The organism is Amycolatopsis panacis, from assembly GCF_003600245.1.
Classification (GTDB): domain Bacteria; phylum Actinomycetota; class Actinomycetes; order Mycobacteriales; family Pseudonocardiaceae; genus Amycolatopsis; species Amycolatopsis sulphurea.
The window spans coordinates 1-55,366 of record NZ_QZFV01000081.1; the positions used below are offsets into that span (position 1 = coordinate 1).

General features: G+C 69.6%; 60 protein-coding genes and 1 pseudogene (1 of these 61 cut by a window edge). 38 read left to right on the plus strand and 23 right to left on the minus strand.

The annotated features are described in order from the left end of the window. Window positions 1-523 precede the first annotated feature (523 nt). Entirely contained in the window at window positions 524-1,354 is an 831-nt protein-coding gene (locus D5S19_RS14815; protein ID WP_120023925.1) for an SAM-dependent methyltransferase, read from the minus strand. A gap of 102 nt (window positions 1,355-1,456) precedes the next feature. After that, entirely contained in the window at window positions 1,457-1,834 is a 378-nt protein-coding gene (locus D5S19_RS14820; protein ID WP_199730506.1) for a DUF5997 family protein, read from the minus strand. Window positions 1,835-1,876: 42 nt separating this feature from the next. Between D5S19_RS14820 and D5S19_RS14825 the strand changes: the two genes are divergently transcribed. Both D5S19_RS14825 and D5S19_RS14830 read left to right on the plus strand, forming a co-directional pair. Continuing rightward, window positions 1,877-2,602, plus strand: a complete 726-nt coding sequence (locus D5S19_RS14825) for a LysR family substrate-binding domain-containing protein (protein WP_120023926.1) — start codon at window positions 1,877-1,879, stop codon at window positions 2,600-2,602. Between the two features lie 503 nt (window positions 2,603-3,105). After that, window positions 3,106-3,795, plus strand: coding sequence for a TetR/AcrR family transcriptional regulator (locus tag D5S19_RS14830; protein ID WP_120023927.1), 690 nt, complete (start codon window positions 3,106-3,108; stop codon window positions 3,793-3,795). Between the two features lie 36 nt (window positions 3,796-3,831). On the opposite strand, the gene D5S19_RS14835 is transcribed toward D5S19_RS14830, so the two are convergent. Beyond that, window positions 3,832-4,662, minus strand: coding sequence for an SAM-dependent methyltransferase (locus tag D5S19_RS14835; protein ID WP_120023928.1), 831 nt, complete (start codon window positions 4,660-4,662; stop codon window positions 3,832-3,834). Window positions 4,663-4,803: 141 nt separating this feature from the next. On the opposite strand from D5S19_RS14835, the gene D5S19_RS14840 reads away from it, so the two are divergent. The 4 genes from D5S19_RS14840 to D5S19_RS14855 all read left to right on the plus strand — a co-directional run bounded on the left by D5S19_RS14840 (window position 4,804) and on the right by D5S19_RS14855 (window position 8,400). After that, entirely contained in the window at window positions 4,804-5,235 is a 432-nt protein-coding gene (locus tag D5S19_RS14840; RefSeq protein WP_120023929.1) for a Fur family transcriptional regulator, read from the plus strand. A 27-nt stretch (window positions 5,236-5,262) separates the two neighbouring features. Beyond that, complete coding sequence (gene katG / locus D5S19_RS14845) at window positions 5,263-7,494, plus strand: catalase/peroxidase HPI (RefSeq protein WP_120023930.1); 2,232 nt, start codon at window positions 5,263-5,265, stop codon at window positions 7,492-7,494. Window positions 7,495-7,824: 330 nt separating this feature from the next. Continuing rightward, a complete protein-coding gene (locus D5S19_RS31995) occupies window positions 7,825-7,977 on the plus strand; it encodes a hypothetical protein (protein ID WP_158605538.1) in 153 nt (50 codons plus the stop codon). Between the two features lie 78 nt (window positions 7,978-8,055). Continuing rightward, on the plus strand, window positions 8,056-8,400 hold the full coding sequence (locus tag D5S19_RS14855) for a hypothetical protein (RefSeq protein WP_233573919.1): 345 nt from the start codon (window positions 8,056-8,058) through the stop codon (window positions 8,398-8,400). Between the two features lie 7 nt (window positions 8,401-8,407). On the opposite strand, the gene D5S19_RS14860 is transcribed toward D5S19_RS14855, so the two are convergent. Further along, window positions 8,408-8,599 carry a hypothetical protein gene (locus D5S19_RS14860; RefSeq protein WP_120023931.1) on the minus strand — a complete coding sequence of 64 codons (192 nt, stop codon included), beginning with the start codon at window positions 8,597-8,599 and terminating at the stop codon, window positions 8,408-8,410. A 522-nt stretch (window positions 8,600-9,121) separates the two neighbouring features. Between D5S19_RS14860 and D5S19_RS14870 the strand changes: the two genes are divergently transcribed. Next, window positions 9,122-9,631, plus strand: a complete 510-nt coding sequence (locus tag D5S19_RS14870) for a phosphotransferase family protein (protein ID WP_120023933.1) — start codon at window positions 9,122-9,124, stop codon at window positions 9,629-9,631. 99 nt (window positions 9,632-9,730) lie between these two features. On the opposite strand, the gene D5S19_RS14875 is transcribed toward D5S19_RS14870, so the two are convergent. From D5S19_RS14875 to D5S19_RS14895, 6 genes are all read right to left on the minus strand, one after another. After that, entirely contained in the window at window positions 9,731-10,195 is a 465-nt protein-coding gene (locus tag D5S19_RS14875) for a flavin reductase family protein (RefSeq protein ID WP_120023934.1), read from the minus strand. A 2-nt stretch (window positions 10,196-10,197) separates the two neighbouring features. Next, window positions 10,198-11,412, minus strand: a complete 1,215-nt coding sequence (locus tag D5S19_RS14880) for an acyl-CoA dehydrogenase family protein (RefSeq protein WP_120023935.1) — start codon at window positions 11,410-11,412, stop codon at window positions 10,198-10,200. Between the two features lie 87 nt (window positions 11,413-11,499). Next, complete coding sequence (locus tag D5S19_RS14885; protein WP_120023936.1) at window positions 11,500-12,090, minus strand: TetR/AcrR family transcriptional regulator; 591 nt, start codon at window positions 12,088-12,090, stop codon at window positions 11,500-11,502. Between the two features lie 383 nt (window positions 12,091-12,473). Next, window positions 12,474-12,623, minus strand: a complete 150-nt coding sequence (locus D5S19_RS31685) for a transposase (protein ID WP_147397399.1) — start codon at window positions 12,621-12,623, stop codon at window positions 12,474-12,476. A 636-nt stretch (window positions 12,624-13,259) separates the two neighbouring features. After that, window positions 13,260-13,418: a helix-turn-helix transcriptional regulator gene (locus D5S19_RS14890; RefSeq protein ID WP_120023937.1), complete on the minus strand. Its 159-nt coding sequence runs from the start codon at window positions 13,416-13,418 to the stop codon at window positions 13,260-13,262. Between the two features lie 29 nt (window positions 13,419-13,447). Then, window positions 13,448-14,347, minus strand: coding sequence for an RNA polymerase sigma-70 factor (locus tag D5S19_RS14895; RefSeq protein WP_120023938.1), 900 nt, complete (start codon window positions 14,345-14,347; stop codon window positions 13,448-13,450). Window positions 14,348-14,502: 155 nt separating this feature from the next. Here D5S19_RS14895 and D5S19_RS14900 point away from each other — a divergent pair, with 155 nt between their 5' ends. The 3 genes from D5S19_RS14900 (at window position 14,503) to D5S19_RS14910 (ending at window position 17,149) form a co-directional block, all read left to right on the plus strand. Next, window positions 14,503-14,997: a carboxymuconolactone decarboxylase family protein gene (locus D5S19_RS14900; RefSeq protein WP_120023939.1), complete on the plus strand. Its 495-nt coding sequence runs from the start codon at window positions 14,503-14,505 to the stop codon at window positions 14,995-14,997. A 349-nt stretch (window positions 14,998-15,346) separates the two neighbouring features. Beyond that, window positions 15,347-16,198, plus strand: a complete 852-nt coding sequence (locus D5S19_RS14905) for a S1 family peptidase (RefSeq protein WP_199730507.1) — start codon at window positions 15,347-15,349, stop codon at window positions 16,196-16,198. A gap of 57 nt (window positions 16,199-16,255) precedes the next feature. Then, complete coding sequence (locus D5S19_RS14910; protein WP_120023940.1) at window positions 16,256-17,149, plus strand: 2-hydroxyacid dehydrogenase; 894 nt, start codon at window positions 16,256-16,258, stop codon at window positions 17,147-17,149. A 7-nt stretch (window positions 17,150-17,156) separates the two neighbouring features. On the opposite strand, the gene D5S19_RS14915 is transcribed toward D5S19_RS14910, so the two are convergent. After that, window positions 17,157-17,849: a response regulator transcription factor gene (locus D5S19_RS14915; RefSeq protein ID WP_120023941.1), complete on the minus strand. Its 693-nt coding sequence runs from the start codon at window positions 17,847-17,849 to the stop codon at window positions 17,157-17,159. A gap of 362 nt (window positions 17,850-18,211) precedes the next feature. Between D5S19_RS14915 and D5S19_RS14920 the strand changes: the two genes are divergently transcribed. Next, the gene (locus tag D5S19_RS14920) at window positions 18,212-19,387 is read left to right on the plus strand and encodes a thioester domain-containing protein (protein ID WP_120023987.1); all 1,176 of its coding nucleotides are present in this window, start codon (window positions 18,212-18,214) and stop codon (window positions 19,385-19,387) included. A 171-nt stretch (window positions 19,388-19,558) separates the two neighbouring features. On the opposite strand, the gene D5S19_RS14925 is transcribed toward D5S19_RS14920, so the two are convergent. Then, a complete protein-coding gene (locus D5S19_RS14925; protein ID WP_120023942.1) occupies window positions 19,559-21,031 on the minus strand; it encodes an LCP family protein in 1,473 nt (490 codons plus the stop codon). Between the two features lie 205 nt (window positions 21,032-21,236). Between D5S19_RS14925 and D5S19_RS14930 the strand changes: the two genes are divergently transcribed. Next, window positions 21,237-22,244 carry an MGDG synthase family glycosyltransferase gene (locus D5S19_RS14930; protein WP_120023988.1) on the plus strand — a complete coding sequence of 336 codons (1,008 nt, stop codon included), beginning with the start codon at window positions 21,237-21,239 and terminating at the stop codon, window positions 22,242-22,244. Continuing rightward, window positions 22,241-22,672, plus strand: a pseudogene (locus D5S19_RS33150) (polysaccharide deacetylase family protein); the annotation flags it as partial. The gene D5S19_RS14930 and the pseudogene D5S19_RS33150, both read left to right, overlap by 4 nt. Window positions 22,673-22,828: 156 nt before the next feature. Here D5S19_RS33150 and D5S19_RS14940 read toward each other — a convergent pair. Together D5S19_RS14940 and D5S19_RS14945 are read right to left on the minus strand one after the other, a co-directional pair. Then, window positions 22,829-23,836 (minus strand): M56 family metallopeptidase, encoded by a 1,008-nt coding sequence (locus D5S19_RS14940; protein ID WP_199730508.1) that lies wholly within the window; start codon window positions 23,834-23,836, stop codon window positions 22,829-22,831. A gap of 3 nt (window positions 23,837-23,839) precedes the next feature. After that, window positions 23,840-24,217, minus strand: a complete 378-nt coding sequence (locus D5S19_RS14945) for a BlaI/MecI/CopY family transcriptional regulator (RefSeq protein WP_120023944.1) — start codon at window positions 24,215-24,217, stop codon at window positions 23,840-23,842. A gap of 91 nt (window positions 24,218-24,308) precedes the next feature. On the opposite strand from D5S19_RS14945, the gene D5S19_RS14950 reads away from it, so the two are divergent. From D5S19_RS14950 to D5S19_RS14985, 8 genes are all read left to right on the plus strand, one after another. After that, window positions 24,309-24,920: a DedA family protein gene (locus tag D5S19_RS14950; protein ID WP_120023945.1), complete on the plus strand. Its 612-nt coding sequence runs from the start codon at window positions 24,309-24,311 to the stop codon at window positions 24,918-24,920. After that, window positions 24,917-25,480: a phosphatase PAP2 family protein gene (locus tag D5S19_RS14955; protein ID WP_120023946.1), complete on the plus strand. Its 564-nt coding sequence runs from the start codon at window positions 24,917-24,919 to the stop codon at window positions 25,478-25,480. The genes D5S19_RS14950 and D5S19_RS14955 overlap by 4 nt, the downstream gene beginning before the upstream one ends. A 29-nt stretch (window positions 25,481-25,509) precedes the next feature. Continuing rightward, the gene (locus tag D5S19_RS14960; protein ID WP_120023947.1) at window positions 25,510-26,202 is read left to right on the plus strand and encodes an SDR family oxidoreductase; all 693 of its coding nucleotides are present in this window, start codon (window positions 25,510-25,512) and stop codon (window positions 26,200-26,202) included. Window positions 26,203-26,299: 97 nt separating this feature from the next. Then, window positions 26,300-26,914 (plus strand): TetR/AcrR family transcriptional regulator, encoded by a 615-nt coding sequence (locus tag D5S19_RS14965; protein WP_199730509.1) that lies wholly within the window; start codon window positions 26,300-26,302, stop codon window positions 26,912-26,914. A gap of 91 nt (window positions 26,915-27,005) precedes the next feature. After that, on the plus strand, window positions 27,006-28,028 hold the full coding sequence (locus D5S19_RS14970) for a Dyp-type peroxidase (protein WP_233573920.1): 1,023 nt from the start codon (window positions 27,006-27,008) through the stop codon (window positions 28,026-28,028). After that, a complete protein-coding gene (locus D5S19_RS14975; RefSeq protein WP_120023950.1) occupies window positions 28,025-28,822 on the plus strand; it encodes a family 1 encapsulin nanocompartment shell protein in 798 nt (265 codons plus the stop codon). Before D5S19_RS14970 ends, D5S19_RS14975 begins: the two co-directional genes overlap by 4 nt. Before the next feature lie 85 nt (window positions 28,823-28,907). Next, window positions 28,908-29,753, plus strand: a complete 846-nt coding sequence (locus tag D5S19_RS14980; RefSeq protein ID WP_120023951.1) for an ion transporter — start codon at window positions 28,908-28,910, stop codon at window positions 29,751-29,753. A 218-nt stretch (window positions 29,754-29,971) separates the two neighbouring features. Further along, window positions 29,972-30,202, plus strand: coding sequence for a hypothetical protein (locus D5S19_RS14985; RefSeq protein WP_120023952.1), 231 nt, complete (start codon window positions 29,972-29,974; stop codon window positions 30,200-30,202). Window positions 30,203-30,274: 72 nt separating this feature from the next. Here the strand turns inward: D5S19_RS14985 and D5S19_RS14990 are convergent, their stop codons facing one another. Continuing rightward, complete coding sequence (locus tag D5S19_RS14990; protein ID WP_120023953.1) at window positions 30,275-30,472, minus strand: hypothetical protein; 198 nt, start codon at window positions 30,470-30,472, stop codon at window positions 30,275-30,277. A 733-nt stretch (window positions 30,473-31,205) separates the two neighbouring features. On the opposite strand from D5S19_RS14990, the gene D5S19_RS14995 reads away from it, so the two are divergent. Then, entirely contained in the window at window positions 31,206-32,396 is a 1,191-nt protein-coding gene (locus D5S19_RS14995) for a cytochrome P450 (protein ID WP_233573924.1), read from the plus strand. 22 nt (window positions 32,397-32,418) lie between these two features. On the opposite strand, the gene D5S19_RS15000 is transcribed toward D5S19_RS14995, so the two are convergent. Both D5S19_RS15000 and D5S19_RS15005 read right to left on the minus strand, forming a co-directional pair. Further along, window positions 32,419-33,348, minus strand: coding sequence for an alpha/beta hydrolase family esterase (locus tag D5S19_RS15000; protein WP_120023954.1), 930 nt, complete (start codon window positions 33,346-33,348; stop codon window positions 32,419-32,421). A gap of 82 nt (window positions 33,349-33,430) precedes the next feature. Further along, complete coding sequence (locus tag D5S19_RS15005) at window positions 33,431-34,609, minus strand: glycoside hydrolase family 3 N-terminal domain-containing protein (RefSeq protein WP_120023955.1); 1,179 nt, start codon at window positions 34,607-34,609, stop codon at window positions 33,431-33,433. A gap of 167 nt (window positions 34,610-34,776) precedes the next feature. Here D5S19_RS15005 and D5S19_RS15010 point away from each other — a divergent pair, with 167 nt between their 5' ends. Genes D5S19_RS15010 through D5S19_RS15025 form a run of 4 tightly spaced genes read left to right on the plus strand, consistent with a single transcriptional unit; the run spans window position 34,777 to window position 38,391 of the window. Continuing rightward, window positions 34,777-35,370 carry a helix-turn-helix transcriptional regulator gene (locus D5S19_RS15010; protein WP_120023956.1) on the plus strand — a complete coding sequence of 198 codons (594 nt, stop codon included), beginning with the start codon at window positions 34,777-34,779 and terminating at the stop codon, window positions 35,368-35,370. A 14-nt stretch (window positions 35,371-35,384) separates the two neighbouring features. After that, the gene (locus tag D5S19_RS15015; protein WP_120023957.1) at window positions 35,385-36,650 is read left to right on the plus strand and encodes an ABC transporter substrate-binding protein; all 1,266 of its coding nucleotides are present in this window, start codon (window positions 35,385-35,387) and stop codon (window positions 36,648-36,650) included. A gap of 5 nt (window positions 36,651-36,655) precedes the next feature. Further along, a complete protein-coding gene (locus tag D5S19_RS15020) occupies window positions 36,656-37,567 on the plus strand; it encodes a carbohydrate ABC transporter permease (protein ID WP_233573925.1) in 912 nt (303 codons plus the stop codon). Continuing rightward, complete coding sequence (locus D5S19_RS15025) at window positions 37,564-38,391, plus strand: carbohydrate ABC transporter permease (protein WP_120023958.1); 828 nt, start codon at window positions 37,564-37,566, stop codon at window positions 38,389-38,391. The genes D5S19_RS15020 and D5S19_RS15025 overlap by 4 nt, the downstream gene beginning before the upstream one ends. Before the next feature lie 338 nt (window positions 38,392-38,729). Here D5S19_RS15025 and D5S19_RS15030 read toward each other — a convergent pair whose 3' ends face one another. Beyond that, entirely contained in the window at window positions 38,730-39,452 is a 723-nt protein-coding gene (locus tag D5S19_RS15030) for an IclR family transcriptional regulator (RefSeq protein WP_233573927.1), read from the minus strand. Window positions 39,453-39,558: 106 nt separating this feature from the next. Between D5S19_RS15030 and D5S19_RS15035 the strand changes: the two genes are divergently transcribed. From D5S19_RS15035 to fahA, 9 genes are all read left to right on the plus strand, one after another. After that, window positions 39,559-39,993 carry a nuclear transport factor 2 family protein gene (locus D5S19_RS15035; protein WP_120023960.1) on the plus strand — a complete coding sequence of 145 codons (435 nt, stop codon included), beginning with the start codon at window positions 39,559-39,561 and terminating at the stop codon, window positions 39,991-39,993. Window positions 39,994-40,017: 24 nt separating this feature from the next. Further along, the gene (locus D5S19_RS15040; RefSeq protein WP_120023961.1) at window positions 40,018-40,842 is read left to right on the plus strand and encodes an SDR family NAD(P)-dependent oxidoreductase; all 825 of its coding nucleotides are present in this window, start codon (window positions 40,018-40,020) and stop codon (window positions 40,840-40,842) included. After that, on the plus strand, window positions 40,835-41,629 hold the full coding sequence (locus tag D5S19_RS15045) for an SDR family NAD(P)-dependent oxidoreductase (RefSeq protein ID WP_120023962.1): 795 nt from the start codon (window positions 40,835-40,837) through the stop codon (window positions 41,627-41,629). The genes D5S19_RS15040 and D5S19_RS15045 overlap by 8 nt, the downstream gene beginning before the upstream one ends. Beyond that, window positions 41,626-43,062 (plus strand): FAD-dependent oxidoreductase, encoded by a 1,437-nt coding sequence (locus tag D5S19_RS15050; RefSeq protein ID WP_120023963.1) that lies wholly within the window; start codon window positions 41,626-41,628, stop codon window positions 43,060-43,062. Before D5S19_RS15045 ends, D5S19_RS15050 begins: the two co-directional genes overlap by 4 nt. Window positions 43,063-43,071: 9 nt before the next feature. After that, window positions 43,072-44,391: an MFS transporter gene (locus D5S19_RS15055; protein WP_120023964.1), complete on the plus strand. Its 1,320-nt coding sequence runs from the start codon at window positions 43,072-43,074 to the stop codon at window positions 44,389-44,391. A gap of 43 nt (window positions 44,392-44,434) precedes the next feature. Continuing rightward, the gene (locus D5S19_RS15060; protein WP_120023965.1) at window positions 44,435-44,968 is read left to right on the plus strand and encodes a MarR family winged helix-turn-helix transcriptional regulator; all 534 of its coding nucleotides are present in this window, start codon (window positions 44,435-44,437) and stop codon (window positions 44,966-44,968) included. 113 nt (window positions 44,969-45,081) lie between these two features. Continuing rightward, complete coding sequence (locus D5S19_RS15065) at window positions 45,082-46,281, plus strand: homogentisate 1,2-dioxygenase (RefSeq protein ID WP_120023966.1); 1,200 nt, start codon at window positions 45,082-45,084, stop codon at window positions 46,279-46,281. After that, window positions 46,278-47,114, plus strand: coding sequence for a hypothetical protein (locus D5S19_RS15070; protein WP_120023967.1), 837 nt, complete (start codon window positions 46,278-46,280; stop codon window positions 47,112-47,114). Before D5S19_RS15065 ends, D5S19_RS15070 begins: the two co-directional genes overlap by 4 nt. Beyond that, window positions 47,111-48,277, plus strand: coding sequence for a fumarylacetoacetase (fahA, locus tag D5S19_RS15075; protein ID WP_120023968.1), 1,167 nt, complete (start codon window positions 47,111-47,113; stop codon window positions 48,275-48,277). The genes D5S19_RS15070 and fahA overlap by 4 nt, the downstream gene beginning before the upstream one ends. Window positions 48,278-48,340: 63 nt before the next feature. Here the strand turns inward: fahA and D5S19_RS15080 are convergent, their stop codons facing one another. Both D5S19_RS15080 and D5S19_RS15085 read right to left on the minus strand, forming a co-directional pair. Next, complete coding sequence (locus tag D5S19_RS15080) at window positions 48,341-48,967, minus strand: CoA transferase subunit B (protein ID WP_120023969.1); 627 nt, start codon at window positions 48,965-48,967, stop codon at window positions 48,341-48,343. Beyond that, the gene (locus D5S19_RS15085) at window positions 48,964-49,674 is read right to left on the minus strand and encodes a CoA transferase subunit A (protein ID WP_120023970.1); all 711 of its coding nucleotides are present in this window, start codon (window positions 49,672-49,674) and stop codon (window positions 48,964-48,966) included. Before D5S19_RS15085 ends, D5S19_RS15080 begins: the two co-directional genes overlap by 4 nt. Before the next feature lie 170 nt (window positions 49,675-49,844). Here D5S19_RS15085 and D5S19_RS15090 point away from each other — a divergent pair, with 170 nt between their 5' ends. After that, a complete protein-coding gene (locus D5S19_RS15090) occupies window positions 49,845-50,636 on the plus strand; it encodes an IclR family transcriptional regulator (protein ID WP_120023971.1) in 792 nt (263 codons plus the stop codon). Window positions 50,637-50,913: 277 nt separating this feature from the next. Here D5S19_RS15090 and D5S19_RS15100 read toward each other — a convergent pair whose 3' ends face one another. From D5S19_RS15100 to D5S19_RS15110, 3 genes are all read right to left on the minus strand, one after another. Continuing rightward, the gene (locus D5S19_RS15100) at window positions 50,914-51,285 is read right to left on the minus strand and encodes a winged helix-turn-helix transcriptional regulator (protein WP_120023973.1); all 372 of its coding nucleotides are present in this window, start codon (window positions 51,283-51,285) and stop codon (window positions 50,914-50,916) included. A gap of 120 nt (window positions 51,286-51,405) precedes the next feature. Further along, window positions 51,406-52,608, minus strand: coding sequence for an LCP family protein (locus D5S19_RS15105; RefSeq protein WP_120023974.1), 1,203 nt, complete (start codon window positions 52,606-52,608; stop codon window positions 51,406-51,408). A 169-nt stretch (window positions 52,609-52,777) separates the two neighbouring features. Beyond that, window positions 52,778-53,464 (minus strand): SDR family NAD(P)-dependent oxidoreductase, encoded by a 687-nt coding sequence (locus tag D5S19_RS15110; RefSeq protein WP_120023991.1) that lies wholly within the window; start codon window positions 53,462-53,464, stop codon window positions 52,778-52,780. Between the two features lie 385 nt (window positions 53,465-53,849). Between D5S19_RS15110 and D5S19_RS15115 the strand changes: the two genes are divergently transcribed. Beyond that, window positions 53,850-54,467, plus strand: a complete 618-nt coding sequence (locus tag D5S19_RS15115; protein ID WP_120023975.1) for a TetR/AcrR family transcriptional regulator — start codon at window positions 53,850-53,852, stop codon at window positions 54,465-54,467. A gap of 42 nt (window positions 54,468-54,509) precedes the next feature. Then, window positions 54,510-55,366: the 5' portion of an MDR family MFS transporter gene (locus D5S19_RS15120; RefSeq protein WP_233573929.1), read on the plus strand. The gene runs 694 nt beyond the window's last position; only the first 857 of its 1,551 coding nucleotides appear in the window; the start codon lies at window positions 54,510-54,512; its stop codon lies beyond the right edge, outside the window.

Genomic DNA, 55,366 nt, shown 5'->3' on the forward strand with positions numbered 1-55,366 from the left:
CCTCGTGGCGTGCGCCGGACCGGTTTCGGGTCTGTGAAGGGACCCTTCACAGACTCAGAGTCCGTGAAGGGTCCCTTCACAGACCTCTACACCGACTTTGCCGGAACCCTGGGGGTTCGGTGGCGCTCGTCGGCCGGGGCGGCGAGCGCCACCTTGTGGAATCGGCTGGGTTGCGGTGGGTGTCGCTGGGCCAGGGCTGGGGCTGTGCGGTTCTGCTCGGTGTATATGGCTGGGTGAAAGTTGGCGTACATGTACGGCAACTTTCCGGAGAGAGTGGGCACTCGCACGGGACGAGAGTCGGGAACCTGCGCGGGACGCGGCTGGCTGTGCGCGCTCGATGGTGGACTGGAGCGATCCGCAGGGGCCGGGTCTGTGAGCCGTGTTCGGCCCGTTGCATTTGCCTGTTGTGAAGTCGACGTACGCGTACGCTAATTTTCGGGAGGGAATCAGCTCTTACAGATGTCACGTCCGGTGGCGATGCGTCCAGACCGGGCACTTGCCGAAGCCGACTTTCCGGAGAGAATCAGGGTTTGCGTGCGACGAGCCCGGCGATGATCCGCTGGGCGTTGGACGGCGCGGTCAGCTGCGGTCCGTCGGACCACCAGTTGCGCACTTCCACGAAGCCGGGCTCGATCAGGTCCAGCCCCTCCACCATCTCCAGGATCTCCTCGCGGGTGCGCGCGGTGACGCCGTTCATGGCACCGTTGGCGACGGCTTCCTGCAGCGCGCGCAGGGCCTCGGGGTCGCCTTCCGGGCCCGCGTCGTAGAAATGCGAGATGGCCACATAGGAGCCCGAGGGCAGCGCGTCGACGTAGTCGCGCATGATCTCCGCCGGTCGGTGCCGGTCGCCCTGGTAGTGGTGCAGGGCGAGGAAGAACAGCAGTGCGATCGGTTTGGTCCAGTCCAGATGGGTCTGGACCACCTCGTTCTCCAGGATGCTCGCCCGGTCGAAGATGTCGCCGGCGACGAACCGGGTCCGGTCGTTGTCCTGCAGCAGGGCGCGGCCGTGCGCGGCGACGACCGGGTCGTTGTCCACATAGACGACCTTCGCGTCCGGCTGCAGGCGCTGGACGACCTGGTGCACGTTCTCCGAGGTGGGCAGGCCGGAACCGCAGTCGAGATACTGCGTGATGCCCGCGTGCGTGGCCAGGAACCGGCACACGCGGATCAGGTACGCGCGGTTCTCGGTCGCCGCGTCCCACAGGCCAGGCATCGCCTCGTTGAGCTGGCTGAAGGTCTTCCGGTCGATCTCGTAGTTGGTGGACCCGCCGAGTGCGTAATCGTAGATCCGCGCGACGCTCGCACGGTTCGGATCGACTCCCACCGGAGTGTTCGGATCGACGGTGAACGACATGCGCGGCGCCTCCTTGCCCGGGCTCCCGTGGCGGCTGACACACCGGAGCGTATCCAGCCCGCGCGCAGCACGATACCGCGGTCCTGGCAACGGTGCCGGGCTTTACTCTCCGGCGGGCTGCGCCTTCAGCCGCGCGGCTTCCCGGCGGACCTCGGCCTGGGTCTCGCGTTCGCGGCGCAGCCAGTCGGGCTCGTCCGTTTTGAGCGTCTCGATCTGCTCGGTGGTGAGCGGTTCGGTGATCCCGCCCCGGGCCAGGCCGCCGATCGAGACGCCCAGCCTGGCCGCGACCACCGGGCGCGGGTGCGGCCCGTTGCGGCGCAGTTCGCGCAGCCACTCCGGCGGATCGGCCTGCAGCGCGTTCAGTTCGTCGCGGGAGACCACGCCCGCGCGGAACTCGGCGGGGGTGGCTTCCAGGTAGACGCCCAGCTTCTTGGCCGCGGTGGCCGGTTTCATCGTCTGGGTGCTCTTCTGCGAAGTCATGCCTGCCAGGGTAATCCGACCCGGTCCGGGTAGCCTGGCCCGGTGACAGGAGCGCCGGTCTTCCGGCTCGGCTATGTACCGGGGGCGACCCCCGCCAAGTGGGTGCGGATCTGGCGCGAGCGCGAACCGGACGTGCCGCTGGAGCTGATCGCGCTGCTCGTCGGCGAGGCCGCGGACGCGGTGCGGGAGGACCGGGCCGACGCGGTCCTGCTGCGGCTGCCCGGCGACCGCGAGGGCCTGCACGCGATCCCGCTCTACACCGAGACCACAGTGGTCGTGGTGCCCAAGGATCACCTGATCACGGCGGCGGACGAGGTCTCCGGCGCGGACCTGGCCGGTGAGGTGCTGCTGCACCCGCTCGACGATCCGCTCGGCTGGCCCGCCCCGCCCGGCATACCTGCCCGGGAACGCCCGGCCACCACCGGCGACGCGATCGAACTGGTCGCCGCCGGGGCCGGCCTGCTCGTGGTGCCGCAGTCGCTGGCCCGGCTGCACCATCGCCGTGACCTGACCTACCGCACACTCACCGGCGCCCCGCAGTCGCAGGTCGCACTGTCCTGGCCGGAGGGTACGACGAGCGAGCTGGTGGAGCAGTTCATCGGCATCGTCCGCGGCCGCACGGTGAACAGCACTCGCGGGCAGCAGGAGGCGAAGGCGAAAGGCGCGGAACCGGTGCGGGCGCGTAAGCCGCCGCGTGGTCGTACCGCTTCGGGTCAAGGCGGTGTGCCGAAGCCTGCGGGCCGGGGAAAGCCTCGCCGTCGTCGGTGAACGGCCGGGGGTTGTCCCCGGGGCGTGGGTCGCGGGAGCCGGGTTGACGCAGTGTCCGCCCGCCGGTGGAGTCTGGGAGCTGTCCGGGCGGGGAGCCGGGTAGATCGAGTTGTCGCTGTGTCCACTGGCTGAGTCCGGGGCTGGATCGACAGGGGGTCTCGGCGGGATGTGTTGTCGGATCGAGGCACGCGGCGAAACCCTCTCGCCGGCGACCGGGACGGTGTGTGTGCCGTCTGGGTTGTGCTTGCTGTGGAATGATTCCTTGCTGCTCACGGGCTGCGGAGTGGCCACTGTGGACAATCGATGGCTTCCTCGCCGCGCGCGGGCGAGGGCGGCGGCTGGTGCCCTGCACGGAGCGTGAGGTGCTCGCGTGGATGACCGGAGGACCGCGATCCCCGGACGGCCGGTGGTCACCGAGGGGCCGCGGTGCGGAGCCCGGTGTACGCGGAGTAGCCGGCGCTATCACCCGTTCGCACCGCGTTCCGGCGATACACTCTCCCCCGATGACGGAGTCAGGCTTTCCGCCCCCGCCCGACGGGCGGGCGGCTCGCTGGGCAGGACAGCGGGAACGCCGGCGCCAGGAATTCGTCGACGCCGGTCTGCGGGCGATCGCCCGGTACGGGCCGGAGGCGTCCACCGAGCAGATTGCCGACGCGGCCGGGGTCGCGCGCACCCGCGTATACAAGCATTTCACCGACGCCGCCGACCTGCAGCAGGCGATCGCGCGGCGGGCCGCGGAGATGATCGCCGCCGAGTTCGAGCCGCTGGCGACGGCCGCGGGCACCACGCGCGAGCTGGTGCGCAGCGCGATCGGCACGCATATCGAGTGGGTCGTCCGGCACCGGGCGCTGTACCAGTATCTCGTGCGGCATTCGAGCACCGGGTGGGGCGACGCGGTCGCCGACGTGAAGACCGTGATCGCCGGTCAGCTGGCCGTCCGGCTCGACTACTACCTCGGTGTGTTCGGCGCGGATCGGCGGATCGGCGAGACCCTCGTGCACGGGCTGGTCGGATTCATCGAGGCGAGCACCGCACGCTGGCTCGACGAACCACGGGAACTCGGCCGTGGCGAACTGGGTGAGCTGCTCGCGCGCTCGGTGTGGGCCGTGCTGGACGACCTTCTGCGGGCCGGCGGGATCGCGTTGAATCCCGATTCGCCGCTGTCCGATCCGGACTTTCGCAGGCTGCGCTGAACCCGGGTCCGGCCACCCGTCGGGGGCGGGGCCGGCTCAGACCTTGCGCCCGACCCCGCCGGCAATGCACTCCTGGACCTGGTTGAGCGCCTGGTAGCGCGGGCCGTCCGGCCACCAGTCCTCGCACAGCGACAGACCGGGCTCGACCAGCTCGGTGCCGCCGAACATGGTGCCGATCTGCTCGTAGGTGCGAAACACCCCGCTGCCCATCGGGCTGTGCGTGAACTTCTCCTCCATCCGCCGCGCGATCTCGCTGTGTGCGGGCGTCTGCGGGTCGAGGAAATGGGCGACCACCACGAACGAACCGGGCGGCAGCGCGTCCACAAAGGACTGCATCAGCTCGGCGTAGTCGTCGCCGAGATAGTGGTGCAGGGTGCCGTTCTGCAGCAGCGCGATCGGCTTGGTCCAGTCCAGGAACTCCCGCGTGGTCTCGTGTCCGAGCACTTCGGCCGGTTTGAAGATGTCGGCCTCGATGAACTTGGTGTACTGGTTCTCCTCCAGCAGCGCGCGCCCGTGTGCCAGCACCACCGGGTCGTTGTCCACATAGAGCACCCGGGCCTCGGGGATGATCCGCTGCACGACCTGGTGGGTGTTCTCGGCGGTGGGCAGGCCGGAGCCGCAATCCAGGTACTGGGTGACCTGGCCCTGGGTGGCCAGGAACCGGCAGGCCCGGATCAGGAAGTTGCGGTTCGCCCAGGCCAGGTCGTTCACCTCGGGAGCGACCTGGGCCACCTGCTGCAGCACCCGGCGGTCGATCTCGTAGTTGTTCGTCCCGTTCAACGCCGCGTCGTAGACGCGCGCGATGCTCGCCCGGTTGGTGTCCACTCCAACGGGTGTGGAACTGGGCGATGGGGCGGCCTCGGACATCTGGCGTCACCTCGATGTGTCGGGCGTGTCGTGCGGATACTCACCGTATCGCCACCCCATCGGGTTGACACCGCCAGGCGGGGGACGCTTCGGCCAAATGCCAATCTTGATTGATTCCAGAAAATACGGCAGACTGGGGGCGTGCCGACGACTACGGACTTCGAGCGGATGCTGCGCGAGGTGGCGCTGCGGGTGACCCGGCCCCGGGTGGCCGTGCTCTCCGCGGTGCACGCCCATTCGCATGCGGACACGGAGTCCATCATCGGTGTCGTGCGCGCGGACCTCGGCGAGGTCTCGCACCAGGCCGTCTACGACGTGCTGCGCGCGCTGACCGGCGCGGGGCTGCTGCGGCGCATCCAGCCGCCCGGTTCCCTCGCCCGGTACGAAGCACGGGTCGGGGACAATCACCACCACGTCGTGTGCCGTTCGTGTGGCGCCATCGCCGATGTCGACTGTGCCGTCGGCCCGGCTCCCTGCCTGACCCCCTCGGAAGCGAACGGGTTCGTCATCGACGAGGCCGAAGTCGTCTACTGGGGTCTTTGCCCGGCCTGTGCGGCCATTCCTGCTTCTTGAGCGCCATCGATTCCCGGAAGGATTGCAGTGACTGAGACCCCTGACGCCGTTATCGGCGACATCAACGAGGAGAGCGCGGGCGGGTGCCCGGTCGCGGGCGGGCGCTTCGCCCACCCGACAGAGGGGGGCGGCAACCGCGAATGGTGGCCGCGGCAGCTGAACCTGAAGATCCTGCGCAAGCACGGCGCGGCCGCCGACCCGATGGACGGCGATTTCGACTACACCAAGGAATTCCTGTCCCTCGACCTGGACGAGCTGGCCCGCGACGTGGACGCGACGCTGACCACCTCGCAGGACTGGTGGCCCGCCGACTTCGGGCACTACGGCGGCCTGATGGTGCGGATGGCCTGGCACAGCGCCGGTACCTACCGGATCGACGACGGCCGCGGTGGGGCGGGCGCGGGCATGCAGCGGTTCGCGCCGCTGAACAGCTGGCCGGACAACGTGAACCTGGACAAGGCGCGCCGTCTGCTGTGGCCGGTCAAGAAGAAGTACGGCCGCAAGATCTCGTGGGCCGACCTGATGATCTTCGCCGGCAACCGCGCGCTGGAGACGATGGGCTTCACCACCTTCGGCTTCGCCGGTGGCCGCGCGGACGTGTGGGAGCCGGATGAGGACGTCTACTGGGGCCCGGAGCGCACCTGGCTCGGCGACGAGCGCTACACCGGTGACCGCGACCTGGAGAAGCCGCTGGCCGCGGTCCAGATGGGCCTGATCTACGTGAACCCGGAAGGCCCGAACGGCAATCCGGACCCGCTGGCCGCCGCGCGCGACATCCGCGAGACCTTCGGCCGGATGGCGATGAACGACGAGGAGACCGTCGCGCTCATCGCCGGTGGGCACAGCTTCGGCAAGACCCACGGTGCCGCGCCGGATACCGAGGTCGGCCCGGAGCCGGAGGGTGCCCCGCTGGAGGAGCAGGGCCTCGGCTGGAAGAACGGCTTGGGCAGCGGCAAGGGCCGGGACACCATCAGCAGCGGCCTGGAGGTGACCTGGACGCCCACGCCGGTGCAGTGGAGCAACTGGTTCTTCCACAACCTGTTCGAGTACGAGTGGGAGCTGGTCAAGAGCCCGGCGGGGGCGCACCAGTGGACGCCCAAGGACGGCAAGGGCCGCAACACCGTGCCGGACCCGGAGGACGGCAAGCTCAACCGGACTCCCGGCATGCTGACCACCGACCTCGCGCTGCGTTTCGACCCCGTCTACGGGGAGATCTCGAAGCGGTTCTACGAGAACCCGGACCAGTTCGCGGACGCCTTCGCGCGGGCCTGGTTCAAGCTGACCCACCGCGACATGGGCCCGATCCAGCGCTACCTCGGCCCGCTGGTGCCGCAGGAAGAGCTGATCTGGCAGGACCGCGTGCCCGCCGTGGACCACGAGCTGGTCGGCGACGCGGACGTGGCCGACCTCAAGGCGAAGATCCTCGGCTCCGGCCTGACCGTGGCGCAGCTGGTGTCCACGGCCTGGGCGTCCGCGTCGAGCTTCCGCGGCAGTGACAAGCGCGGTGGCGCGAACGGTGCGCGCATCCGGCTTGAGCCGCAGCGTGGCTGGGAGGTCAACGAGCCGGACCAGCTGGCGCAGGTGCTGCGTACGCTCGAAGGCGTCCAGGAATCCTTCAACAGCGCGCAAAGCGGTGGCAAGAAGGTTTCGCTGGCCGACCTGATCGTGCTCGGCGGGGTGGCTGCGGTGGAGAAGGCCGCCAAGGACGCCGGCGTCGAGGTGCAGGTGCCCTTCTCCGCGGGCCGCACCGACGCTTCGCAGGAGCAGACCGACACCGACTCGTTCGCGCCGCTGGAGCCGGTCGCCGACGGGTTCCGCAACTACCGCGGCAAGGGCGGCGAGCTGCCCGCGGAGTTCCTGCTGGTGGATCGGGCCAACCTGCTGAACCTGACCGCGCCGGAGCTGACCGTGCTGGTCGGCGGCCTGCGCGTGCTGGGTGCGAACTACCAGCAGAGTGCGCACGGCGTGTTCACCGAGAATCCCGGCAAGCTGACCAACGACTTCTTCGCGAACCTGCTTGACCAGGGTACGGAGTGGCAGCCGGCGGCCGGGGACGGCGAGATCTTCGAGGGCCGCGACCGGGCCACCGGTGAGGTCAGGTGGACCGGCACCCGGGTCGACCTGATCTTCGGGTCGAACTCCGAGCTGCGCGCCGTCGCCGAGGTCTACGCCAGCGACGACGCCAAGGAGAAGTTCGTGCGGGACTTCGTGTCCGCCTGGCACAAGGTGATGAACGCCGACCGGTTCGACCTGGTCTGATTCGTCCACTGAGGACGGCTCCGGCCGGATCGGTGAAGGTCGTGAAGGGAACCTTCACGGACGCTGAGTCCGTGAAGGTTCCCTTCACAGCACCGTCGGCGTCGCGGGAACGCGCATTCGCCCATGCGACCCGCTCCAGCAGCAGCGCCCGGACGACGGGCGTGGCGTCGCGGGTCCCGGTGACTGCGGACCGGGCCAGCAGCGCCGTGTCGGCCGGGTCGCCCACGTTCGCCATCTGGTAGCTGAGGCTGGACAGCAGTTGTCCTGCGAGGGGCCGGTTACCGGCGTCCTGTGCGGCGGACACACCGGACAGGTAGGAGTACTGGAACCATGAGGTACCGGCTCGCCGGGGTGCTGCTGTTGCTGGCCGTGGCCGGGTGCTCGGCGGAACCGTCCGGCTCACCGCCGGTCACGCTGCCCGAACCGTCGTCGTTCCACTCGATGTTCTCCAGCCGCGGGGTACTCCGGCTGACTCGGGGCTAGACGTCTACATAGGACACTGCAAAGGCGAGTTTCGGGTTTTCCACCCCCGGGCTGCCTCCTTCATGGCACGATGCTGGGGTGGATGAGTTGGCGCAGGGCGACGACGGCAGCCCGATGACGTTCGGTGACTACCTCCGGCTGCACGTGGCGTGGGCGCGGCGGGCCGCCGAGGTGCACGCCGAGGCCGCCGACCTGTATAGCCGGCTGGCCGAGCGCGGTATGCCCGGCCTGGCCGACCATCGGGACGAGACCCTTCGCGCGATCGCGCACATGGAGCAGGTGGCCAGCGTGAATGCGGCGCAGAGCATCGCGCACGACGAGATGATGGCCGCGGGCGGCCCGGAGAATTCCCGGGCCTATGTCGAATACGAGGCCATGACCCGTCGCCACCAGGAACTACTCCCCAGAGACACCCTGGGGTGAGCCAAGCTCACTTCAGCACCTGAGTCAGCACCACGATCAGCAGGAAGGCGATCCCGACCGCCTGCGCACCCGCGGTCCACGCCGGTGGCTTCTCACCGGCCTTCCGGGCCGCGCCGGCCTTGATCGAGGCGGGCAGCAACAGCAGAAGTGCGATCGGGGCCAGGAAGATGGTCAGCCAGTCGAGCAGTAGCGGGTTCATCGGGGATCCCTCTCTTCCTTCTTCGACATGATGCGCCGAACACCGACGCCATTCGGGCGGCGGGGTTCGCGGTGGACGAGCCCCTGTGGTTCACTGCCGCGGCGAAGTGCGCCAAGTGCTCCCGATCCGCCCCCGTCTCCCGCGCGGAGCTAGACCGAAGAGGCAGCATGGTCAGCCAGGATTGGGCGAGCCTCCCCGCCGCTGTCCGGCGAGCGATCGAAAGCCGGACAGGTGCCGTGGCCGCGACGGTTTCTCCGGACAACGGCCGGAACTCCGATTTCCTGGCAACGCTCCAGACCGCGCACGGCCGCTTCGTCATGGGCGTCCTGACTGGCACACGGCGAGCGCGGGCGCAGCAGACGGAAGCACGGGTCGGGGCCCGGCCGAACTCTGCTGCTCCGCGTCTCCTCTGGGAAGTGACCGCCGACGGGTGGCACGTGCTCGGGTTCGAGGCCCTCAGCGGGCATCACCCCAGCCTTGCGCCGGGCTCGCCGGACCTGCAGATGGTCGCCGAAACCGTAGCTGCGATGGCGCGGGAGCTTAAGCCCGTCCCCCGTCGAACTTGAGAAGTCCACGGACCAATGGGCATGGCCCGCCCCGTGGCGTCGGCTGTCCAAATCGGACCGCGAACTTGACAGTTGGGACAAGGCCCACCTGCCGGAACTGCTGGACTGGGAGCGGCGCGGGATCGAGGCCGTCAACGGGAACAGCCTTGTACACGGCGACATGCACCCGCTCAACATCCTCGTCTCCGACCGCGCGCGGATCGTCGACTGGGCGTGGTCGAGCGTCGGCGCACCATGGCTTGACCCGGCGGCGTTGGTGCTGCGGCTCATCGCCGACGGCCACACCCCGCAACAGGCCGAAGAATGGGCGAAGGCGATCGCGGCGTACAGAGACGCCCCCGCCGATGCAGTGACCGCATTCGCGAAGGGCACCGCCCGCACCATCGTCTCGATTACGTCTTCCGCGCTCGCCTCGGGTGCGGTCGGGTCGGCACGAGGCCCGACCGCGCCCGAGGCGCCAGTGTGAATGCCGTAGCAACGACATTCATTTCATTTCATTCCGTCCGTGGCAGAACCGGCTTCCCGCCGCCCAAGAGCAAGCCTCGCGATCCGGTAGTGCACCGGTTCAGGCGAGCCGTCGGAAGCCACTTCCGTGGAACACCAGCGGCCGGGAGGAGGACCGGAATTCGACCGCCGTCACCTTCAGGAGCGCGATCACGTGATCGCCCGCCGGCATTTCCTGGTGCAGGGTGCAATCGAACCAGGCAGTCGCCCCCTGGATGAAGACCGCCTCTGACTGCGACGTCGTCCAGTCCACCCCCGCGAACCGGTCCCCGGGCCCCGACAGCCGCCTGCCCACTTCCCCGTGGTGTTCCGCCAGCACGCTCACCCCGAGCGCGGTAGCGTCGCGGAGAATCGGCCACGTGGTGGACGTGCGCTGGATCGAGGCGGCGATCAACGGCGGTTCCAGGGAAATCGAGGCGAACGAACTGACCGCCATCCCCGTCGGCTTGCCGGATACCAGCCCGGCAAGGGCGGTGACGCCAGTGGGAAAGGACGCGAAAGCAGTACGCAGAGCGGTGGAATCCATCTTCAGACCCTGAAGTAGTCAAGGACGTTCGGGAACTCGCCCGAGAGTTCGTACGCTCCGATGAGCGCGTTCTTCGCGTCGATCGAGTCATGCGTGGAGAAGGTCCTGGCGTTGCGCCAGAACCGGTCGAACCGGTACCGTTTGGCGGTGCTGCGGGCGCCGGTAAGGTCGTGGATCCGCCCAGTCACGTCCAGGCTCACCCGGTTGCTCGCGACCTTCGATCGGAATCCGTGAATCGTGATCGTCTGCGGATCGGCGCCCGGTTCCTCCAGCCATCCGGCCACGCTCAGCAGGTACGCCCGGGCAGCGGCCAGTTCGCTGGACATCTCGCCGAGCTGCCGGTGCATGAGCGGGTCCTCCAGCGCGGTGGGAAACATCGGCATGCTCCCCCGGTTCAGGCTCCGGAGATATCCGATCGCGGCCGCGAAAGCTCCCTCTCCGATGCCCTGCATCAGTGCCGCGTGGAACAGCATGCCCGCGCCGAACGCGTTCGGGTCCTCCAGCGTCGAGGCGAAGTGCCATCCGTCGGGGACGAACACGTCCTCGTAGGTAATGGTCTGGCTGTGGGTGCCGCGCTGGCCCATGTTGTCCCAGTCGTGCGCCTGCCGCACGCCCGGCGCGTCCAGCCGGACCAGCGCTTCGTGCCGCGTCGCCGTCTTGGGGTCCTCGTCGGGCCCCAGCATGGCGAACCCGACGATGAGGAGATCACGGCCCCCGCCGCCGCTGTTGGTGTTGAACGTCTTGGTGCCGCTGACCACGACTCCGCCTGGCACCCGCCGGCCGGTCACCGGACCCTTCGCGCCGGCCTCGGAGTTGGAGAAGACCAGGCGCCTGCCGTCGTTGATCAGCTCGTCGGCCAGCTGCTCCTTGGTCTCGCGGGGCAGGTCCGCGGTGAACAGGCGGCGGGGATGCAGCCCGTTGTTGGTCCAGCACATGCCGGTCGAACCGTCGGCGACGGAGATCTCCATTAGCGCCTCGGTCGTGTCGCGCCAGCCGCCCCACGTGCCTCCGCTCCACAAGCCGCCGTACTCGGCGGGCACGCTGAGCCGGTTCACGCCTGCCTCGCCGAGCAACCGCATGTTCTTCGCCACGTCGGTCCCTTCGGCGTCGATGCGCACGCCGTTCTCACTCATTTCGGCGCGCAGCGCCCGCACGCGCGCAAGAACCTCGGCACGCGCCTTGACCAGGTCATCTTGTTCGAGAGAAGTGATCGTCATGAGAAGAACGCTAACCGCGTACCGGCGGGAATCCGGCTGATCCGGGAGAAGCGAGAAACGTCCGCGCGAAGGCTTCTCGGATGACGTTCAGCCGAAGTTGGCACCCAGCACTGAGACCGGCTCGGGAGCTGGCAGCGTCGCGGTGCGGGCGGAGAATGACTGCAAGAGGTAGGCGACCAGACGGCGCGCTGCGGCGGGGGACGTCGCCGTGAGGCTGTCGCTGGCCTGAACGAGCAAGGCGAGGTCGCTGGGCGAGAAATCGGCCCGCAGGTCCCCACTCTCCTGCGCCCGGCGCACCAGCTCGGTGATGTTGGTCATCGCCCCGGCCAATGCCTTGCCGCTCTCCACCTCGTCCCGGGACTCAGCGCGGAAGGCCCAGGTGAAGGCCCGGTTGCCGACCTGAGCGCGGACGACGTGGTCCATCATGCCACGCAGGGCCCGCCACGGATCAGGGTCGGCGAGCGCCTCCTCGCTGAGCCGGTCACAGTCCGCCAGCTCGTGCTCGAACGCCGCAACCACGAGGGCCTGCCTATGCGGGAAATGCCGGTAGAGCGTGGCCACGCCGAGCCCGGCGCGCCTCGCGATGGCCCGCATGGTGACGTCGAGCCCCTTTTCCGCGTATAGCTCCCGCGCGGCGTCCAGAATGCGGGCACGGTTCTGGCTCGCGTCGGTGCGCACGTGACTCGCCTCCAGTTCCGGACTGAGTGTTCCGGCTACTAGTGAACCACGGTGTGGTCCGCACCAGCCACGTCCGATCGTTCCGGGCGACGGGCGGCTGTTACGAATTGCAGCTCGCCGGATCGTCGACGGGGTGGTGGGTGGGTGCTCGCGGCGCCGGGCCTGACCTGTCGCACGTCGTCGCTACCGATGCCGACCCGCACCGGGAGCGGGGGCTGGAGCCCAGGATTCCGCCGACGTCGATGCGACGCAGGTCACCGGCGACACGTTGAGGTAGTCCTCGCCGACCAACGGCAGCGTGACGTAATCGGCCAGGTGACCGTGGCGGTGAACCTCTCGTTCGGCGGCAACTGAGGTTTCCCCGGGAGCCGGACACCGGGGTTTTATGCTGCGGGTGCGATACCGGTGACCCGCGGGCAGCCGTAGGCGCCTGCGTGCTTGGCATGGACCTCGGCGATCTCAGTGGCCAGTTCCTCCTCGCCCGCGGCCCTGGCAGGCGCGATCCATTCGCAGAACCCCGGGGCGGTGCACACGCAGGACTTGGCACAGCAGTGCGACGCCGAAGGCAGCGGGGTGTTCGGAGATGAACCGGTAGCTGTAGGTCGACGACCCATCTCCTTGGCGAGATGGGCGGCCGGGTCGGGTGGGCGTGTCATGCCAGCCGTGTAAGCCGGAGGTGCACAAAGATCGGCTGGCCTGCGGGCGGCCGGAAGGGACGCCGAGTGACGTAGAACACATCGTCTCGTGATGGTGCCGAGGCAGCGGCGTGGCGGCTGGCTGAGGCGTTCGCGCCGGGCACGATCGACGCGTTGCTGAAGGAAAAGCAAGGCCTGGCCGGATCCGCACCGGCGCCGCGTACGCGCCGACGACCGGCACCGAGGGCAGCACCTGCTAGCGCGGGTCGCCTCTGGCGGGCAACGCGCAGGCCAGCAGCCGGTAGCCAACCCGGTGGCACTCCGGTGAGCAGGAATTCCAGCCGCTCATCAAGTAGTGAGCCGCCGGCCGGGATCGCGCGCCGCATGCCGTGGGAAGAGTCCGACGTAGACCGCCGGTGTCCGGTCAAGCGTGGCGGACGCGGCCGGGCTCAGCCTGACCCGCCCGGTGGCCATCCCGCCTTCCGGAACGGTCCCGGGACCCCGACCGGCCGCGGCGGGTGGTCATCGAACAGTTCAGCCCAGCAGCTGCTTGGAAGCTGGAACCGTTGCGCGGCACGCGCGGGCCAGGTGGAACGGGCTGTAGCCGACGTGATCGGCCACGTCACCGAGCCGCATCGGCGCGGCCGGACCCGCGGCGGGGAACCTCGCCGCCTCGCGTACCACTTCCCTCATCGCACACCTCGCCGGACGCCGACCTGGGGTTAAGTGGTGCGCTGCAAGGGAGTTTCCCGAGTCAGGTGCGACAGTTTGGCCGGGTTTCGCACCGCGTACAGACCGGAGATGAGACCGTCGTCGATGCGCAGCGCGAGTACTGTGTCGATCTCGCCGTCGAAGCGAAGCACCAAGGCAGGGTGGCCGTTGACTTCTGTCGGCTGCAGTGTGACTGCGGTCAGTCGGCGGAGACCGGCGGACAGCATCCGGGAAACGCGCTCAGCGCCCACGATCGGGCGGAGCACGGCTTGTTTGACTCCGCCGCCGTCGCCGAGGAAGACGACGTCCGGTGCCAGCAGATCGAACAGGCTTTGCAGGTCGCCGGTTTCGGTGGCTCGCTGGAATGCGGCGAGTGCGTCGCGAGTCTGGGCGGCGGAGACCGCGCCTCGCGGACGGCGCTCGGAGACGTGTACTCGCGCACGGTGCGCGATTTGCCGCACCGCGGCCGGGGTTTTGCCGACGGCTTCGGCGATCTCGTCGTATCCGAGGTCGAAAACCTCGCGCAGCACGAACACTGCGCGTTCGGTCGGCGCGAGTGTTTCCAACACCAGCAGCATTGCCATCGACACGCTGTCGGCCAGCTCGACGTCGTCGGCGACATCCGGCGTTGTCAGTAGTGGCTCGGGCAGCCATGTGCCGACGTACGACTCCTTTCGCCGCCCCAGCGTGCGTAGCCGGCCGAGAGCCTGCCGGGTAGCGATCTGTACGAGGTACGCGCGCTGGTCCCGAACTGCCGCGAGGTCGACGCCGACCCAACGCAGCCACGTCTCCTGCAGTACGTCCTCGGCGTCCACCGCGGACCCGAGCATCTCGTACGCGACGGTGAAGAGCAGATTGCGGTGCGCCAGGAACGCTTCGGTGGCGGGGTGGTCTTCGGGCGGCGTGACCATACGCGACTCCTGTCCCTATTGGCGCTGTCGTCTCCTAGATGCCGCTGCGCGTGAATTTGTGACAGCGGTGTGCGTCACACTCCGACACTGTCACACGGTCCGTCCGACCGACATCTCATGGGCAGCCACTGCACACGAGAGATGAGGGCGACATCATGGACGTTCGGTTCAACCTGATGGGCAACGAGCTGGCCTTGAAGTTCGGGAAGCGCTTCGCCAACGCCGCGTTCGCGCTCAAGGAGTCCTCCCTTCCGCTGTCCACGCAGGAACTGGTCGCGTTGCGCACCAGCCAGATCAACGGCTGCGGATTCTGCGTCGACATGCACACCAAGGACGCCGCTGCGGCGGGCGAGAGCCAGCTCCGGCTGAACATGGTCGCGGCGTGGCGCGAAGCGAGTGTGTTCACCGAAGCCGAACGCGCCGCGCTCGCGTTCGCCGAGGAGGCCGCCCGGCTCGCCGATGCCCACCACGGGGTCTCCGACGAAACCTGGGCACGGATGCGCGAGCACTACACCGACGACGAGCTCGCCGTGCTGATCTGCTCGGTCGCGATGACCAACGCGGCCAACCGGATGAACGTGATCGCGCGGACCCCGGCCGGTTCCTACCAACCGGGCCAGCTCGCCGAACTCACCCGCACCGGGGCGTGAGAAGGTCTGTGAAGGGACCCTTCACGGACTCTGGGGCCAGGGCGTCGGCAAAGTCGGTGTGGAGGGCCCTGCGCAGCTGCGGAGGGCTGTGAAGGGCCCCTTCACGGACTCTGAGTCCGTCAGGGGCACCCTCACGGACCCGAAACCGGTCGGGCAGCCACGGCTCTCTCTGCTGATCACGGGTCCGCGACCAACTTTGCCGGGACCCTGGACTCTGGGGCCGTGAAGGTGCCCTTCACGGCAGGTCAGAGCAGCGAGCGGGAGCGTTCAGGCAAGCCTTCTACCCAGACGGCGGGACAAGGTCGACCGCTTAACCCGTTCGAGTGACGGTCTTCGCTACCTTGGTCCGGTGGTGGGAGTGAAGACGTCCGCCGCCCAGCGGGCGGGTTTCCGGTTCGGTGCCGTGGTCGTGTCCGTGCTCGCTGGAGCCGGGCTGGCCGGGACCACCGTCGCCGTGCGGCAGCTGTCGCCGGAGAGGGCCGGGTCAGTGCACAGCGGGGCCGCCACCGGGGGTACCGCGCCGTCGAGCGCGGACCCGGGTTTCGACACCTCGTTCAGCGCCAAGCTCTCGTCCACCGACATCCCGGAGGAGGGTGGCGGGGTACGCACCGGGGGTTGCAGTGGCGCGCTGATCGCCGGCGGATGGATCATCACCGCCGGGCATTGCTTTCACGACACCCGCGACAATCGGGTCGACGGCCGCCCGGAGTACCACATGAAGGTGGCACTGGGTAAGCGCGCTGACTCCGATCCGCATGGGCACGTCACGCAGGTCGTGGACGTCCGGCAGTCGCCCTACAGCGATCTTGCGCTTGCTCGCCTGGAGAACCCGGTTACCGACATCACCCCGCTGTCCCTGCCCGGCGAGGCGCCGACGGTCGGGCAGCGGGCCACCTTCGTCGGCTGGGGCGCGCTGTCCTCGAAGGTGATCGTGCAGTCCGACCATCTCAAGCGGGGGGACTTCGCGGTGCATTCGGTGGGACAGTACGAGATCGATCTCGCACCCGTGCACGAGCGCACCGTGGAGAACAGCCCGTGCCCGGACGACTCCGGCTCGCCCTACTTCGTGCCCGGCGAGCGCGGGCACAAGGTGCTGATCGCGATCGAAGATCGTGGCCCGGACTGCCCGAACCCGGGACTGGAGACCGCCGCGCGGGTGGATTCGATCCGGTCCTGGATCCAGCAGCAGCTCGATTCCTGACACGTCGCACAATGTCGGTGGCCGCGCCCGCGGTCACCGACCGATGCGGAGGCGTGGATGACTGCCCGAGTGCTGCTGCCCTGGCCGGACCTGGCCGTACCGCCCGAGCTGACCACCGCGGTCTGGGACGGCCGCGGAACCCCGCCGGACGCGCTGGAGCAGGTCGAGTTCTACGTGCTCCCCTACGATTCGGGGACCCGGCCGTTCGACCTGTTCGGGAGGCTGCCGTCGCTGCGCGCGGTGCAGTCGCTGTCCGCCGGCTACGACCAGCTGCTCCCGCTGCTGCCGGACGGGGTGCGGCTGGCCAACGGCCGCGGCCTGCACGACCTCAGCGTCGCCGAGCACGCGCTCACGCTCGTACTGTCCGCGCAACGGCTCTTCCCGCGTTGGTTCGCCCAGCAGCAGAGGGGAATCTGGGACCGGGTGCACACGCGTTCGCTGGCCGACACCCGCGTGCTGCTCGTCGGCTACGGCTCGATCGGCCGCGCGATCGAGCGCTATCTGCTCGCCGGAAAGGCCGAAGTGGTGCCGGTCGCCAGCACCGCGCGCCCCGGTGTGCACGGCGTCGCGGAGCTGCCCGAGCTGCTGCCCACTGTGGACATCGTGCTGCTGGTCCTGCCGGACAACCCGCGGACGATCGGGCTGATCGGCGCCGCCGAGCTGGCCGCGCTGCCGGACGGGGCGCTGGTGGTGAACGTGGGCCGGGGCACGGCGGTGGACACCGCGGCACTGACCGCCGAAGTGGCCGCCGGCCGGTTGCGTGCCGCGCTCGACGTGACCGACCCGGAGCCGCTGCCCGCCGATCATCCACTGTGGACTCTGGACGGGGCGATCATCACCCCGCACATCGCCGGTGGCTCGGATTCCTTCTATCCACGGGCAAAACGGCTTACCGAACGGCAGCTCCGCCGGTTCGCCGCGGGCGAGGAGCTGGAGAACCTGGTCCGCTGAACCCGGCTCAGCGCAGCACTCCGGCCCGCATGGCGAGCGCGACCATCTGGGCGCGGTCGCCGGAACCGAGCCGGCGGCCGATGCGGGACAGGTGCGATTTGACGGTGAGCGCGGAGAGTGAGAGCCGCTCGCCGATCTCCTTGTTGGACTGACCGTCCGCGGCGAGCTGGAGCACTTCGATCTCGCGGGCGGACAGCTCGTGCGGGGCACCGTCGGCGCCGATCACGATGGTGCCCTTCGAGCGGGCCGCACCCAGCGGCACCGTGGCGGTGAGCAGGTATGCCTGCGCGCCGGCCTGGAACGCGGCGTGCACCTCCGGCGCGTCGCCGTTGGCGGCGAGCACGACCACGCGCGGCCAGCCGCGGCCGCGCAGTTCGGCGATGAGCGCGGTGCCGCTGCTCTCCCGCATCCCGAGATCGACGATGGCCAGGTCGCGCGGTTCGGCCGCATACGCCCGTGCCATGGCCATCGTGGTGGCCTGCCGGATCTCGGTCGCGCCCATCCGGGTCAGGTGCAGGGTGACGGCTTCGCGGATATTCGGCCGATTTCCGATGACCAGTACCGAGAGCCGGTCCTCCCGCGGCCGTGGCACCCCGCCCGGCCCGGTCGCGGCGCGGGGTGCGCCGGCGCGCAGGTCCGGGAGCAGATCGGAGAGCCGCTGCAGTCGCGGACGACCGGCGTCCTCGAAGGTCGGCGACATGGTGCGCGCTCCCTTCACCCGTTCGGGTGCTCCGCTGGTGACCACTTGTCACGGGTCACACTATCGGGCTAATCGACTTGAGGGGACAGATTCGCGAAACCGGTTTTCGCCGCCCTGGTGAGTGTCGCCTCGCCGGGGGGATCGCCGCCGGGCGGTTACCCGTTCGGTCACTCGAAGGTTGGATAAAAGTGCAGTCAGAGGACCACGCTCGGTGGCCATGTGAGCTGTGTGTATGCTCCGAAATTGCATGATCGGGTGTATCTGACCACCCGATTTGGTGGCCGTTGTGATCGGGGAGCTGGACTCTCACACGGCCCGTCTATTCGTGTGTTTTCGAGGTTCGGGACTGGATGGGAGAGAACATGCACAACAGGTCGGGCTTGGTGCGCGGCGGGCTCGCGGTGGTGTCCGCGGCCGCAGCGCTCCTGGTTACCTCGCCTGCGGCCGGCGCGGAAACCGCGCAGGCCCAGAGTGGCGCGGCTACCGGCACTGTGGTCCGGGGCGGGCAGATCGGGTACAACGTCAACATCGGCGCCCCGGGCGGGACCGGAACGACGTTGTTCAACCTGAAGCTGGCCGACGGCGGCCTGCTGAAGATGTACTGCGTACAGGTCGAGGTCTCCACGAGGAGCGGCGACGAGGTCGTGGAGCACTCCTGGGGTGACTACCCGGACCCGAAGTCGCCGTTCCGCAAGAACAACGACAAGGTCAACTGGGTGCTGCAGCACGGTTACCCGACGACCACAGAGGACAACCTGGCCAAGGCCGTCGAGGGCGGCGGCGTCCAGCTGCACGGCGGGCTGTCGGCCATCGAGGCGCTCACCGCGACGCAGGCCGCGGTCTGGCACTTCAGTGATGCCAAGGATCTCGACGCCGAGAACCCGCTGGCGGACGGCCCGGCCGACGACGCGGCGGACGTGCTGGCCGTCTACCGATACCTGACCGGCAAGGGCAACACCGGGATCGGCGAGCAGCCGAAGCCGGCGCTGACCCTCACCCCGGCCAAGGCCAACGGTGCGGCGGGCGACAAGATCGGGCCGTTCACCCTTTCCACCACCGGGCAGATCACCGACCTGACCACCAAGCTGCCCGAGGGCGTCACGCTCGTCGACGCGGACGGCAAAGCGGTCAAGACCGGTGACCTCAAGGACGGCAGCAAGCTCTACCTGCAGGTCGGCAAGGACGCCAAGCCCGGTTCCGCGGAACTGGCCGTGAAGGCCGCCGGCCGCATCCAGACCGGCCGGCTGTTCGTGGCCAAGGACTACGACCGGCACCCGACCCAGTCGCTGATCGTCGCGCAGACGCAGAAGAGCACGGTCGAGGCCAAGGCGAGCGGCAGCTGGACCGAGGCCCCCGTCCCGGAGACCACCACCCCGGTCGTGCCCACCAGCGAGGTCCCCGCGGGTGGCGGTGGCGGCCAGACGCCGCTGGCCAACACCGGCGTCAACGCCGCGTGGCCGATCGGCATCGGCGCCGCGCTGGTGATCGTCGGTGGCGGCATGCTGCTGCTGGTGCGCCGCCGCCGGAGCAACGCCTGATCCACTGACGTCCCACGAACGGGGGCCGGTCCACTGTGGACCGGCCCCCGTTTTTTCGAGAGGCGAGGCTGTGAAGGGTCCCTTCACAGCCTCAGAGTCCGTGAAGGGACCCTTCACAGCGCTAGCCTGGGCGGGGGAGGCGAGGTGGGAGGTGAGGCGGCGGGGAGTGGCTCAGTTTACGCAGGTCACGCCGCCGGCGGTGATCGGGGCCGGTGCGGGAGACGGGGTCTGCGCGGGAGCGACGTAGGCGGCCGGGTGCACGCCGCTGTCGCCGCCTTCGTAGTCCTTGCCGAGGTAGGCGCGGAAGTGGTTCTCCGCCAGTGAATTGTCACTGGCGACGGGCATCCCGCCGAGTGCCTGCGCGATCTTCGTGGCCGCGGTGCGCTGATTGTGTCCATAGTAGACGATCGACGCCTTGCGCGAGCTTCCGTTGGCCACGGTGCCGCGGCCGTATCCCGCCGCGCTCAGCTTGTTCTCGGCGTGTGCGGCGAGGCCGTCGACACCCGAGGAATTGCTTACGTCGACCACATAGGACGACAGCGAGGAGTCGCTCGGCGGTGTGGCCGAAGTGGACGGTGCGCCGGACGTGGCGCTCGGCGCGCCGCCGGTCTGCTGGCGGATGAAGGCCTGGATCTGTGCGGGATCCACCTGCACCGCGTCACCGTCGGACGGGGTCTTCAGCGAGATGCTCACCACCGGCACGGTGACGAAGCGGATATTGCCCGCGCTCATCCCGTGCAGCTGCTGGGCGAAACCGAGGATGTCCCAGTTCGCGTCGACCACCACGGCCTTCTTCACCGCGTCGATGAGGTCGTTCAGCTTGCCCGGGTTGGCGAGGGTGCCCGCGGACAGGATGGTCTTCGCCATGCTGGCCATAAACACCTGCTGCCGCTTGATCCGGTCGAGATCGCCGTTTGGCAGCCCGTGCCGCTGCCGGACGAACTGCAGTGCCTGCGCGCCGGCCACGGTCTGGTTGCCCGCGGGGAAGTCCGCGCCCGAGTACGAGTCCCTCACGGCCTTCACCAGGCATACCGGAATGCCGCCGACGGCCTGGCTCACGTAGTAGAACCCGGCCAGGTTGACCGCCGCGTAATGCGTGATCCTCAGCCCGGTCAGCTGCTGCACGGTGTCGATCGCGGTCTTCGCGCCCGCCTGCGCCGAGTCGGTTTCCAGCTGCGCGCCGGATTCGCCCTTGGCGCCGAGGGTCTTCTTCGCGTCGGTCTGGCCGTAGGTGTAGGCGGAGTTGATCTTGTGCTTGCCGAACCCGCCGGTGACCTGCACGTAGGAGTCGCGCGGGATGGAGATGGCGGTGGCCTGCCCGCCGCCGGCCGGGATGTGCACCACGATCATCGTGTCCGTGGTGTCGCCACCGTCGGCGGAGCCGCCCGCGTGCAGCTGGTTGAGCACGTCCGCGGGCAGCGGGTTGCCCTGCGCGTCGGTCCGTGTGTCGAGCCCGACCATCAGGATGTTCTGCTCGTCCAGAGGGGAGGTGTCCCCGCCGAGCACGTCCGCGCGGGTCAGCCCGTCGGTCAGCTGGTGCAGTGTCGACCAGGCGTAGCCGGTGCCGCCCAGCACCAGCAGGGAGATCGCGACGAGCGCCACTTGCGCCGCGCGCAACGGGCCGGAGGTCGGGTTGCGCCGCATGGGTGCTCCTTATTCCTGCCACGCCGGGCGGCGTGCTTCGTCCGGAGGTCGAAGGGTTCACGGTAGCGCTCGGCTCACCCGGCTGAGTTACCCCCTGCTCCGGCCATGCCGCTGCTCGCCGCCGGTGGCATGCCGGGTGCCGCACCGAATTCTACATGGGTGTAGTTTTACTACAGCCATGTAGTAGTCGAGAGGGATGCTGCCGATGGACCGCGTGGTGATCGTGTCCGCCCGGATCGGGGCCGGCCACGACGGTGCTGCCCGTGAACTCGATCGCCGGTTCGCCGCGCGCGGGGCGGAGGTCGTGCGGGTGGACTTCCTCGATCTGCTGCCCGGCAGGCTCGGCTCGGTGCTGTGCGAGACCTACCACCGGCAGCTCAAGACCGTGCCGCGCAGCTGGGATTGGCTGCTGGGCGCGCTGGGCACGCCGACGCTGGCCGGTGCGTCCCGCCGGTTCGCCGGGCTGGCCGCCCCGGCGCTGCGTGAAGTACTGGGCGACGGCACGGATCTCGTCGTGTCGACTTATCCGCTCGGGACCCACGCGGCCGCCCGGCTGGCGCGCACGGAACGCGGTTGCCCGCCCTTGGTCACCTACCTGACCGATCCGTCGGTGCACCGGCTGTGCGTGAGCCCGATGGCGAAGCTGACCGTGGCCCCCAACGAGATCGCCGCCCGGCAGGCCCGGAGCCTGGGTGCCGGACGAGTGCTGGTTTCGAGCCCGCTCGTCTCGCCCGCGTTCCGGCCGGGTGCGGGTCCGGCAGAACGGCTGCTGCTGCGCCGCCGGCTCGGCCTGCCCCGGGATCGCGCGCTGGCGCTGGTCGTCGCGGGCTCCTGGGGCGTCGGCCAGATCGGCCAGACCGCGGCCGACCTGGTGGGCACCGGGCTGGTCGAGCCGGTCGTGGTGTGCGGCCGCAACGAGGTGCTGGCCCGGCGGCTGCACCAGGCGGGGCACCGGTACGTGTTCGGCTGGGTCGACGAGATGGCCGACCTGATGCGGGCCTGCGACGTCGTGGTGCAGAACGCGGGCGGCCTGACCACCTCCGAGGCGCTCGCCACCGGGCTGCCGGTGCTGACCTACCGTTGCCTGCCCGGACACGGACGGGCCAACGCCGCGGTGCTGCACGACGACGGCACGGTGCCCTGGGTACGTTCATCCCGCGAGCTGGCCGGTGCGCTCGACTGGGTGCTGCGCCCCGTTGAGGCGGCCGGATGATCGGCGCGCACGCGGCTCCGGCAGTGCTGTTCGTGCCCGCGATCCGGGCGGTGCTGGCACCCGCGCTGTCCGGCCGTGGCGATCCCGGGCACGTGGCGCTCACCTTCGACGACGGCCCGAATCCGGAGTCCACGCCGAAGTTTCTCCAGGTGCTCGCGGACCTCGACGTCCGTGCGACGTTTTTCGTGCTCGGCAGCGAACTGGACCGGTCACCATGGCTGGGACGGGAAATCGCCGCAGCCGGCCACGAGATCGCGGTGCACGGCTGGACGCACCGGTGCTTTCTCCGCCTCCGCTCCGCGGTGCTGCACGACGAGCTGGCCCGGACGGTGGACCTGATTCACCAGGTGACCGGCACCCGGCCACGCTGGCTGCGCGCGCCGTACGGGGTGTTCAGCGCCGGTTCGCTGGTCTCCGCGCGGAAACTGGGACTTCAGCCGATTCTGTGGACCACGTGGGGTTTCGACTGGACACGCCGGGCCACGGCACGCTCGGTCGTGCGCACGGTCGGCCGGAAGCTCGACGGCGGTGGCACGATCCTGCTGCACGATTCCGACGTCGCGGCCGCACCCGGGGCGTGGCGGTCAGCTCTCGGCGCACTCCCGGTCCTGGTGTCCGAGTGCCGTGCTCGTGGTCTGGGCCTGGGTCCCCTGGCCGGGCACGGCCTTGGCGACACAGGCGGCCTGCGCGGTCTCGATCCCGAAGTGCAGATCGGTCGCCGCGTCGAGGGTGCTGGTCGCCGACCAGGCGCAGGCGCCGAGCACCACGGCGACCGCGATGGTGCCCAGTGAGCGTCGCTGAGAGCCCGGTTCCGGCGTGGTGAGCAGGGCACGCACACGCTGCGGGACCGGACCACCGGTCGCGGCAAGGGCGAGCGGCGGCCGGCGAACTCCGGCCAGGGCCGCCTTCGCCACAGCGGTCGCGACGAGCTTGCGATCGCCGACGTGTTCGGCGGCGGCTTCGTCCGCCCAGCGTTCCAGCGCGAACCGGGCCGCCGAACCGAGCGGGCGCAACAGGGGATTGAGCGCTGTCGCGATGGTGACGGCGCCGTCGAAAAGGTGGTGACGCAAGCGCAGGTGCGCGCGTTCGTGGGCCAGCAGCGCGCACCTCTCGCCCGGCGCCAGTGCCGCGAGCATGCCGCTGGACACGGCGATCCGGCCGCCACCGCCGGGTACCGCGAAGGCCACCGGCTCCTCGCCGGGCAACAGCACCACGCCTGCCTCGCGCGTATGCGTGTTCAGCTCGGCGTGCACTTCCCGATGCCAGCGCCCGTAGCGGACCGCAGTGCGCAGAAAGGCGGCTACGACGCCGCTCAAGACCACCGTGGAACCGATCGCCAGCGGCAGGCCGACCGCGTCCGCGCCGTGGAAGGCGACCGCGGAGAAGTCGCCCAGCCGGCCGATCACGGGCAGCTGCGCGAGCCCGGCCGCGGCGAGCACGGCCAGCGTCAGCGTGCTGCCCGCCGCGAGCACCAGCGCGCAGCTGGTGAGCAGCCAGCTGCCGAGCCGCGGGGACAGCCGGGGCGCGACCCAGCGTGCCACCGGCCAGGAGGCCAGCGGTAGCAGTAGCGGTACCAGCAGGTCCAGCCCCACGTCTCAGCCGCCGTTCTCGGCCAGCAGATCGCGCAGTACCCGCTCGTCGGAAGCGGAAAGGTGGGACACGAAGCGTGCGAGCACACTCGGCCGATCCGCTTCGTTGTCGAGCACCTTGGTCATCCGGCGCGCGGCCAGGCCCGGCTCGTCGTCCGCCGCGCGATAGGTGAACGAGCGGCCCTGCTTCTCCCGGGTCGCGACGCCTTTTTCGTACAGCCGCGAAAGAATGGTGACCACCGTGGTGTAGGCCAGCCCGCCGCCGAGCCGCTCCTGCACACCGGCCGCCGACACCGGTTCGGCGGACTCCCACAGCACGGCCAGCACTTCGGCTTCCAGCTCGCCGGGTGCCCGCCGGGTGCCGCCGTCCTGTTCCTTCCGCATGCCTCCGAATCTACACGGTTGTCGTAGCCGGGTGAATATCTACTACACTTGTGTAGAAGTTCTGCTGACACGTAGTTGACGGAGGTGGGGGATGGGCGGCCTGCTCGATCCGCAGTCGCTGCTGGCGACCTTCGGCCCGATCGGGGTGTTCGTGGTGCTGTTCGCCGAGACCGGGCTGCTCATCGGGTTCTTCCTGCCGGGGGACTCGCTGCTGTTCACCGCGGGGGTGCTGGCCGCGTCCGGCAAGGTGCACCTCTCGCTGCTCGCGGTGATCGCCTGTGCGGCGACGGGCGCGCTGCTCGGCGCGCAGACCGGGTTCGTGCTCGGCAAACGCGGCGGCAGCGCGCTGCTGGCCCGCGTGCGGAACCGGCATCTGCACCAGGGCGTCACGCGTGGATCGGCGATGCTGACCCGGTACGGACTGGGCAAGGCGGTGGTGCTGGCCCGGTTCATCCCGGTGGTGCGCACGGTGCTGAATCCGCTGGCCGGGGTGGCTGGGATGCCGGCCGCGCGGTTCGCGTTGTGGCAGGTGCTCGGCGGTCTCTTGTGGACAGCCGGGGTGCCGTTGGCCGGTTACGCGCTGGGTTCGTCAGTGCCGAACATCGATACGTACTTGCTGCCGATCATCGCCGTCGTGGTGCTGGTTTCGCTCAGCCCTCTGGTGCTGGAGATCGTCCGCGCGCGCCGGAGCCGGGTCCCATGATCGACGCCGGGATCTACCGAGGCGTAACGGATTTCGCCTGGGCACAGCATTGGCTTTCCGGGGTGGCGATCGCGGTCGCCGAGTACGGGGTTTTCCTCGTGGTACCGGTGATTCTCGCGTTGTTGTGGCGAGCCCGGCATCACGGCGCGGACAGGCTGGCCGTCGCGATGTGGGTGCCGTTGTCGATGGCATTGGCGTTCGCGGCCGACACGGCGCTCAAGTCGCTGTTCGCCGAGGTGCGGCCATGCCGGGTCGTCGCCGGGGTACACACTCTTCTGCCGTGCGATCCGCCGACGGATTACGCGTTTCCCAGCAACCACACAGTGCTCGTGGCCGCTTTCGCGGCGGCGATGTTCCTGGTCAACCGGCGCTGGGGAAGGTGGGCGGCCGTCTTCGCCGTGGTGATCGGGATTTCGCGGGTGTACGTCGGCGCGCACTATCCGCACGACGTGCTGGCCGGTCTCGTGGTCGGCGGCGTGATCGGCCTGCTCGGGACGTTCGCCCGTGCCCCGCTGGCGAAGTTGCTGGAACGGACGGTGCCCGCCCTCGTCCGTGGCTAGGCTGCCCGGGGCGAAGAAAGGCGGGCGACATGACCGGCGCACTGGTCACCGGGGCCTCGCGCGGGATCGGGCGGCCGGTCGCGGTGAATTACCGCACCGACGAGAATTCCGCGCGAGCCGTGGTGGACAAGATTCGCGCGGACGGTGGGCAGGCGGTCGCACTGCGTGCCGACGTCACCGACCCCCACGCGCTCCGCGGGCTTTTTGATGCCGCGGAAGCGGAGTTCGGCGGGCTGGACGTGGTGGTGGGCAACGTCGGCATCGCGCGGTTCTCGCCGGTCGCCGAGACCGGCGACGACGCGTTCGACCTCGTATTCTCGACCAATCTCCGGGCGACCTTCGCGACCCTGCGTGAGGCTGCCCGCCGTGTCCGCGACGGCGGCCGGATCGTGGTGATCTCCAGCGGTGTGGTCGTGACCAGCCGCGCCGGCACGGGCATCTACGGTGCGAGCAAGGCCGCCGGCGACCACCTCGTGCGCGTGCTGGCGAAGGAACTCGGGCCACGCGGGGTGACGGTGAACAGCGTGCTTCCCGGCGCGGTCCGCACCGAGGCGCTCGCCGCGGACGGTCCGCCCGGCGTGCAGGAGTACACCGTGCGCCAGACCCCGCTCGGCAGGCTCGCCGAGCCGGGCGACATCGCCGACATCGTGGGTTTCCTGGTCTCTGATGCCGCACGCTGGGTCACGGGGCAGGCCTTGCGCGCGAGCGGTGGCCAGTTCTGACCTTCGGCGCAGCGGGCGTTCCGGCATTCGGTGTGACATCCACCAAGATTTTCTTGGACGACCGTCAAGTCTCGCTTCGCAGGCTAGACTTCCGGACGTGACCGTGGCGAAGGAGCGTATTTCCCGCCGCGCCGTGGACAAGTTCGCTCTGCGGCGGGAGCAGCTGGCCGAGTCCGCCCTGCAGGCGCTGGCGGAGCTGGGCTACGCCCGCACGAGCCTGCGGGAGATCGCGCAGAAGTCCGATTTCTCGCACGGGGTGCTGCACTACTACTTCGAGGACAAGGTCGAGCTGCTCACCTACGCGGTGCGCAAGTTCGAAGAGACCTGCGTGACCCGCTACGACGACGTGGTGGCCGAGGCCGCCTCGGCCGAGGAACTCAAGCGCGGCTTCGGCGCCGCCATGGCCGGCACGCTGCGTTCGGACGCGGCGATGCACCGGCTGTGGTACGACCTGCGCAACCAGAGCCTGTTCGAGGAATCCTTCCGGGCCGACGTGCTGGACATCGACGCGCAGCGCCAGGACATGGTGTGGCGGGTGGTCCACCGCTACGCCGAGTTCACCGGCGAGCCGCCACGGGTGTCCCCGGCGCTCGCGTACGCCGCCTTCGACGGCCTGTTCCAGCGGGCGCTGCTGCATCTGCTGGCCGGTCAGGGCGAGGCCCCGCAAGCGCTTGCGGCCGAGGTCGAGGACCTGCTCACCCGGCTCGGCTGACGTCCCCCGCGCGAGTGGCGGCGAACGGTGCCGCCTGCTGTCCGCGGTTACGATGCCCGCGACGGCCGGTGCGGCAGGAGGTTGCGGACGCGTGAGTGCGGAGGCGGCGGAATCCCAGGGCGTGCTCGGCCCGCTCACCCGGGCGGCGGTCTTCCTGGTGGTCCGGGTGGACGCGGGGGCCGAGGAGACCGCGAAGGACCTGCTGGCGGACCTGCCCGGACTACAGCGCACGGTCGGCTTCCGTTCCCTGGATGGCGGATTGACCTGCGTCGCCGGAGTCTCCTCGGCGGCGTGGGACAGGATCTACGGCGGCCCGCGCCCAGCTGAGCTGCACGAGCTGCCGGTGTTCGACGGCGACCGGCACACCAGCGTGACGACCCCAGCCGATCTGCTCTTCCACTTCCGGGCCGGCCGGATGGACCTGTGCTTCGAGCTGGAAACGCTGATCATGGACCGGCTGCGCGGTGCGGTCACGGTCGTCGACGAGGTGTCCGGCTTCCGCTACTTCGACGCGCGTGACCTGCTCGGTTTCGTGGATGGCACGGAGAATCCGACCGGCGCGTCGGCCGAGCGGGCGGTGCTGGTGGACGACGACGGGCCGTTCGACGGCGGCAGCTACGTGGTGGTGCAGAAGTATCTGCACGACCTGGCCGCCTGGAACGCGCTGTCCACCGAGGAGCAGGAGCTGGTGATCGGCAGGCGCAAACTGTCCGATGTGGAGCTTCCGGACGCGGAGAAGCCTGCCGGCTCGCACCTCGCGCTCACCGTGATCACCGACGAGGACGGCACCGAGCTGGAGATCCTGCGCGACAACATGCCGTTCGGGCGGCCCGCGCACGACGAGTTCGGCACCTACTTCATCGGCTACGCCAAGAGCCCGTCGGTGATCGAGCGGATGCTGGAGAACATGTTCGTCGGCTCGCCGCCGGGCAACCACGACCGCATCCTGGACTTCTCCACCCCGCTCACCGGTGCGCTGTTCTACGTCCCCACCGTGGATTTCCTGGAGGATCCGCCGGCGCCACTCCCGCCGGTGCAGGACTCCCCGGACACTGCGACGGCGGACCCGTCGTCGCTGGGCATCGGCAGCCTGCGAAGGAGCGCTCGATCATGAACAACCTGCATCGCGAACTCGCCCCTGTCTCGGCCGCCGCCTGGGCGGATCTGGAAGAGGAGGCCACGCGTACGTTCCGGGAGTCGGCCGCGGCCCGGCGGGTGGTCGACGTGGTGGTGGCCGGCGACCCGGCGCTCGCCGCGATCGGCACCGGGCATCGGGAACCGGTGCCCGGCCCGGCTGCCGGGGTGTCCGCGAGCCTGCGCACCGCGCAGCGGATCGTCGAGCTGCGGGTGCCGTTCACGGTGTCCCGGGAAGCGGTCGACTCGGTGGAGCAGGGTGCCAAGGACGCGGACTGGCAGCCGGTGAAGGATGCCGCGCAGCAGATCGCGCACGTCGAGGACCGCATCGTCGTCGACGGCTTCGCCGAGGCCGGGATCAGCGGTATCCGAGCGGCTTCTTCGCAGGCTCCCGTCGCCCTGCCCGCGGAGGCCGGCGCCTATCCGAGGGCGATCGGCGACGCGCTTGCGAAGCTGCGTGACGCCGGGGTCGCCGGGCCGTACGCCGTGTTGCTCAGTGACGAGGCGCACACCGCGGCCATCGAGGCCGCCGACCACGGCTATCCGGTGCTGGAGCACCTGCGGCAGATCGTGGACGGGGACCTCGTGCGCACCGCCGCGATCAGCGGCGCCTGCGTGCTCTCCACCAGGGGCGGGGACTACGAACTCCACTTCGGACAGGACCTGTCCATCGGCTACACCGGCCACGATTCGTCCACTGTGGAGCTCTACTTCCAGGAAACGCTCACCTTCCTGGTCAACACCGCCGAGGCCGGGGTCGGGCTGACCGCCTGAGCCGCGACGTCCGACGGCCGCCACGGCGACGTCCGGCCGTGCCATGATCGGATCGGCGGCGGAGTACGGACAGCAGGGAGCGGGTATGGCCGGCAGGGGCGCCCAAACGGAGCTCAACAGCGGGATCCTGCCCGGGAACGTGCGGGCGGACGACTGGGTGCTGTTCGTGCTCGCTCTGGTTTCGATCGGGCTGCTGGGCTACACCCTGCTCGCCCCACCGCCGCCCGAGGCCGCGCAGTGGATTTTCGTCGCGGATTGCGTGGTGTGCGGGATTTTCCTGCTGGAGCTGATCTGGCGGTGGCGCAAGAAGGGCTGGCGGCCCGCCTTCCTCGCCCGCACCTGGTACGAGGTATTCGCGATGATCCCGGTCGCGCACCCGGCGTTCACCGTGCACCACCACGTGCTCGCGGTGATCCTGCTGGTGGTGCGGCTGGGCCGGGCGGCCGACCGCGCGGTCGGTGAGCAATTCACCTTTCGGCTCGTGGACAAGCTTTCCGAGCCGATCGTGCAGGCGATCAAGAAACCGGTCACCATCGCCGTGCTCGACGAGGTGGTCAAGGTGCTCGAGACCGGGAACTACCCGGAGAACCTGGCGAAATCCCTCAGCGAGAACAAGGATGAGCTGCGGGCCATCATCACCGAGAAGCTGGCCACCGACCCGCAGCTGGGCAAGCTGCGCCGGTTGCCGTTCCACGACGAGATCGTGCGCACCGTCGTGGACACTTCGTTCCGCGTGCTCCTGGAAGTGCTGCTGGATCCGCGGATCGACGACTTCTTCTCCTCGGTCGTGCGGGACAACCGTGAGCAGATCCGCCGGGCGGTCTCGCTGGGACTGAACGAGGTGGCCGATTCCCCGGACGAACTGCTGCTGCGCACCCGTACTCAGCGCGCCGCGGCCATGGAGTACGACAAGCGTCATCCGGCAGACTGAATGTCTCCGATGTGGACAGTTGAGACCACGGTGCGCCGTCGCGTGCTGACGCTGCGTGGCAAGTCTCGGCGGTGCACCGGGAAAAACCGGCTGGAGTAGGCTTGCCCGCACTCGTTCCGTTGCTGCACAAGGGTTGTGTTCGCAGAAGTACGAGGTGTGCCGGGCGCCGGCCGGGCACACTGGTACCGGCCGGGAGCTTCAGTCGCGGGTTTGGAGTCGTGGGCGTGGTGGATAGCGGGCAGCAGACACAGCGGTGCCGTCGGCAGGACTGCACGGAGCGGCCGTTGTGGCGGGGGTTGTGCTCGGTGCATTGGAACCGCTGGCAGAGCGGCGCCGACGCGCTGGAACTGCCCGAAGACGACGTGCCGCCGCCACCCGCCCGGATCTGGTGGCCGCCGGCGCGTCCGCACGACGAACCACTGAGCAGCCGGGCCCAGCCCCGCTCCTGAACGACCGGTCGCCGCAGCGGTACCGGGTCACCAGCCGGTGACCCGGTGTGTCCGTATTTCTGTGGGCCGCGGCTACCCGGCGAGGATCCGCTGCAGCCGGGCGCGGGCCATCCGGTACAGCAGCTCGCCGACCTCGTCCGGCACGATCCGGCCGTCGAGGTCGGCCCGGGTCGCCCGGACCACCGCCTCGATCGCCGAAGCCGGCAGCCGGCCGGTGAACTCGCCGGTCAGCCATACAGAGACGTCGTCCGCCGGGGCGCGCACGTTCATCGGGGTGCTCCAGTCCGCTCGCGGGCCGTTCGGGGTGGCCCTACGCCGGTCCGACGCACCGGCCGGGCGGTCATGACGCGAAAATCGGGACTCTTCCCGCGCGGGTCGCCCTACCGTGCTCGCCGTCGGTGCGAACGGGGGCGGGACCGTGGCGGCTCGCTGAGGGGCGGTCTCCACGCCCGAACTCTACCGGCGCCATCCGCGGCGGCTTCCGGCAGCCATGTCCGCCGGCGAGACGCGGGCGGCGTTCGAGTGCGCTGAGTAACGGAACGGGGCGTCGCGGACTGCGGCCGCCGCGCACATGCGGCGATGTGGTCAGTGTGGTCACCGAATGCGGCGACGATCATGTGGTACTCGTCGGGTCGTTCTTGTACCACGGGGACCGTGCATTTCTTTTTGCCGCGTGAGGAATTGCTCATGATTGAATCTGGTGAGGCGTTGGCGTGGATTCGATCCGGGTCATCTGTACGGCGGGGTCGTGCCGGCCGATCAGGTAACTGTCCTTAAAGGACTGTGGGGGCCGGTGTGCGGTTGATCGACGGCGGCGTCGGCCAAGGTGGCCGTGGCGGCGCGGCTGTTACTCCAACTGGGAACCACGCCATCACCACGGCTCGGACCGGTCCTGAGGGCATACCCTTGCTCTTGATCAAGTTTGCTGGACGCTCCTGGCGATGTCGTGCTACTACTCGTAAAGATCATTTCGCCGTCCAGACCGCGTCAGGAGGTGTCCGCCGTGTCGATCGAGGCCTGTCCGTATCCGTTCGCGGAGGCAGGGCAGCTAGAGCTGGCGCCGGAGTACGGGCGGTTCCGCCGAGGGGAGGGACTCGGCAGGCTCCAAATGCCCTATGGCGGTGCGGCATGGCTGGCGACCCGGCTGGCCGACGTCAAGTTCGTCTTGGCCGATCAGCGATTCAGCCGGGCCGCGGCGCGGGACAACGACATGCCGCGCACGGTGCCGTTGATCGAACGCACACCCAATCTGCTCACTCTCGACCCGCCGGAGCACACCCGGGTACGCCGGGTGGTCGCGCGGACTTTCACGATGCGCCGGATTGAGCTGGTGCGTCCACGGATCCAGCACATGGTGGACGAGCTGGCCGGCCGAATGCTGGCACAGGGACCGCCCGCGGATCTGGTCGCGGATTTCGCGCTGCCGCTGGCGATCACCACGATCAGCGAACTACTCGGCGTGCCCGCGGACCAGCGAGCGCAATTTCACGAATGGTCGGACAAGGCCAGTGCGATCTCCGATGTGCCGGTCGAGGAGATCCTCGCCGCCCGCGGCAACCTGGAGGCCTTCTTCGCCGACCTGGCCGCCCGGCGGCGGGTGACGCCGAGCGACGATCTGATCGGCTTGATCGTCTCGGCGCAGGAGGCCGAAGACCGGCTCTCCGACGGGGAACTGGTGCAGCTGGGCACCATCTTGCTGGCAGCGGGCCACGAGACCACCGCCAACCAGCTCTGCGGCTACGTGTTCACCCTGCTGAACCGGCCTCGGCTGTGGCAGCGGCTGTGCGCCGAACCGGAACTGGTGCCCAAGGCGGTGGAGGAACTGGCCCGGATCACCCCACTCGGCGTGGTCACCTTCGGCCGGATCGCCAAGGAGGACGTCGAGGTCGGCGGCACGCTGGTCCGCGCGGGCGAGACCGTGGTCTGCCAGCTCGCCGCCGCCAACCGGGACGAGCTGGCCTTCGCCGACGCGGACGAGGTGGACTTCGATCGCGAGCACAACCCGCACATCTCGTTCGGCCACGGGGTGCACTACTGCCTCGGCGCGCCACTGGCCAGGCTGGAGCTGCAGCTCGCGCTCGGCACTCTGCTGAGCCGGCTGCCGGGGCTGCGCCTCGCCGTCGCGGCGGACGAGGTGCCGTTCAAAACCGGCCGGCTGCTGCGCGGGCCGAAATCGCTGCCGGTCACCTGGTGAACGGCAGCGATTCCGGATGCGTTCAGAGACGATGGGAGAGCAGGAAATTCCGGATGATCGGGGTGGCGTTGATCAGCGTCGGGGTCTGCGAGTCCAGGTTCGGCTGCGTGCTCGGCCACACGTGCCCGGCTCCCTCGATCCGATAGCGCGCCAGCGAACAGCCCGGCCACCACTGCTTGACGACTCCCCGTATCGGCGAGATGGAGATCGGCCCGAACCGGCACTGGTCGCGGTCGACCCAGCCGGTCATCCAGTCCGGAATGGACGGCAGGCCCTTCTCCGGGTTGCCGTTATAGGGAATGGTGGGATCCGCGGTGCCGTGGAAGTCGACCATCGCCACCCTGCGCGACGGGTTGCACGGGCCGCCCTGCGGGTAGAAGGCACCGGAGACCGGGGCGAACGCGGCGATCCGGCTGGCCATCCGGCAGGCCAGCACGCCGGTGAAGCCGCCGCCGTTGGACTTGCCGGTCGCATAGATCCGCGACGGGTCCACACACAGCGTTTGCTGCAAGGAGGTGAGCAGGTCGCTGGTGAACTGCACATCGTCCACAGTGGCCGAGTACGGCGCACCGGTCCAGGCGGCCTCACCGTCGGTGCCGGTCAGGCCCTGCGGGTAGACCGCGATCATGTCGCCACCGGAGAAACCGGACAGCTTCTCCTGCCACTCCGCGGTGCGTTTGTGGCCGTGGAAGGAAAGCACCAGCGGGTACGAGCGGTGCGGGTTGTACCGGGCGGGCACGTAGATCCGGTATTCCCGTTGCACCCCGCCGGAGGTCAGGTGCCCGACGGTGGTGGTTCCGGCGGCGCCAGGAGTGAAGCGTCCGCATCCGGTGGTCGGGATGGGGTGATCGACCACTCCGGACGGTGAAGCGGACGCGGTGGAAGTCAGCACTGCCCCGAAACCCAGTACCGCGGCACACAACGCGGCGAGTCGGTGGAAGCGTCCGGACATACGGTTCTCCTTGAGCGATGAATAAGCGCGACCATCGTCACATTGCGCTGGAGCGCCTCGCTCGTTTCGTTCATAGAGTTCGTCACATCGTGCAGGCACCCTTGGCCGCGAGCACGCGGCCCACCGAGGCGGCTACCTGCGCGGCGGGCAGTTCGCCGGTCTGCGCGGCCTGCACGAGCCGGTCCAGTACCGCGGGCACATCCCCGTTGCCGGAGGAGAACAGTGCCTCGTCCGCGCCGGCTTGGAGTGCCTTCAGGACCGCTTCGGGCAGCGGGTACTGATCGGTGATCGCCTTCATCCCGCCGAGATCGTCGGTGATCACCGGTCCGGCGAACCGGAATTCGCCACGCAGCAGCCGATACGCGGCCGGGGACAGCGAAGCGGGCACCCCGCCGGTCAGCCCTGGCACGTCCAGGTGCCCGACCATCACCCCCACTTTCCCGTACTCCGCGAGGTCGCGGTAGGGCACCAGATCGATCTGCCGCAACCGATCCAGCGGCGGGGTGGTCACCGCGGTGCGATGCGAATCGCCGGATCCGTGGCCGTGCCCGGGAAAGTGCTTGAGCACCGGCAGTACGCCGCCGGCCCGCAGCCCTTCCGCGAAGGCCATCGCGTACGCGCGCACCTTCTCCGGATCCGGGCTGTAGGAACGATCCCCGATCACCGCGTCGTCCGGCTCGTCGCTCACGTCCGCGTCCGGCGCATAGTCCACTGTGACGCCACGGCCATGTAGCTGCCTGCCGCGCTGCTCGCCCAGCGCCCGCACCTCGTCCGGGGTTTTCGTGGCGGCCAGCTGCCGGGCGCTGGGCAGCGGCCCGTCGAGATCGTCGATGCGCTGGACCCGTCCGCCTTCTTCGTCGACCGCGACCGAAACGGGGATGCGTGCCGCTTGGCGCACCGCGGCGAGCGCACCATTCTGCAACAGTGTGGTCTTATTGCCGCCGATGAAGATTCCACCGACCTGAGTGGACTGGACAAGATTTGTCACCACGGCCGGGTTTCCCGCGTCGACGCCGGGTACCAGAAGCTGCGCGACCCGTGCGCGCACATCCATCGCGAACACCACCGCGGTGCACGACGATGCCGGGGCAGAAGGAACCTGCGCGGACGGTGGCGCACTGCGGATACCGGGGATCGCACCAGGTGAGGGCACTGCCGTACCGGTGACGGACGGCCCGGTGCAGCCGGCGAGCGTTCCGCCGAGCAGGAGAACGACCAGTTTTCCGGCCGAGGGCCGCCCCGGTCGAGCATGCGCCTTCATGAATTCCTCTGGCGGTATGGGTCGGGTCCCGAAGACGGTATCCGACGTCACCTCTATCCCCGGCTTCAGCCGGTGAAGAACGGTCGTGAAGCGACTAGAGAATTCGTGAAGGCGCCCTCGGCACACTTGCCTTCAGGCAGGGCAGGTGTCTGTACACGGAGGTGGCAATGAACCAGGTCAAGGTGGCGGCGTGGGCTTCGGACCCGATCGCGCTGGCAGGGCTCATCGACCACCTGCGCGCACGGCCCGAGGTCCGGGTGCTGCCCGGCCAGCAGCGCGGTGAGGCCGCGGTGCTGGTGTTCGCGGCCAACCGCATCACCCGTGAGGTGAAGGCGGCGCTGCGGGCCGCGGCCTCGGAGACCCCGGCGGCCATCGTGCTGGTGGCCGGTTACGTGGAGCCGGAGGAGTTGCCGGAGCTGTCGGCCTGCCACGTCGCCGCGGTGCTGCCGCGGGAGGCGATCGCGGGCGACAAGCTGGTGCGCAGCATCGTGGCGGCCGCTTCCGGCCGGGAGACCGCCCTGCGCGACTTGCTGGATCAGGCGGTGAGCCTGCAGGCCGCCGGGGACGGCGCGGCGCTGTCCGCCCGGGAGGTGGACGTGCTGCGGCTGATGGCCGAAGGCTGGGACACTGCGGAGATCGCGGGCAAGCTCTGCTACTCGGAGCGGACCGTGAAGAATGTCATCTACGGCCTGACCAATAGGCTGAAGCTGCGCAACCGCCCGCATGCCGTCGCCTACGCCCTGCGCGCAGGGGTTATTTGAAGGATGCTCACCACGTGCGAAAGCTGATCCGGCACCCGGCCGCCGCCGCGGCCATCGTGGCCACGCTGCTCGTCTCCTCCGCCTGCAGTGGCCCGACCGGGGACGAGAAGATCACGCTGACTGTCGCGACGTTCGGTGAGTTCGGCTACCAGCCGCTGTTCGAACAGTACGAAAAGGACCATCCAGGCATCGAGATCCGGAGCCGGGTCACCGATTTCGACACGCACTTCAAGTCGCTGAGCATGCAGTTGGCGGCCGGTCGCGGCGCGTCCGACGTGGTCGCCATCGAGGAGCAGCAGCTCCCGACCTACCTGCAGGTCAAGGACAAGTTCGTCAACCTCGCCGACTACGGTGCCACGCAACTGAAGGATCAGTGGGCGCCGTGGAAGTGGGCGCAGGGCACCAAGGACGGCTACGTGCTGGGGCTGGGCACGGACATGGGCAGCCTCGCGCTCTGTTACCGCCGTGATTACTTCGAGCAGGCGGGCCTGCCCACCGACCGGCAGGCGGTCGCCGCGCTCATGCCGACCTGGCAGGACTACGCCAAGGTCGCCGGCCAGTTCACCGCGAAGCTGCCGAAGGTGAAGTTCGCCGATTCGGCAGGCACGGTCTACACCGCGATGCTGAACCAGTCGCCGGAGAACTACTTCTCCGCCAAGGACGATTCCTACGTCGCGGACCGGAATCCGAGCGTGCGCGAGGCGTTCTACCTGGCCGGCGGTCTCGCGCAGAACAAGCAGACGGCCGCGGTCACCACCTATACCTCGGCCTGGAACGTGGCCATCAAACAGGGCGGGTTCGCGACCATTGCCTGTCCGGCCTGGATGCTGGCCCAAATCAAGGAAGCGGGCGGCAAGGACGTCCGCGGAAAGTGGGACGTCACCTCGGTGCCCGGCAACAGTGGCAACCAGGGCGGCTCGTTCCTCACCGTGCCGAAGCAGGGCGCGCATCCGAAAGAGGCCTACGACCTCGCGCGCTGGCTGACCGCGCCCGGGCAGGAGAAGCGGCTCTTCCTCAGCGACGGGATCCTGCCGAGCGAGCCGCAGGTCTATCAGGACCCGCAGGTCGTCGCGCACAAGGACGAGTACTTCTCCAACGCCCCGGTCGGGCAGCTCTATGCCGCTTCGGCCACCTTGCTGCGGCCCAACTATCGCGGCCTGCACGACGCCGACGTACGCCCCGAGTTCGGCAAGGCGCTCGGCCGGATCGAAGACGGTTCGAGGACTGTCGACCAGGCCTGGTCCGAAGCGACCAGGCTGGGGCGCGAGGCGATCAAGTAACCGCCGTGAACACGCGCGGAACGCTCGGGACGCGGCTGGACCGAAAGGTCACGCCCTTCCTGTTCATCGCGCCGTTCTTCGCGATCTTCGCGGTATTCGGCGCTTTTCCCCTCTTGTATACGGCGTGGGTATCCCTGCACGACTGGGGCCTGCTCGAAGGCAACCGGGGCGGATTCGGGTTCGCCAACTACGCTGAGCTGTTCGGTGATGCGCGGTTCTACAACGCGCTGGCCAACACGATCGGCATTTTCCTGCTCGCCGCGGTCCCGGAATTCTTTCTCGCCCTCGGTATCGCCGCGCTGCTCAACCGCAGGCTGCGCGCGTCGACCTGGTGGCGGACCGGGGTGCTGCTGCCCAACGTGGTGGCGGTGGTCGCGGTAGGACTGGTCTTCACCCAGCTCTACAGCCGCGATTTCGGGGTGGTGAACGAGGTACTCGGCTGGTTCGGGGTGCCGCCGGTGAACTGGCAGGCCGGGCGGTGGACCTCGCATCTGGCCGTGGCGAGCATGGTGATGTGGCGGTGGGTCGGCTACAACGCGCTGATCTACCTGGCGGCCATGCAGGCCGTGCCGCGGGAGCTGTACGAGGCCGCGGAGCTGGACGGCGCCTCGCGCTGGCGCACTTTCTGGTCGGTGACCGTGCCCGGGATCCGCCCGGCGATCGCGTTCACCGTGGTGGCCGGCACGGTGAACGGGCTGCAGTTGTTCGCCGAGCCACAGCTGTTCGATCCGGGCGGCGGGGGCACCGGCGGGAACGACCGGCAGTTCCAGACCCTGGCGATGTACTTGTACGAGAAGGGTTTCACCAAGTTCGACGCCGGATATGCGGCCGCGCTGTCCTGGGCGATGTTCCTGATCTGCGTGGTCTTCGCGATCTTCAACTACCGGCTGGTGCGCCGGTTCGTGAGCGCGTCGTGAGGCCGCGGCGGCGCGCGGGCGCCTGGGTGTACGTGGTGCTGGCCGGCGTGCTCGCCGGCTCGATCTTCCCGCTGTACTGGTCGTTCGCGGTGTCCAGCCGGGACAATTCGGCGATCGGGGAGACCTCGCCGCTGCTGCTGCCCGGCGGGCACTTCTTCGAGAACGTCCAGCGCGTGTTCGACACGGTGGACTTCTGGCAGGCCATCGGGAACTCGCTGATCGTGGCGAGCACCGTGATGGTGTCCAATGTGGTCCTGTCCACTGTGGCTGGTTATGCCTTCGCGCGGCTGCGTTTCCCCGGCCGTAACAGCCTGTTCCTCCTGGTCGCCGGTTCGGCGATGGTGCCGGCGCAGCTCGGCGTGATCCCGCTGTTCCTGGTGATCAACGATCTCGGCTGGTACGGCAGGCTGGAGGCGGTGATCGTGCCGGGGCTGGTGAGCGCGTTCGGGGTGTTCTGGATGCGCCAGGCGTGCGAGGGCGCGGTGTCCGCCGACCTGATCGACGCGGCCACTGTGGACGGAGCCTCGGTCCTGCGCACCTTCTGGCACGTGGCCGTGCCGGCGCTCCGCCCGCACGCCGCGGTGCTGGCCATGATCACCTTCCTCGGCGCGTGGAACGACTATTTCTGGCCGCTGGCGGTGCTGGATTCCTCGGACAGCCCGACCGTGCAGGTGGTGCTCTCGCAGCTGGCCAGCGGGTACTACACGGACTACGCGCTGATGCTGACCGGCGCGACCCTCGGCGTGCTGCCGGTGATCGTCCTGTTCCTGCTGCTGGGCCGGTATCTGGTCCGCAGCATCGCCAGCGGCGTGCGTTACGGCTAGTCCCCGGAGTCTGTGAAGGGACCCTTCACGGCATCCGGGTCTAGGGCGTCGGCAAAGTCGGTGTGGAGGGCCCTGCGCAGCTGCGGAGGGCTGTGAAGGGCCCCTTCACGGACTCTGAGTCCGTCAGGGGCACCCTCACGGACCCGAAACCGGTCGGGCAGCCACGGCTCTCTCTGCTGATCACGGGTCCGCGACCAACTTTGCCGGGACCCTGGACTCTGAGGCTGTGAAGGGTCCCTTCACAGCCCCGGCGCCGGGCGAGGGGGGCGGCGGGGGTGACCGGGTGCGGGGGCTCCAGCGTCCACTTCGGACGGAGGGGCGGTCAGATCTGCACGAACTCACCTGAGCAATGCGCCCAGCCGTCCCGCGGCGGCGACCACGAGCGCGCCGAGCCGGTCGGCGTCCGCGGCCTCGAACAGGGACAGCCCGATGCTCCTCGCCGCCGTGTCGCGCCCGGCGGGGATCACCGCGGAGATTCCCGTGATGCCCGGGGCGATCTCGCCCGTGGACACGGCGTAACCGCGCGTGCGGGCGCGGGTGACCTCCTCGCGTTCGCCGGGCTGCGGGGGTTCGGCGGCGAGCATCGCCAGACCGGCCGAGCCGCGGTGGATCGGGTCCAGCTGGCCGCTGCGGAACGACACGTGCATGCGCGCCTGCCGCGGCTCCACGATCATCAGCATCCGCACCTGCGCGGCGTCCTCGCGCACGACCAGGTGTGCGGTCGCGCCGCCGGCGTCGGAAAGTTCCTCCAGCACCGGCCGGGCGAGGGTGCGGAGATCCTGTTCGACCGGCTCGGCGAGGCGCACGAGACCGGTGCCGAGCGAGATTCGCTTGAATCGGTCGCGCCGGCAGAGATGGTGCGCCTCCAGGGTGCGCACCAGCCGGTGCGCGACCGTGCGGTGCACCCCGATGCCTTCGGCAATCTCGGTGAGCGTGAGCCCGCGCGGATGGTCCACCAGCAGCTCCAGCACTTGAAGCCCATGATGCAGTGTCTTCGACTGCGAGGGCCCGGACGGCGCCGACGCGGGGCTCCCGGACGCGGCTTCCGCGGTTTCGGACACGGCACTCCCTTGACGATTGCTCGGCGCGAGACCTACTGTTCGTTCATATCGCACGGTGCGTGCGAATATAGCACACTCAGCGGAACGGGACAACGGAGGTTCCGGCATGGCGGACAGTCCCCGCGACGCGGTCCCGGCCGCGGATGTACTCGCCGTGCACCAGCTCTATGGACGGCAGAGCCACGCCATCGACTCCGGTCGCGCGGCCGAGTGGGCCGCCACCTTCACCGCGGACGGGCGGTTCCGCTCGCCCAGCTACCCGGAGCCGGCGATCGGCACCGCGGAGCTGACCGCGTTCGCCGAGCGGTTCCACGCCGGCTGCGAAGAATCCGGGGAACGGCTGCGACACGTCGTGTCCACAGTGGAAGTCCGAACCGGACAGTCCGTAGAAACCCTGCGCGCGCGGGCTTATCTGCAGATCGTGGGCACCACCTCCGGCGGCGAGCCCCGGCTGCATCGGATCACCGTGCTGGAAGACGAGCTGGCTCGCACCGCGGACGGCTGGCGGGTCCGCCGCCGCACTGTGCACCGCGATGGCTGAGCCTGAAGAAGAACAAGGAGCCCCATGAGCAATCCCGAACCGACCGGCCCCGGCCGTGTGCAGCACCAGCCGATGACCGCGCAGTACCCGGAACTTCCGGGCAAGGTAGCGGTGATCACCGGTGCGGCCCGCGGGATGGGCGCGCGGTTCGCCGCCGGCCTCGCCACCCGTGGGGTGCACGTCGTGGCCGGCGATCTGGACACCGCCGCGATGACCGCCACCGCGGACGAACTGAACACCGCGCTGGCCGGGGAACCGGGTGCCGGCCGGATTAAAGCGTCCACAGTGGACGTAACGCGGGCCGAGGAGCACACCGCGCTGGCACAGCGCGCGATGGCGGAGTTCGGCAGGCTCGACTTCTGGGTCAACAACGCCGGGATCTTCCCGTTCGCCGAGGTCCCGGACATCACCCCGGAACAGATCCGGGCCACGCTTTCGGTCAACGTCGAAGGAGTCCTTTTTGGAGCGCAGGCCGCCGCCGCGCGGATGCAGCCGGGCAGCGCGATCGTCAACATGGCTTCGGTCTCGGCGGTCCGGGTGCGGAAGGGGCGCGCGGCGTATTGCAGTTCCAAAGCCGCCGTCGCGCATCTCACCGAATCGCTCGCCGTGGAGCTGGGCGACCAGGGCATCCGGGTCAACGCGATCGCGCCGGGCTACATCGACACCGAGATGACGCGCTGGATCCAGGATGACGCCCCAGCGCTGGCGAAGGCACTCGACGCAGTGCCGCTGCACCGGATCGGGTCACCCGAAGAAGTGTTCGGCGCGCTGCTGTTCCTGCTCTCCGACAGTGCCCGCTACGTCACCGGTCACAGCCTCGCCGTCGACGGTGGTTCCCGGCATGTCTGACGCAACCGAGACCGTGCGCTATCCCGACGTCGTGCTGATCACCGGCGCGGCGAACGGGATGGGCCGCGGACACGCGCTCGCCCTCGGCCGGCGCGGGGTGCACGTGTGCGTCGCCGACCTCGCCGGCGCCGACGCGGTGGCCGACGAGATCGTCGGGGCGGGCGGACAGGCCACCGCATATCGGCTTGACGTCACGGACCCAGCACAGTGGACGGACGTGACCGGCCGGATCCGTTCGGCGCACGGCGGATTGGGCGGGCTGGTCAACAACGCCGGGATCTCGCGGCGGCTGGAGTTCCCGGACACCACCCCGGAGATCTGGGATCAGGTGCTGGCGGTGAACCTGTCCGGGCCGTTCCACGGGATGCGCGCGGCAGCCCCGCTGATACGGGACTCCGGCGGCGGTTCGATCGTGAACATCTCGTCGATCTCCGGCCAGATCGGCTACTTCTCCCCCGCCTACTCGGCGAGCAAATGGGGACTGACCGGACTGTCCAAATCGGCCGCCGGCAATTTCGCGAGCTGGGGAATCCGGGTCAACTCGGTGCATCCCGGGCTGGTGGACACCGGACTGCTCGCCGGGGCCGACTCGTTCGTCACCGCCGCGCTCGGCAGTGTCCCGTTCGGACGGATGGGCACCCCGGAGGAGATCACCGACGTGGTGCTGTTCCTCCTGTCGGACCGCTCGGGCTACCTGACCGGAAGCGAGATCACGGCGGACGGCGGGCTCGTCTCCAACGGGCTGTACCACCGGATCCTCGCCGAAGCGGGAGGTGAGCTGGGATGAGTGCGGAGAACCAGGTCGACGTCCTCGTGCTCGGCGGAGGCGGCGCAGGGCTGGCCGCGGCGGTGTCCGCGGCCGAACACGGTGCTTCGGTGCTGCTGTTCGAATCGGAACGGGAACTCGGTGGCTCCACCCTGCTGTCCGCGGGCATGCTCACCGCCGCGGGCACCAGCGTGCAGGCCGCGCTCGGCGTCCAGGACTCCCCGGACCGGTTTCTCCAGCACTACCTCGACCTCAACCACTGGCAGCTGAAACCCGGTCTGATCAAAGCGTTCTGCACCGAAGCCGGGGCCGCGGTGGAATGGCTGATCGGGCTCGGTGTGGACATTCCGGCGAAGCTGTCGCACGACGCGCACACGCCGGGCTTGACTCGGGCCGGGGTCGAGGACGTCTGGCGCGGGCATGTGCCGAAGGATCAGGGCTACGGGCTGGTGCAGGTGCTCGACCGGGCGCGGCGGCAGGCCGGGGCCGAGGCGGTGCTGAACACCCGAGTGGAACGGCTGCTGGTCGAGCACGGCCGCGTGGCCGGTGTGGTCGCCGACGGCATCGAGGTCCGCGCGGGCGCGGTCGTCGTGTGCACCGGCGGGTTCTCGCAGGACCCGGCGCTGCGCAGCCAGTACTACCCGGACGCGGACGCTGCGGGAGAAGACCTCTTCGTCGTCGCCGCACCGGGTTCGCGCGGCGACCACTTCGCCTTCGGCACGCAGGTTGGTGCATCGATCACCGGTCACGGCCGGGGCCTGCTGCTGCCTACCGCGTACTTCCAGCGCCTGCACCACTGGCAGTCGGGATTCCCGCCACGGTCACGGATCCTGGTGAACTCCCACGGCCGCCGGTTCATGGACGAGGACGCCTCCTACGCCGTGTCAAGCGGGATCATCTCCGCCCAGGACGGTCCTGTGTGGATGGTCTTCGACGACCGCGCGCGCCGCGACCTGCCACCCGGTTACGCGCACTGGAGCGCCGGGCACGTTCAGTCCGAAGCGGACGCCGGACGCACCCTGCGCGCGGACTCGCTGACTGAACTGGCCGGCAAGATGGCCGTGCCCGAGTCCACGCTTCAGGCCACTGTGGACCGATGGAACCGGGAACTTCCGCGCGGTGGCGCGGATACCGAGTTCCTCCGGCACGAGACGCTGGCCGCCAAGGGCGTCGCCGAGCCGCCCGCCGAAATCGCCACCGCGCCGTTCTACGCGGCACGCACGCTGCCCGCCGAGCTGGTCTGTACGCACGCCGGGCTGGAAATCGACGCTGGTGCCGCCGTGCTGGACGCACGCGGCAACCGGGTACCCGGGCTGTTCGCCGCCGGTGAGGCCGGTGCCGGGGTGCTGGGCCTCCGTTATGTGGGCGGCGGCAACGCCGTCGCGAACGCCGTCACCATGGGCCGGATCGCCGGCCGCGCCGCCGCGGGCCACGCCCGCCCTTCTCCCGCCTGAGGAATCCCCATGACCGTCCCCGCTTCCACCACCACAGCCGCGGATTCGCCGCTGGCGCGCCGCACCGTCCGCAAGGTCGGGCTGCGCGTGATGCCGCTGATCGGCCTGCTGTACGTGTTCAACTACATGGACCGGGCCAACATCGGCTACGCGCAGCTCGGCATGGCGACCGAGCTGGGCATCACCGCCGCCACCTTCGGCGTCGCGTCGGCGATCTTCTTCCTCGCCTACGTGGTGTTCGAGGTCCCGAGCAACATGATCATGAAGAAGGTCGGCGCCCGGCTGTGGCTCGGCCGGATCGCGATCAGCTGGGGCATCGTGACCGTGCTGACCGGATTCGTGGCCAGCGTGACGCACCTGATCATCGCGCGGATCCTGCTCGGCGTGGCCGAGGCCGGGCTGTTTCCCGGGCTGCTGCTGTACCTGACGTTCTGGTTCCGCGGCCGGGAGCGCGGCCGCGCGATCGCCACGCTCGCCCTCGCCCAGCCGATCGCATTGATCCTGGGCAGCCTGTTCGGCGGCTGGATCCTCGACCACGTGCATTGGTTCGGGATGAGCAGCTGGCAGTGGGTGTTCATCCTGCAGGGCGCACCGGCGGTACTGCTCGGCGTCGCCACTTTCCTGTGGCTGCCGAACAAACCCGCCGACGCCAAGTTCCTCACCCGCGAGGAGAGCAGCTGGCTGCAGGAGGAGATCGACAAGGAGTACCAGCCCGAGGAGAAGGAGACGTTCCTCGGCCAGCTGCGCGCCGCGCGCAACGGCAAGGTGCTGCACCTGGCCATCTCGAACCTGTTCATCGCGTGCGGTCTGTACGGGCTCACGTTCTTCCTGCCGCTCATCGTCAAACAGCTGGATCCCAAGTACTCGGCCACGAACATCGGGCTACTGGGCGCGATTCCGTACGTGGTGGGCGCGGTCGGCATGCTGCTGCTGGCCCGTAACTCCGACCGGACCGGCGAACGCAAGGGTCACGTGATCACGCTGGTGCTGGTGGCCGCGCTGGGCTTCTTCGGGGCGATCCAGTTCAAGTCGGTGCCCGCCCTGTCGCTGATCAGCCTTTCGCTGGCGGCGATCGGGGTGCTCGGCTACCTCGCGCCGTACTGGGCGATGGCCTCGCGGGTGCTGTCGAAGGAGCACACCGCGGTCGGGCTGGCCGCGATCAACTCGATCGCCGCGCTGGGCGGGTTCTTCGGGCCTTACGCGATCGGGCTGGCGGCCACCGACACCGACGTCACGATCGGGCTGTACTTCCCGATCGGCTGCCTGATCCTGTCCGCGGTGCTGCTGGCGTTCCTGAAGGTGCCGCGCGAAGCCGGGATCCGCAAGTAGTTTCGATATTGACTACCAGGTCGGCGCAACTAGAGTGCTCGGCATGACCGAACCCGCCCCGGATCCCGACGCGCTCGACTTCTGGTCGTTCATCGCGCTGGCCAACCGCAGGCTGTCCGGGGAGTTCGGGTTCCGCCACGGCCTGGCCACCCAGGTGCTGCTGACCCTGAACCGGGCCTCGGACCTGGTCACCTATGACCTGGAAGCGGCCGTGCACCGCCCGCGCGGCCGCTCCTGGTCGGCGTTCCGACTGCTGTTCGTGGCCTGGCTGGCCGGGCCACTGGAACCCTCGGCCGCGGCCCGGCTCACCGGAATGAGCCGCGCCGCGGTCTCGAACCTGGCCAAGACCCTCGTCAGCGACGGGCTGCTGGCCCGCACCCCGGCCGAACGCGACGGCCGGTCGGTCCGGCTCTCGCTGACCGAGGCCGGGCGGGCCGAGATGCTGGAAGTGTTCGCCGCGCAGAACGAACGCGAGGCGGGCTGGGTCGAGGTGCTCACCGAGGCCGAGCAGCGCGTGCTCGTGCTGCTGCTGGACAAGCTGATCTCCGGCCGGGCCGGCTTCGCCACCCGTCGCTGACCCCTTCCGTACCCTCCGCCGGTGGGTTACGCTGGCAGAAAACTAGTACACACTTTAACTACATTCCTCGCACTGATCAGTGCCAGAGAACACTCGCCCGAGGAGGCGACCCGATGGCCTACTACCGCAGCGTGGGCAGCGTCCCGCCGAAACGGCACACCCAGCACCGCACCCCGGACGGCGGGCTTTATTCCGAGGAGCTGATGGGCGAGGAGGGCTTCTCGTCGGATTCGTCGCTGCTCTACCACCGGGGCGTGCCCTCGGCGATCGTCGACGCGACCGCATGGGAGCTGCCGGACCAGACACTCACCGAGAACCGCCCGCTCAAGCCACGGCACCTGAAGCTGCACTCGCTGTTCGCGAGCCAGGACTGGAAGAGCGCCGACGTGGTCACCGGGCGCAGGCTGGTGCTGGGCAACGGCGACGTCCGTATCTCCTACGCCGTGGCCGGCGAGGCCTCGCCCCTGTACCGCAACGCCATCGGCGACGAATGCGTGTACGTCGAGTCCGGCGAGGCGACCGTGGAGACCGTCTTCGGCGCGCTGTCCGCCCGAGCCGGCGACTACGTGCTGCTCCCCCGCGCCACCACGCACCGCTGGCTGCCGACCGGTGAAGAACCCTTGCGTGCGTACGTGATCGAGGCGAACTCGCACATCGCGCCGCCGAAGCGATACCTGTCCCGCTACGGCCAGTTGCTGGAGAACGCGCCGTACTGCGAACGCGATCTGCACGGCCCATCCGAACCTCTGCTGGCCGAGGGCACCGACGTCGAGGTGCTGATGAAGCATCGCGGCTCAGAGGGCGTGACCGGAACCCGGTACGTGTACCCGACGCATCCGTTCGATGTGGTCGGCTGGGACGGGCATCTGTACCCGTACACCTTCAACGTCTCGGATTTCGAGCCGATCACCGGGCGGGTGCACCAGCCGCCGCCGGTGCACCAGGTCTTCGAGGGCACCAACTTCGTGATCTGCAACTTCGTCCCGCGCAAGGTCGACTATCACCCGCTCGCGGTGCCGGTGCCGTATTACCACTCCAATGTGGACTCCGACGAGGTGATGTTCTACTGCGGCGGGAATTACGAGGCACGCAAGGGTTCCGGCATCGAGCAGGGCTCGATCAGCCTGCACCCGGGCGGGCACAGCCACGGCCCGCAGCCGGGCGCGGTGGAACGCTCGCTCGGCGCGGAGTTCTTCGACGAGCTGGCCGTGATGATCGACACCTTCCGCCCGCTCTCGCTCGGCGAAGGCGGGGTCGCCAGTGAAGATTCCGGCTACGCCTGGACCTGGGCCGGGCGAGGACCGCTCTCGTGAGCCGCGCCGTACCGGCGCTGACCCGGGGCCTGTTCGACGACGCGGCGATCTTCCCGCCCGGGCTGGCCCCGCTGCCGGAGGCGGTCGCCGCGCACGATCGTCACGCAGGCGCGTGGTATGCCGAGATGGTCGGCCCGCTGGTGGTCTCCGCGGCAGCGTTGGACGACCTCGGTCCGGTCCTCATCGGACGGACGACACCGCTGCCGATCGTGGTCACCTTGCCCGCCGGTCCGGACGGGATCCCCGGCGCGCTCGCGAAAGCCGCCGAACTGCCGGTCACCGTCACGGCCCTGGAGGTCGCCGTTCCGCCGGGCTTCGACGTGTCCACGCTCCGGTCCGCTGTGGACAATTGCTCGGTGCCCGTCGCGGTGGAGATCCCGCGGGACGACCGGAGAATCCCGTTCCTGCAAGCACTTTCCGGCACGCCGCACCGCGCGAAGTTCCGCACCGGCGGCACGTCCGCGGAGTACTACCCGGACGAAGCGGAACTCGCCTCGGCCGTCCGGGAAGCAGCGAAGGCAGGCGTCGCGTTCAAGGCGACCGCGGGCCTGCACTACGCGATTCGCAACACCGATGCGGAGACCGGCTTCGAGCAGCACGGCTTCCTGAACCTGTTGCTCGCCACCGAAGCCGTGGCCCGCACCGCCCCGGAGGAAGAGGTCGTCGCACTGCTCGCCGAGCGCGACGGAAAGGCGATCGCCACGCGGATCCGCCGGCTGGCCCCGGATCGGCTGGCGCTCGCCCGGGAACGGTTCACCTCGTTCGGTACCTGCAGCATCACCGACCCCCTGACCGACCTCACCGACCTCGGCTTGATCGGAGTCCCTGCATGAACCTGCCCCCCGATTCCCTCTTCGGCCCCGAAAACCTGCCCTACGGCGTGTTCTCCCCGGCCGGTGGTGCCCCGCGGGTCGGCGTCCGCATCGGTGATCAGGTCCTCGACCTCTCCGTGGCACTGGGCGACGAAGTGTTCGCCGCGCCGGCGCTGAATGCGTTCATGGCGCAGGGCCACGACCGCTGGGTCGAAGTGCGGCGGCGGATCCAGGACCTCGTGGCCGGCGAACCGCCCGCCGCGGCCCTGCACCCGGTCGGCGAGGTCACCCTGCACCTGCCCTTCGAGGTGGCCGACTACGTCGACTTCTACGCCTCGGAACACCATGCGTCGAACGTCGGGCGGCTGTTCCGTCCGGACGCGGAACCGTTGCTGCCCAACTGGAAACACCTCCCGGTCGGCTACCACGGCCGGGCCGGCACGATCTACGTTTCGGGCACCGACGTGGTACGCCCATGCGGCCAGCGGAAAGGCCCGGACGGGCCGGTGTTCGGCCCGAGCACCCGGCTGGACATCGAGGCAGAGCTGGGTTTCGTGGTCGGCGCCGGAACTCCGGCGAACAGCCCCATCTCGCCGGACGAGTTCCCGCGCCACGTGTTCGGCGCGGTCCTGCTCAACGACTGGTCCGCCCGTGACATCCAGGCTTGGGAGTACGTCCCGCTCGGCCCGAACCTCGGCAAGAGCTTCGCCACGTCCGTCTCGCCGTGGGTGGTGCCGATCCTGGCCCTCGACGGGGCGCGGATCCCGCTGCCCGGCCAGACCGATCCGGTGCCGCTGCCCTACCTGGCCGAGAGCCGGCCGTGGGGGCTGGACATCGAGGTGACCGTGCGGTGGAACGGCCAGGAGGTCGCGCGCCCGCCGTTTCGGGAGATGTACTGGTCACCGGCGCAGATGCTCGCGCACCTCACGGTGAACGGCGCGCCGGCCCGCACCGGTGACCTGTACGGCTCCGGCACCATCTCCGGCCCGGAACCGGCCGAACGCGGCTCGTTCCTGGAATTGTCCTGGGGCGGCCGCGATCCCCTCACCGTGAACGGCGAATCCCGCACGTTCCTGGAAGACGGCGACGAGGTCGTCTTCGAAGGCGTCGCCACCACCGCCTCCGGCGCCAAGCTCGGCTTCGGCGAACTCCGCGGCCGCGTCCTGCCCGCGCGGCACGCCTAAAAGGCTGTGAAGGGACCCTTCACGGACTTTGAGGCCGTGAAGGGACCCTTCACAGCTTTCGGGTCAGGCGATAGGGGCGCCGGTCTTCGAGCGGACCTCGTCGGCGGTGACGCCGGGGGCGGTCTCGACGAGACGGAGGCCGTCTTCGGTGATGTCGAGGACGGCGAGGTCGGTGATGATCCGGTTCACCACGCCGATGCCGGTGAGCGGCAGGGTGCACTTCTCCACGATCTTCGGGCTGCCGTCGCGGGCGACGTGATCGGTGAGCACCACGACCCGGCGGGCGCCGACGACCAGGTCCATCGCCCCGCCCATGCCCTTGACCAGGGCACCCGGCACGGTCCAGTTGGCCAGATCGCCGTTCGCCCCGACCTGCAGCGCGCCCAGCAGGGCCAGATCGATGTGCCCGCCCCGGATCATCGCGAACGATTCGGCGGAGTCGAAGAAACTGCCGCCCGTCGCCAGCGTCACCGTCTGCTTGCCCGCGTTGACCAGGTCGGGGTCCTCCTCGCCGGCCCACGGAAAGGGACCGAGACCGAGGATGCCGTTCTCGCTGTGCAAGGTGACCTGCAGCCCGTCCGGCAGGTGGTTGGCCACCTGCGTCGGGATGCCGATGCCGAGGTTCACGTAGTCACCGTCGCGCAGTTCGCGGGCGCCGATCGCGGCCATGTCGTCCCGGGTCCAGCTCATGCCTGCGCCCCTTCCCGCTCGCGCACCGTGCGCTTCTCGATCGGCTTCTTCCTCGGGGTGGCTTCGATCAGCCGCTTCACATACACCCCGGGCGTGACGACCACTTCCGGGTCGAGGTAGCCGTCCAGCAGGACTTCGGCCTCCACCGCGGTGACCCGGCCGCAGGTGGCCACGAGCGGGTTGAAGTTGCGGGCGGCGTAGCGGTACACGAGGTTCCCGGCGCGGTCGGCGGTGTGCGCGTGCACCAGCGCGAGATCGGCGACGATGCCCCGCTCCTGCACGTAGGTCACGCCGTCGAACTCGGCGTGCGGCTTGCCTTCGGCGATCGGGGTGCCCACGCCGGCCCGGGTGTAGAAGGCGGGGATGCCCGCGCCACCGGCCCGCAGCCGCTCCGACAGCGTGCCCTGCGGGGCGAACTCGACCTCGACCGTGCCGTCCAGGTACTGCTGAGCGAAAAGCTTGTTCTCCCCCACATACGAGGCCACGACCCGGCGGACCTGGCGGCTCTCCAGCAGGATGCCGAGGCCGATCCCGTCGACGCCCATGTTGTTCGAGACGATGGTCAGCTCGCGGACGCCCGAGTCCCGGACCGCCTCGATCAGGTCGAACGGGTTCCCGGTGAGGCCGAAACCTCCCACGGCGATGGTCATCCCGTCGGTCAGCGTCCCGTCGAGCGCCTCCGCGGCAGCGCGGTACTTCACCGGCACGGCATCCGCTCCTTTCGTTCGTGGCATTTTCGTTCGTTGAATGGTCGGCAACGCGATACCACATGGTAGGCGGGAAAGCCGTCAATGTCATGGCGGGAACTCCCGGCAAAGCTCTCGCACACCGAACACTCCCGCTACCGACGTTCACTCAGTGGACGTATCCTCGGGGCATGACCCCGGCTCCTCCGGACCACGTCGTCGGCCGCGTCTCGGCGGTGCTGCGCGCGCTGTCCACCCGGCGCGACGGCGCTTCGACCTCGGATCTCGCACGCTCGTGCGGGCTGGCCCGACCGACCGTGCACCGGCTGCTGTCCGCGCTGGCCGAGGAGGGCTACGTGGACCGCGACCGGCACACCGGCCGCTGGCACCTCGGCCCGGAGCTGTACCTGCTGGGCGAAGCGGCCGCGCCGCGCTACGACGTGACCCAGCAGGCCCGCGCGAGCGTGCACCGGCTGGCCGCCGCCACCGGGGAGAGCGCCTTCTTCTCCGCCCGCCGCGGCGACGAGACCATCTGCCTGCTGCGCGAGGACGGCGACTTCCCGATCCGGTCCTTCGTGCTCTACGAGGGCGCGCGGTTCCCGCTCGGCGTGGTCTCGGCCGGCCTGGTCGTGCTGGCCATGCTGCCCGACCGCGAGGCCGAGGCCTATCTGTCCACAGTGGACCTGGCCGCGGAATGGGGCCCGGCGCACCGCACGGCCGAGATCCGCGCCCGGCTGGCCCGCACCCGCCAGGACGGCTACTCGACGAACCCGGGCCTGGTCGTGGAGGGCAGCTGGGGCATGGCCGCCGCGGTGTTCACCCCGTCCGGCGAACCGGGGTGGGCGCTGTCGCTGACCGGCGTGGAATCCCGGTTCCGCCCGGACCGCCGCCCGGAACTCGGCGCGCTGCTGCTGAAAGAGGCCCATAGCCTGACGAATCTGCTCCGAACCGGACGTACCCGGCCGGCGATCGCGCTAGGTTGACGATCATGGTCAAGCACCTGCGTTCGATGGCCCGTGCCCTCCGGCTGGATTCTGGTCCGCGCCGCGCTCTGCGTGCTGTCCGTGCGGCTGATGGCCCGCTGCCGGCTCCCGCACTGCCGAGAGGTAAGGGCTGTGAAGGGTCCCTTCACGGACTCTGAGGCTGTGAAGGGTCCCTTCACAGCCTTGCCCGACGCGGTGACCGGGAGCCAGCGGGCGGCTGCGGTGCGCCTCGTCCGCGCCCGGCTCGGCTGAACCCTGCTCGCGGAACCCGGCCGGTTCAGGCGGAAGCCGGGGTGTTCTCCGCGTCGAAGGCGGCGCGGGCCGCGGTGACCTGGTCCATGTGGTGGCGCGCCCAGCGGTCCAGCATGTCGAGGGGTTCGGCGAGGTCCCGGCCGAGTGGGGTCAGCTCGTACTCCACCTTCGGCGGGATCACCGGGTACGCGGTGCGCACCAGGATGCCGTCGCGGACCAGGCTGCGCAGGGTCTGCGTCAGCACCTTCTGCGAAATGCCCTCCACTCGCTTGCCGACCTGCGTGAAGCGCAGCGGCCCCGCGCGCAGGGCGCCCACGATCAGCACCGTCCACTGATCCCCGATCCGGTCGAGCAGCTGACGGGTCGGGCAGTCCCGGTCGTACGGATTTCCCAGCACGGCGGCCTCCTCACTCTCCCTTGGAGAGTAACAGTCCGCAGATACCGCAGGAGACTGCGATGCCGGCGCGGGAATTTCCACCGACCCCGCGCCGACTCAGCGGGTCACCGACCGAACGCCTCAGTTCACACAGCCCGTGCCGGCCGTGGCCTTCGGCTGCTGCGGGGTCGACGAGGAGGACGGTGGCGGGCTCTTCGTCTCCGCGATCGGGCGCACCCCGCCGGAGGTCGCGCCGGTCCCGCCCGAGGCGGTCACCCCCGGTGTGCCGAGCTGCTGCTGCACGAACTTCTTGACCTGCGACGGGTCCACCTTGACCGCGTCGCCGTCGGACGGGGTGGCCAGCGACAGGCTCTGCACCGGGATGGTGGCGAACGCGATCGACCCCGTGCTGAGGCCGTGCAGCTGGCGGGCGAAGCTCAGCAGGTCCCAGCCGTGGTCGAGCACCACCGAACCCTGCAGCGCGTCGACCAGCGAGGACAGCCGGGCCGGATCGGTGAACGTGCCGGAGCCGAGCACGTTCTTCGCCATCCCGGCCAGGAACGCCTGCTGGCGCGCGATGCGGTCAAGGTCGCCGTTGGGCAGCCCGTGCCGCTGGCGCACGAAGGCGAGCGCCTGCGCGCCGCTGAGGGTCTGCTGCCCGGCGGGGAAATCCGCCCCGGAGTAGGTGTCGTGGACCGGCGCGTTGAGGCACACCTGCACCCCGCCGACGGCCTGGCTCAGCGCGGCGAAGCCGGCGAGATTGACCGCGGCGTAGTGGTTGATGGTGAGCCCGGTCAGCTTCTCCACCGTGCCGATCGCGGACTTCGCGCCCGCCGCGTCCGCCGCCATCTCCAGCTGCGGCCCGCTCTGCCCGCTCGCCGCCAGCTGCCCGCGAGCCGCCGCGCGCGCCCGGCTGTAGGCGGAATTGATCTTGTGCCGGCCGAATCCCGGAACGTCCACATAGGAATCCCGGGGGATGGAGATCGCGGTGGCCGCGGCCCCGCCCGCGGGCACGTGCACCACGATCATCGTGTCGGTGGTGTTCCCGCCGTCGTCACCGCCGCCCGCGTGCAGGCTGTCGAGCAGGTTCTGCGGGAGCGGCAGCCCGTTCGCGCCGGTGCGCGAATCGAGGCCGACCAGCAGGATGTTCTGCGCGACCGGCAGCGGCGCGCCCGCATCGCCCGCCAGCTGCCCGGACGGCGAGATGACGTCGGCGGTCACCAGTCCCTCGTCGAGCCGCTGCAGCTGCGCCCACGCGTATCCGGTGACCCCCACCACCAACGCCGACACCACCCCCAGCGCGACTCGGCCGCCGATCCGACGGCTCCGGGCGGTGCGCAGCACGACTGTTCCCCTCGTTTGTCCGGTGGACCTGACCGGCCCTCTTTCGAGGATCACCGCGTTAGCTGGGAAAACCCTGAGAAACCTGTCTCAAAGACGTGATGGGAGCCCATTCGGCCGAACGCATTCCCGCGCTCCGCGACAGCCGGTGCCGCCGCGGACACGAGGAGTCCTAGCGGGGTAACCGGCGCCACACCGCCCGCGGCACGAAGCGCAGCACGGCGAACACCGGGCGCAACACCGCCGGCACCCAGACCACCCCGCGACGACGGCGCAACGCAGTCACCGTGGCGTCCGCGACCTGACCCGGGGTACTGGAGAACGGCGCGGGCGACATCCCCTCGGTCATCCGGCCGACCACGAACCCGGGCCGCACGAGCAGCAGGTGCACCCCGGAGCCGTGCAACGCGTCGGCCAGCCCGCAGGCGAACCCGTCGAGCCCCGCCTTCGCCGAGCCGTACACGTAATTCGCCCGCCGCACCCGGATCCCGGCGACCGACGAGAACACCACCACACTGCCGGAACCCTGCGCCCGCAACAGTTCCGCCGTGTGGGTGAGCACGGAGACCTGGGCGACATAATCGGTGTGCACGATCGCGGCGGCGTGCGCGGCATCGGTCTCGGCCCGCGCCTGATCACCGAGCACCCCGAAGGCCAGCACCACGATCTCCAGCGGCCCGTGCGCGGCCACGACCCGCTCCAGCAGCCCGCGATGTGACCCGAGATCGTCCGCGTCGAAGTCCTCGACCAGCACGCTCTCCGCCCCGGCGGCCCGCAACCGCGCCACCGGATCGGACAGATCGGTCCCCGGCCGTGCGGCCAGCACGAACCGGCGCCCTCCGGAGCCGACCCGCGGCAGACCGGTGGCGTGGTCCGGCGGTTCGGCGTCGGACCACGAATTTTCGGACCGGGCGGGCTCAGCGCCGCTGCCCGGCGACCCGCCGCTCGGCCGGTCGCCGCCGCTTCCCCGCGACTCGGCACCCCGGCCACCGTGCTGTGCCGACCCGGTACCGCGACCCGGCCGGCCACCGTCTCCCGCATCCCGCGGCCCCCCGCCCGTGGCCGCCGCCTCGCGAGCCAGGCGGACCGCGATCGCGGTTCCGATTTCACTGCGTCCGCCGAGTATCAGCACCGTTGCACTCACGGTCGGTGAGTCTGCCAGCCGGGTACGGCCGCGTTACGAGTGGTTCGCTTCACACTCTGCAAGTTTGCAGATCATGCAAGATCAGCGTTAGCCTGGCCGTATGTCCTCCTCCGACGCCACCCCCGGACTGCGCGAGCGCAAGAAGCGCGAGACCCACCGCCTCCTCGCCGCCACCGCGATCCGGCTGATCGACGAACGTGGTCTGGACCAGGTAACGGTGGACGACATCGCCGCCGAGGCCGGGGTCTCCACCCGTACCTTCTTCAACTACTTCGCGTCCAAAGAGGACTCGGTACTGATCCCGCACGCGGATCGGGAGCAGCACAATCGGCAGGTACTGGAGCGGTTCGACGCGCAGCCCGCCGAGCTGGGGTCGTTCCCCGCGATGCTCGCGGCGATCCGGCCGGTGCTGGCGGAGATCGACGAGAATCCGCAGGAATGGCTGGCCCGGTTGCGCATCGTCATGGCCGATCCCGGGCTCGCCCTGCGCGCGCTGACCCTCGATCAGGAGTCGAACGCCCCGCTCGTGGCGGCGATCGCCCGGCGCAGCGGGACCGACCCGGCGACCGACGTGTTCCCGACCCTGGTGCTCTCGCTGGTGAGCAGCACCCTCGACGCGACCTTCCGGCTCTGGTCCGCCATGGACGGAGCCCGTACCTCGGCGGGCCTGTTCGACGAGGCGGCGGCGCTGGCCATCAGCCTCACCGACCCCGCATGACCAACCCCGCATGACCGATCCGAAGACTCCGAAAGGACAGTGATGACCGTTTCCCAGGACCGGCCGCCCAGCCCGGCTGAGATGAGCCGCGGCCAGGTGCGGCAGGCGATGTCCGGGCTGATGATGGGCATCTTCGTGGCCATCCTGGCCTCCACCGTGGTGGCCAACGCGCTGCCGCGGATCATCTCCGAACTCGGGGGCTCGCAGGCCTCCTACACCTGGGTGGTGACCACCGAGCTGCTGGCGATGACCGCCACCGTCCCGCTGTGGGGCAAGCTCGCCGATCTCTACAACAAGAAACTGCTGATCCAGATCTCGCTCGGGCTGTTCCTGGTCGGCTCGCTGATCGCCGGGCTGGCCCCGAACATCGAGCTGCTCATCGGCAGCCGGATCGTGCAGGGCATCGGCGGCGGCGGGCTGACCGCGCTCGCCCAGGTGATCATGGCGGCCATGGTCTCGCCCCGTGAGCTGGGCAGGTTCTCCGGCGTGTTCGGCGCGGTGTTCGCGGTGGGCACGGTGGCCGGGCCGCTGATCGGCGGCTTCATGGTGGACACCTCCTGGCTCGGCTGGCGCTGGTGCTTCTTCATCGGGGTGCCCTTCACCCTCGCCGCGATCCTGTTGCTGCAGCGCACTCTGCGGCTGCCGACCGTGCGCCGAGAGGCGAAGGTGGACTACCTCGGCGCGTTTCTGATCATGGCCGGCGTCTCCACCCTGCTGGTCTGGTCCTCGCTCGCGGGCAAGCAGTTCGCCTGGGGTTCCTGGCAGACCGCGGTACTGGTGACCGCCGGGCTGCTGGTGCTCGCGCTCGCGGTGTGGGTCGAATCCCGGGTCTCCGAGCCGGTGGTCCCGCTGAGCCTGTTCCGCAAGCGCACCGTCACCCTGACCACCCTCGCCAGTTT

Bases quoted from the DNA above. Each gene is read 5' to 3' on its own strand.
- D5S19_RS14815 (WP_120023925.1), bottom strand. From the start codon at position 1,354: ATGTCGTTCACCGTCGATCCGAACACTCCGGTGGGAGTCGATCCGAAC.
- D5S19_RS14820 (WP_199730506.1), bottom strand. From the start codon at position 1,834: ATGACTTCGCAGAAGAGCACCCAGACGATGAAACCGGCCACCGCGGCC.
- D5S19_RS14830 (WP_120023927.1), top strand. From the start codon at position 3,106: ATGACGGAGTCAGGCTTTCCGCCCCCGCCCGACGGGCGGGCGGCTCGC.
- D5S19_RS14835 (WP_120023928.1), bottom strand. From the start codon at position 4,662: ATGTCCGAGGCCGCCCCATCGCCCAGTTCCACACCCGTTGGAGTGGAC.
- D5S19_RS31995 (WP_158605538.1), top strand. From the start codon at position 7,825: ATGAGGTACCGGCTCGCCGGGGTGCTGCTGTTGCTGGCCGTGGCCGGG.
- D5S19_RS14860 (WP_120023931.1), bottom strand. From the start codon at position 8,599: ATGAACCCGCTACTGCTCGACTGGCTGACCATCTTCCTGGCCCCGATC.
- D5S19_RS14875 (WP_120023934.1), bottom strand. From the start codon at position 10,195: ATGGATTCCACCGCTCTGCGTACTGCTTTCGCGTCCTTTCCCACTGGC.
- D5S19_RS14880 (WP_120023935.1), bottom strand. From the start codon at position 11,412: ATGACGATCACTTCTCTCGAACAAGATGACCTGGTCAAGGCGCGTGCC.
- D5S19_RS14890 (WP_120023937.1), bottom strand. From the start codon at position 13,418: ATGAGGGAAGTGGTACGCGAGGCGGCGAGGTTCCCCGCCGCGGGTCCG.
- D5S19_RS14895 (WP_120023938.1), bottom strand. From the start codon at position 14,347: ATGGTCACGCCGCCCGAAGACCACCCCGCCACCGAAGCGTTCCTGGCG.
- D5S19_RS14900 (WP_120023939.1), top strand. From the start codon at position 14,503: ATGGACGTTCGGTTCAACCTGATGGGCAACGAGCTGGCCTTGAAGTTC.
- D5S19_RS14910 (WP_120023940.1), top strand. From the start codon at position 16,256: ATGACTGCCCGAGTGCTGCTGCCCTGGCCGGACCTGGCCGTACCGCCC.
- D5S19_RS14915 (WP_120023941.1), bottom strand. From the start codon at position 17,849: ATGTCGCCGACCTTCGAGGACGCCGGTCGTCCGCGACTGCAGCGGCTC.
- D5S19_RS14920 (WP_120023987.1), top strand. From the start codon at position 18,212: ATGCACAACAGGTCGGGCTTGGTGCGCGGCGGGCTCGCGGTGGTGTCC.
- D5S19_RS14925 (WP_120023942.1), bottom strand. From the start codon at position 21,031: ATGCGGCGCAACCCGACCTCCGGCCCGTTGCGCGCGGCGCAAGTGGCG.
- D5S19_RS14930 (WP_120023988.1), top strand. From the start codon at position 21,237: ATGGACCGCGTGGTGATCGTGTCCGCCCGGATCGGGGCCGGCCACGAC.
- D5S19_RS14945 (WP_120023944.1), bottom strand. From the start codon at position 24,217: ATGCGGAAGGAACAGGACGGCGGCACCCGGCGGGCACCCGGCGAGCTG.
- D5S19_RS14950 (WP_120023945.1), top strand. From the start codon at position 24,309: ATGGGCGGCCTGCTCGATCCGCAGTCGCTGCTGGCGACCTTCGGCCCG.
- D5S19_RS14955 (WP_120023946.1), top strand. From the start codon at position 24,917: ATGATCGACGCCGGGATCTACCGAGGCGTAACGGATTTCGCCTGGGCA.
- D5S19_RS14960 (WP_120023947.1), top strand. From the start codon at position 25,510: ATGACCGGCGCACTGGTCACCGGGGCCTCGCGCGGGATCGGGCGGCCG.
- D5S19_RS14975 (WP_120023950.1), top strand. From the start codon at position 28,025: ATGAACAACCTGCATCGCGAACTCGCCCCTGTCTCGGCCGCCGCCTGG.
- D5S19_RS14980 (WP_120023951.1), top strand. From the start codon at position 28,908: ATGGCCGGCAGGGGCGCCCAAACGGAGCTCAACAGCGGGATCCTGCCC.
- D5S19_RS14990 (WP_120023953.1), bottom strand. From the start codon at position 30,472: ATGAACGTGCGCGCCCCGGCGGACGACGTCTCTGTATGGCTGACCGGC.
- D5S19_RS15000 (WP_120023954.1), bottom strand. From the start codon at position 33,348: ATGTCCGGACGCTTCCACCGACTCGCCGCGTTGTGTGCCGCGGTACTG.
- D5S19_RS15005 (WP_120023955.1), bottom strand. From the start codon at position 34,609: ATGAAGGCGCATGCTCGACCGGGGCGGCCCTCGGCCGGAAAACTGGTC.
- D5S19_RS15010 (WP_120023956.1), top strand. From the start codon at position 34,777: ATGAACCAGGTCAAGGTGGCGGCGTGGGCTTCGGACCCGATCGCGCTG.
- D5S19_RS15035 (WP_120023960.1), top strand. From the start codon at position 39,559: ATGGCGGACAGTCCCCGCGACGCGGTCCCGGCCGCGGATGTACTCGCC.
- D5S19_RS15040 (WP_120023961.1), top strand. From the start codon at position 40,018: ATGAGCAATCCCGAACCGACCGGCCCCGGCCGTGTGCAGCACCAGCCG.
- D5S19_RS15045 (WP_120023962.1), top strand. From the start codon at position 40,835: ATGTCTGACGCAACCGAGACCGTGCGCTATCCCGACGTCGTGCTGATC.
- D5S19_RS15050 (WP_120023963.1), top strand. From the start codon at position 41,626: ATGAGTGCGGAGAACCAGGTCGACGTCCTCGTGCTCGGCGGAGGCGGC.
- D5S19_RS15055 (WP_120023964.1), top strand. From the start codon at position 43,072: ATGACCGTCCCCGCTTCCACCACCACAGCCGCGGATTCGCCGCTGGCG.
- D5S19_RS15060 (WP_120023965.1), top strand. From the start codon at position 44,435: ATGACCGAACCCGCCCCGGATCCCGACGCGCTCGACTTCTGGTCGTTC.
- D5S19_RS15065 (WP_120023966.1), top strand. From the start codon at position 45,082: ATGGCCTACTACCGCAGCGTGGGCAGCGTCCCGCCGAAACGGCACACC.
- fahA (WP_120023968.1), top strand. From the start codon at position 47,111: ATGAACCTGCCCCCCGATTCCCTCTTCGGCCCCGAAAACCTGCCCTAC.
- D5S19_RS15080 (WP_120023969.1), bottom strand. From the start codon at position 48,967: ATGAGCTGGACCCGGGACGACATGGCCGCGATCGGCGCCCGCGAACTG.
- D5S19_RS15090 (WP_120023971.1), top strand. From the start codon at position 49,845: ATGACCCCGGCTCCTCCGGACCACGTCGTCGGCCGCGTCTCGGCGGTG.
- D5S19_RS15115 (WP_120023975.1), top strand. From the start codon at position 53,850: ATGTCCTCCTCCGACGCCACCCCCGGACTGCGCGAGCGCAAGAAGCGC.